Origin of the sequence: Microvirga zambiensis WSM3693 (assembly GCF_016735695.1) — a bacterium.
Classification (GTDB): domain Bacteria; phylum Pseudomonadota; class Alphaproteobacteria; order Rhizobiales; family Beijerinckiaceae; genus Microvirga; species Microvirga zambiensis.
Window position 1 is genome coordinate 1 of sequence record NZ_JAERQD010000026.1, and the last position, 55,547, is coordinate 55,547.

The 55,547-nt window shown below is 62.9% G+C and carries 55 protein-coding genes, 1 tRNA gene and 4 pseudogenes (1 of these 60 running past the window's edge); 37 read left to right on the forward strand and 23 right to left on the reverse strand.

From position 1 onward, the window contains the following. Both JKL46_RS19190 and JKL46_RS19195 read left to right on the forward strand, forming a co-directional pair. Positions 1–360 (forward strand): integrase core domain-containing protein (locus tag JKL46_RS19190; protein WP_210381406.1); only part of this gene is annotated, 360 nt, incomplete at its 5' end. A gap of 820 nt (positions 361–1,180) precedes the next feature. Beyond that, entirely contained in the window at positions 1,181–1,432 is a 252-nt protein-coding gene (locus JKL46_RS19195) for a hypothetical protein (RefSeq protein ID WP_201836006.1), read from the forward strand. 338 nt (positions 1,433–1,770) lie between these two features. On the opposite strand, the gene JKL46_RS19200 is transcribed toward JKL46_RS19195, so the two are convergent. The 4 genes and pseudogenes from JKL46_RS19200 to JKL46_RS19215 all read right to left on the reverse strand — a co-directional run. Next, positions 1,771–2,799: an IS110 family RNA-guided transposase gene (locus JKL46_RS19200; protein WP_201836008.1), complete on the reverse strand. Its 1,029-nt coding sequence runs from the start codon at positions 2,797–2,799 to the stop codon at positions 1,771–1,773. Between the two features lie 1,072 nt (positions 2,800–3,871). Further along, positions 3,872–4,081 (reverse strand): hypothetical protein, encoded by a 210-nt coding sequence (locus JKL46_RS19205; protein ID WP_201836010.1) that lies wholly within the window; start codon positions 4,079–4,081, stop codon positions 3,872–3,874. 321 nt (positions 4,082–4,402) lie between these two features. After that, positions 4,403–5,095 carry an ankyrin repeat domain-containing protein gene (locus tag JKL46_RS19210; RefSeq protein WP_201836012.1) on the reverse strand — a complete coding sequence of 231 codons (693 nt, stop codon included), beginning with the start codon at positions 5,093–5,095 and terminating at the stop codon, positions 4,403–4,405. A gap of 56 nt (positions 5,096–5,151) precedes the next feature. Next, positions 5,152–5,316, reverse strand: a pseudogene (locus tag JKL46_RS19215) (heme-binding protein); the annotation flags it as partial. A gap of 59 nt (positions 5,317–5,375) precedes the next feature. Between JKL46_RS19215 and JKL46_RS19220 the strand changes: the two are divergent. The 4 genes from JKL46_RS19220 to JKL46_RS19235 all read left to right on the forward strand — a co-directional run bounded on the left by JKL46_RS19220 (position 5,376) and on the right by JKL46_RS19235 (position 8,244). After that, positions 5,376–5,810, forward strand: coding sequence for a helix-turn-helix domain-containing protein (locus tag JKL46_RS19220; RefSeq protein WP_201836014.1), 435 nt, complete (start codon positions 5,376–5,378; stop codon positions 5,808–5,810). Positions 5,811–5,882: 72 nt separating this feature from the next. Further along, positions 5,883–5,954 (forward strand) — tRNA-Lys (locus JKL46_RS19225). Between the two features lie 319 nt (positions 5,955–6,273). Next, positions 6,274–7,713 (forward strand): IS1182 family transposase, encoded by a 1,440-nt coding sequence (locus tag JKL46_RS19230; RefSeq protein ID WP_201836016.1) that lies wholly within the window; start codon positions 6,274–6,276, stop codon positions 7,711–7,713. A gap of 276 nt (positions 7,714–7,989) precedes the next feature. After that, positions 7,990–8,244, forward strand: coding sequence for a DUF6894 family protein (locus tag JKL46_RS19235; RefSeq protein ID WP_425493284.1), 255 nt, complete (start codon positions 7,990–7,992; stop codon positions 8,242–8,244). Positions 8,245–8,529: 285 nt separating this feature from the next. Here the strand turns inward: JKL46_RS19235 and JKL46_RS19240 are convergent, their stop codons facing one another. The 3 genes from JKL46_RS19240 to JKL46_RS36605 form a co-directional block, all read right to left on the reverse strand. Beyond that, entirely contained in the window at positions 8,530–8,934 is a 405-nt protein-coding gene (locus JKL46_RS19240) for a DUF1236 domain-containing protein (protein WP_201836020.1), read from the reverse strand. Between the two features lie 250 nt (positions 8,935–9,184). Next, positions 9,185–9,997: an IS5 family transposase gene (locus JKL46_RS19245; RefSeq protein ID WP_201836022.1), complete on the reverse strand. Its 813-nt coding sequence runs from the start codon at positions 9,995–9,997 to the stop codon at positions 9,185–9,187. A gap of 185 nt (positions 9,998–10,182) precedes the next feature. Next, on the reverse strand, positions 10,183–11,364 hold the full coding sequence (locus JKL46_RS36605; protein ID WP_201836024.1) for a DUF1236 domain-containing protein: 1,182 nt from the start codon (positions 11,362–11,364) through the stop codon (positions 10,183–10,185). Between the two features lie 314 nt (positions 11,365–11,678). Between JKL46_RS36605 and JKL46_RS19255 the strand changes: the two genes are divergently transcribed. From JKL46_RS19255 to JKL46_RS19270, 5 genes are all read left to right on the forward strand, one after another. Beyond that, positions 11,679–11,855 (forward strand): hypothetical protein, encoded by a 177-nt coding sequence (locus tag JKL46_RS19255; RefSeq protein ID WP_201836027.1) that lies wholly within the window; start codon positions 11,679–11,681, stop codon positions 11,853–11,855. A 113-nt stretch (positions 11,856–11,968) separates the two neighbouring features. Then, positions 11,969–12,199 (forward strand): hypothetical protein, encoded by a 231-nt coding sequence (locus tag JKL46_RS19260; RefSeq protein ID WP_201836035.1) that lies wholly within the window; start codon positions 11,969–11,971, stop codon positions 12,197–12,199. Between the two features lie 44 nt (positions 12,200–12,243). After that, on the forward strand, positions 12,244–12,372 hold the full coding sequence (locus JKL46_RS36365; RefSeq protein WP_281399900.1) for a hypothetical protein: 129 nt from the start codon (positions 12,244–12,246) through the stop codon (positions 12,370–12,372). Between the two features lie 195 nt (positions 12,373–12,567). Further along, positions 12,568–12,768 carry a type II toxin-antitoxin system ParD family antitoxin gene (locus JKL46_RS19265; RefSeq protein WP_201836040.1) on the forward strand — a complete coding sequence of 67 codons (201 nt, stop codon included), beginning with the start codon at positions 12,568–12,570 and terminating at the stop codon, positions 12,766–12,768. Then, positions 12,758–14,917 carry a PAS domain-containing sensor histidine kinase gene (locus JKL46_RS19270; protein WP_201836048.1) on the forward strand — a complete coding sequence of 720 codons (2,160 nt, stop codon included), beginning with the start codon at positions 12,758–12,760 and terminating at the stop codon, positions 14,915–14,917. Before JKL46_RS19265 ends, JKL46_RS19270 begins: the two co-directional genes overlap by 11 nt. A 79-nt stretch (positions 14,918–14,996) precedes the next feature. Here JKL46_RS19270 and JKL46_RS19275 read toward each other — a convergent pair whose 3' ends face one another. Together JKL46_RS19275 and JKL46_RS19280 are read right to left on the reverse strand one after the other, a co-directional pair. Continuing rightward, the gene (locus tag JKL46_RS19275) at positions 14,997–15,248 is read right to left on the reverse strand and encodes a hypothetical protein (RefSeq protein WP_201836050.1); all 252 of its coding nucleotides are present in this window, start codon (positions 15,246–15,248) and stop codon (positions 14,997–14,999) included. A gap of 19 nt (positions 15,249–15,267) precedes the next feature. Then, positions 15,268–15,543 carry a hypothetical protein gene (locus JKL46_RS19280; protein WP_246529409.1) on the reverse strand — a complete coding sequence of 92 codons (276 nt, stop codon included), beginning with the start codon at positions 15,541–15,543 and terminating at the stop codon, positions 15,268–15,270. A gap of 203 nt (positions 15,544–15,746) precedes the next feature. On the opposite strand from JKL46_RS19280, the pseudogene istA reads away from it, so the two are divergent. The 4 genes and pseudogenes from istA to JKL46_RS19300 all read left to right on the forward strand — a co-directional run bounded on the left by istA (position 15,747) and on the right by JKL46_RS19300 (position 20,888). Further along, positions 15,747–17,009 (forward strand): annotated as a pseudogene (gene istA / locus JKL46_RS19285) (IS21 family transposase). Further along, positions 17,006–17,864, forward strand: a pseudogene (gene istB / locus JKL46_RS19290) (IS21-like element helper ATPase IstB). The pseudogenes istA and istB overlap by 4 nt, the downstream one beginning before the upstream one ends. A gap of 312 nt (positions 17,865–18,176) precedes the next feature. Continuing rightward, positions 18,177–18,401, forward strand: a complete 225-nt coding sequence (locus JKL46_RS19295) for a hypothetical protein (protein WP_201836052.1) — start codon at positions 18,177–18,179, stop codon at positions 18,399–18,401. A 402-nt stretch (positions 18,402–18,803) separates the two neighbouring features. Next, positions 18,804–20,888, forward strand: a complete 2,085-nt coding sequence (locus JKL46_RS19300; protein ID WP_343074081.1) for a response regulator — start codon at positions 18,804–18,806, stop codon at positions 20,886–20,888. A 246-nt stretch (positions 20,889–21,134) separates the two neighbouring features. Here JKL46_RS19300 and JKL46_RS19305 read toward each other — a convergent pair whose 3' ends face one another. Together JKL46_RS19305 and JKL46_RS36875 are read right to left on the reverse strand one after the other, a co-directional pair. Continuing rightward, a complete protein-coding gene (locus tag JKL46_RS19305) occupies positions 21,135–21,527 on the reverse strand; it encodes a hypothetical protein (RefSeq protein WP_201836061.1) in 393 nt (130 codons plus the stop codon). A gap of 147 nt (positions 21,528–21,674) precedes the next feature. Continuing rightward, on the reverse strand, positions 21,675–21,872 hold the full coding sequence (locus JKL46_RS36875; RefSeq protein ID WP_425493286.1) for a NepR family anti-sigma factor: 198 nt from the start codon (positions 21,870–21,872) through the stop codon (positions 21,675–21,677). A gap of 250 nt (positions 21,873–22,122) precedes the next feature. Here JKL46_RS36875 and JKL46_RS19315 point away from each other — a divergent pair, with 250 nt between their 5' ends. Further along, complete coding sequence (locus JKL46_RS19315; protein ID WP_201836065.1) at positions 22,123–22,470, forward strand: hypothetical protein; 348 nt, start codon at positions 22,123–22,125, stop codon at positions 22,468–22,470. A gap of 89 nt (positions 22,471–22,559) precedes the next feature. Here the strand turns inward: JKL46_RS19315 and JKL46_RS19320 are convergent, their stop codons facing one another. The 5 genes from JKL46_RS19320 to JKL46_RS35675 form a co-directional block, all read right to left on the reverse strand. Further along, positions 22,560–22,700, reverse strand: coding sequence for a hypothetical protein (locus JKL46_RS19320; protein ID WP_201836067.1), 141 nt, complete (start codon positions 22,698–22,700; stop codon positions 22,560–22,562). 64 nt (positions 22,701–22,764) lie between these two features. After that, positions 22,765–23,109 (reverse strand): DUF1236 domain-containing protein, encoded by a 345-nt coding sequence (locus tag JKL46_RS19325; RefSeq protein ID WP_201836069.1) that lies wholly within the window; start codon positions 23,107–23,109, stop codon positions 22,765–22,767. Then, positions 23,106–23,294: a CsbD family protein gene (locus tag JKL46_RS19330; RefSeq protein WP_201836071.1), complete on the reverse strand. Its 189-nt coding sequence runs from the start codon at positions 23,292–23,294 to the stop codon at positions 23,106–23,108. Before JKL46_RS19330 ends, JKL46_RS19325 begins: the two co-directional genes overlap by 4 nt. Positions 23,295–23,442: 148 nt before the next feature. Next, a complete protein-coding gene (locus JKL46_RS19335; protein WP_201836073.1) occupies positions 23,443–25,752 on the reverse strand; it encodes an MHYT domain-containing protein in 2,310 nt (769 codons plus the stop codon). Positions 25,753–25,869: 117 nt separating this feature from the next. Next, complete coding sequence (locus JKL46_RS35675) at positions 25,870–26,610, reverse strand: LuxR C-terminal-related transcriptional regulator (protein ID WP_246529410.1); 741 nt, start codon at positions 26,608–26,610, stop codon at positions 25,870–25,872. Between the two features lie 506 nt (positions 26,611–27,116). Between JKL46_RS35675 and JKL46_RS19345 the strand changes: the two genes are divergently transcribed. The 3 genes from JKL46_RS19345 to JKL46_RS19355 all read left to right on the forward strand — a co-directional run bounded on the left by JKL46_RS19345 (position 27,117) and on the right by JKL46_RS19355 (position 28,086). Beyond that, positions 27,117–27,293 (forward strand): hypothetical protein, encoded by a 177-nt coding sequence (locus tag JKL46_RS19345; protein ID WP_201836075.1) that lies wholly within the window; start codon positions 27,117–27,119, stop codon positions 27,291–27,293. 2 nt (positions 27,294–27,295) lie between these two features. Further along, a complete protein-coding gene (locus JKL46_RS19350) occupies positions 27,296–27,691 on the forward strand; it encodes a response regulator (RefSeq protein ID WP_201836079.1) in 396 nt (131 codons plus the stop codon). Positions 27,692–27,813: 122 nt separating this feature from the next. Next, positions 27,814–28,086: a hypothetical protein gene (locus JKL46_RS19355; RefSeq protein ID WP_201836081.1), complete on the forward strand. Its 273-nt coding sequence runs from the start codon at positions 27,814–27,816 to the stop codon at positions 28,084–28,086. 274 nt (positions 28,087–28,360) lie between these two features. Here JKL46_RS19355 and JKL46_RS19360 read toward each other — a convergent pair whose 3' ends face one another. Beyond that, positions 28,361–28,825 carry a heme-degrading domain-containing protein gene (locus JKL46_RS19360; RefSeq protein ID WP_201836083.1) on the reverse strand — a complete coding sequence of 155 codons (465 nt, stop codon included), beginning with the start codon at positions 28,823–28,825 and terminating at the stop codon, positions 28,361–28,363. Positions 28,826–29,361: 536 nt separating this feature from the next. Between JKL46_RS19360 and JKL46_RS19365 the strand changes: the two genes are divergently transcribed. The 4 genes from JKL46_RS19365 to JKL46_RS19380 all read left to right on the forward strand — a co-directional run bounded on the left by JKL46_RS19365 (position 29,362) and on the right by JKL46_RS19380 (position 33,093). Next, positions 29,362–30,534 carry a patatin-like phospholipase family protein gene (locus tag JKL46_RS19365; protein ID WP_201836085.1) on the forward strand — a complete coding sequence of 391 codons (1,173 nt, stop codon included), beginning with the start codon at positions 29,362–29,364 and terminating at the stop codon, positions 30,532–30,534. A gap of 69 nt (positions 30,535–30,603) precedes the next feature. Then, positions 30,604–31,389, forward strand: a complete 786-nt coding sequence (locus tag JKL46_RS19370; protein ID WP_201836087.1) for an acetoacetate decarboxylase — start codon at positions 30,604–30,606, stop codon at positions 31,387–31,389. Between the two features lie 146 nt (positions 31,390–31,535). Next, on the forward strand, positions 31,536–31,940 hold the full coding sequence (locus tag JKL46_RS19375; RefSeq protein WP_201836089.1) for a DNA-binding transcriptional response regulator: 405 nt from the start codon (positions 31,536–31,538) through the stop codon (positions 31,938–31,940). A 367-nt stretch (positions 31,941–32,307) separates the two neighbouring features. Continuing rightward, positions 32,308–33,093, forward strand: coding sequence for a 3-hydroxybutyrate dehydrogenase (locus JKL46_RS19380; protein ID WP_201836091.1), 786 nt, complete (start codon positions 32,308–32,310; stop codon positions 33,091–33,093). A 171-nt stretch (positions 33,094–33,264) separates the two neighbouring features. Here the strand turns inward: JKL46_RS19380 and JKL46_RS19385 are convergent, their stop codons facing one another. Then, entirely contained in the window at positions 33,265–34,191 is a 927-nt protein-coding gene (locus JKL46_RS19385) for a LysR substrate-binding domain-containing protein (protein ID WP_201836094.1), read from the reverse strand. Between the two features lie 95 nt (positions 34,192–34,286). On the opposite strand from JKL46_RS19385, the gene JKL46_RS19390 reads away from it, so the two are divergent. The 8 genes from JKL46_RS19390 to JKL46_RS19425 all read left to right on the forward strand — a co-directional run bounded on the left by JKL46_RS19390 (position 34,287) and on the right by JKL46_RS19425 (position 45,470). Then, a complete protein-coding gene (locus JKL46_RS19390) occupies positions 34,287–35,819 on the forward strand; it encodes a sensor histidine kinase (RefSeq protein ID WP_201836096.1) in 1,533 nt (510 codons plus the stop codon). A 258-nt stretch (positions 35,820–36,077) separates the two neighbouring features. Next, positions 36,078–37,130 carry an efflux RND transporter periplasmic adaptor subunit gene (locus JKL46_RS19395; protein WP_281399901.1) on the forward strand — a complete coding sequence of 351 codons (1,053 nt, stop codon included), beginning with the start codon at positions 36,078–36,080 and terminating at the stop codon, positions 37,128–37,130. After that, complete coding sequence (locus tag JKL46_RS19400) at positions 37,127–38,206, forward strand: efflux RND transporter periplasmic adaptor subunit (protein ID WP_201836100.1); 1,080 nt, start codon at positions 37,127–37,129, stop codon at positions 38,204–38,206. The genes JKL46_RS19395 and JKL46_RS19400 overlap by 4 nt, the downstream gene beginning before the upstream one ends. Then, on the forward strand, positions 38,203–41,310 hold the full coding sequence (locus tag JKL46_RS19405; RefSeq protein ID WP_246529412.1) for an efflux RND transporter permease subunit: 3,108 nt from the start codon (positions 38,203–38,205) through the stop codon (positions 41,308–41,310). Before JKL46_RS19400 ends, JKL46_RS19405 begins: the two co-directional genes overlap by 4 nt. Before the next feature lie 139 nt (positions 41,311–41,449). Beyond that, on the forward strand, positions 41,450–42,118 hold the full coding sequence (locus JKL46_RS19410) for a TetR/AcrR family transcriptional regulator C-terminal domain-containing protein (protein WP_201836102.1): 669 nt from the start codon (positions 41,450–41,452) through the stop codon (positions 42,116–42,118). 236 nt (positions 42,119–42,354) lie between these two features. After that, on the forward strand, positions 42,355–44,151 hold the full coding sequence (locus JKL46_RS19415; protein WP_201836104.1) for an adenylate/guanylate cyclase domain-containing protein: 1,797 nt from the start codon (positions 42,355–42,357) through the stop codon (positions 44,149–44,151). A 263-nt stretch (positions 44,152–44,414) separates the two neighbouring features. Further along, the gene (locus JKL46_RS19420; RefSeq protein WP_201836106.1) at positions 44,415–44,915 is read left to right on the forward strand and encodes a hypothetical protein; all 501 of its coding nucleotides are present in this window, start codon (positions 44,415–44,417) and stop codon (positions 44,913–44,915) included. A gap of 138 nt (positions 44,916–45,053) precedes the next feature. Continuing rightward, the gene (locus JKL46_RS19425; protein ID WP_201836108.1) at positions 45,054–45,470 is read left to right on the forward strand and encodes a hypothetical protein; all 417 of its coding nucleotides are present in this window, start codon (positions 45,054–45,056) and stop codon (positions 45,468–45,470) included. Positions 45,471–45,886: 416 nt separating this feature from the next. Here the strand turns inward: JKL46_RS19425 and JKL46_RS19430 are convergent. From JKL46_RS19430 to JKL46_RS19445, 5 genes and pseudogenes are all read right to left on the reverse strand, one after another. Next, a pseudogene (locus JKL46_RS19430) lies at positions 45,887–47,044 on the reverse strand (alpha/beta hydrolase); the annotation flags it as partial. Positions 47,045–47,092: 48 nt separating this feature from the next. After that, entirely contained in the window at positions 47,093–47,515 is a 423-nt protein-coding gene (locus JKL46_RS36880) for a DUF6894 family protein (protein WP_425493285.1), read from the reverse strand. A gap of 9 nt (positions 47,516–47,524) precedes the next feature. Further along, positions 47,525–48,205 carry an outer membrane protein gene (locus JKL46_RS19435; RefSeq protein ID WP_201836110.1) on the reverse strand — a complete coding sequence of 227 codons (681 nt, stop codon included), beginning with the start codon at positions 48,203–48,205 and terminating at the stop codon, positions 47,525–47,527. A gap of 567 nt (positions 48,206–48,772) precedes the next feature. Beyond that, complete coding sequence (gene gloA2, locus JKL46_RS19440; RefSeq protein WP_201836112.1) at positions 48,773–49,177, reverse strand: SMU1112c/YaeR family gloxylase I-like metalloprotein; 405 nt, start codon at positions 49,175–49,177, stop codon at positions 48,773–48,775. A gap of 67 nt (positions 49,178–49,244) precedes the next feature. Beyond that, positions 49,245–50,372 (reverse strand): LacI family DNA-binding transcriptional regulator, encoded by a 1,128-nt coding sequence (locus JKL46_RS19445; RefSeq protein ID WP_201836121.1) that lies wholly within the window; start codon positions 50,370–50,372, stop codon positions 49,245–49,247. Positions 50,373–50,727: 355 nt separating this feature from the next. Between JKL46_RS19445 and JKL46_RS19450 the strand changes: the two genes are divergently transcribed. The 6 genes from JKL46_RS19450 to JKL46_RS19475 form a co-directional block, all read left to right on the forward strand. Beyond that, a complete protein-coding gene (locus JKL46_RS19450) occupies positions 50,728–51,735 on the forward strand; it encodes a Gfo/Idh/MocA family oxidoreductase (protein WP_201836123.1) in 1,008 nt (335 codons plus the stop codon). An 85-nt stretch (positions 51,736–51,820) separates the two neighbouring features. After that, a complete protein-coding gene (locus JKL46_RS19455) occupies positions 51,821–52,945 on the forward strand; it encodes an FAD-dependent oxidoreductase (RefSeq protein ID WP_201836125.1) in 1,125 nt (374 codons plus the stop codon). An 87-nt stretch (positions 52,946–53,032) separates the two neighbouring features. Then, positions 53,033–53,803, forward strand: a complete 771-nt coding sequence (locus tag JKL46_RS19460; protein ID WP_201836127.1) for an amino acid ABC transporter ATP-binding protein — start codon at positions 53,033–53,035, stop codon at positions 53,801–53,803. Positions 53,804–53,905: 102 nt separating this feature from the next. After that, positions 53,906–54,760: a transporter substrate-binding domain-containing protein gene (locus tag JKL46_RS19465; protein WP_201836129.1), complete on the forward strand. Its 855-nt coding sequence runs from the start codon at positions 53,906–53,908 to the stop codon at positions 54,758–54,760. A gap of 91 nt (positions 54,761–54,851) precedes the next feature. Beyond that, positions 54,852–55,511, forward strand: coding sequence for an amino acid ABC transporter permease (locus JKL46_RS19470; protein ID WP_201836131.1), 660 nt, complete (start codon positions 54,852–54,854; stop codon positions 55,509–55,511). 3 nt (positions 55,512–55,514) lie between these two features. Beyond that, positions 55,515–55,547, forward strand: partial view of an amino acid ABC transporter permease gene (locus JKL46_RS19475; RefSeq protein ID WP_201836133.1) — the beginning only. It continues 708 nt past the right edge of the window; 33 of the gene's 741 nt are visible here — the first part of the coding sequence; its start codon is at positions 55,515–55,517; its stop codon lies off the right edge, out of view.

Genomic DNA, 55,547 nt, shown 5'->3' on the forward strand with positions numbered 1-55,547 from the left:
ACCCCACGCAGCGCGGCTGCGCAACCCGGGCCAGCTCCGCCGCGCTGCTTCCCCATGTACTACGGCAGCGAATTCGTCTCGCGCGCTCTTGACCTATGGGCGTATCGGAATGGAGTTGTTCTGGATTTCTCCCGTCCTGGCAAGCCCACCGACAACAGCTTCGTGGAGGCGTTCAACGGCAAGGTTCGGGCCGAATGCATTGATCAGAACTGGTTCTTGTCTCTGGCCGACGCCAGGCTAAAATGTGAGGCGTTCAGACACGAGTACAATTGTGAAAGACCGCACAGCTCGATCGGGCATAAGACCCCGGTCGAGTTCATGAAATCCATCGGAGCTCCCAGCCAGCCGATGGGGTCATGAGGCCGGAAGTTCCGCTCGGCCATGGTCCAGCGTTCGGGGCAGGTCCAGCAGGTCCAAAACCATCACTCCATTAACATTCCAACCGGACCAATCGGCGGGGGCGGGTCAGGCACGAGCGGCCGAAGCATGGATTTCCGATAAGCCTGTGAAGCTGCTCTGAAGCAGCAATCGCCCGCGTGTCACGGCACTGGAAACGACAACCGACAGACGAGAGAGCTGACCATCCCGGCGAGAGCGGCACGCCGACGCGGACTATTCTCTCATGCTGCAAGAGCGGCGAGTTGGCGGCTTTCAGCCCCTGCTTGAGGTCGCTCCAATCGCGGGTCCGAGTGTCATGCAGGCCCCAGTCTGAGGGCCTTAACATTCTCGCGCGTGCGCGAAAATGAGAACCGATGCCGCACAATTCCGAAGCGGCAAGCTAGGAGATAGCTGCGATCCAACGTCTCCTTGGCCCCCGTGACGTCTGGGGCGATCCGCAGCTGATGCTGCCCGTAAGGGTTGTTGCGCTCCTCCTGAAACCAACTAGGCTGAGCAGTAACCGCAAGGATCTGTCGTCATGGAACGGATTGTGGTGAACCACATACGAGACGATCTCTCCCTAGTCTCGCATCAGGACCAGACAGTATCATCCCATACCACCGAGCATGAGGCGCTCTCAGCGGCTTTCGCTTTCGCCTCGCGCTGCATCGAGAACGGCAACGAGACCGTGGTTGTTCTCACAAGAGAGCAAGGCCCCGGACGAGCCTCGCGCAGGCGAGCCGTCGGTGGATGCTCGCTCGGTGGTCGCTGGTGGCACCACAGCCCTCGTTAGGGGAACACGATGATGCAAAGCATGGGACAAAAGTCCAAGGCGAAGCATCGGTGGGATACCCCAAGCCTGATCCTCCTTGGAGGGCTTTTGGGCCTGTTCGCCGCCGTCATGCATAACTTCTACGACGCGTTCCGGGACGCAATTCCGGAGGACAATCTATTGGTTCATGTTGTGTCAGGAGTGGTGATTTTCGTACTCGCCGGCGCATTGGTGCTCGGTGTGATTTCCGCCATCCGCAACTGGCTCACACAGCACAGGTAAGTTCGCATAACGACCAGTATGGCACACGAAGGAGAGCCCCACCGCGAATTTCGCGGAAGGCCGTGTGTGGACGGCGCCTTGTGTGGACGGCGCCTGCGTGGCAAGAGGGTTTTGGTCTTTTGACGCTTTGGTCGGGTGCAGCCATGTGTTCGGCCTTGTCGTGCGGCCACATGACCGCTGGCCCTGATGAAGTTCGCGGATCAGGTCCCTATCGTTTATGCTGCGTCTGAGCGCAACGGCCTTCGCGGGCTGCTCTGATCCCCGGCTCGACCGGTTCGTCATCACACCATCACCACCTCACCAATCCTGCAAATGTCTCGTCCAGATCCCATGACCGCCTATGCGGCCGCAGCAGCCGGAGCGCGATATCCTTGCTCGTCCTGGAGGACCGCCCAGGCGATCCGTGCCAGCTTGTTAGCAATGGCGGTTCTGACCACGCTGGCTGGGCGGCGTGCCAGAAGCCCGTTGATCCACCCCGCCGTAACTGAGGTCCGGCCGCGCGCATGTCGCATCAGTGTGGAGGCTCCCAACACCAGAAGCCGTCGCAGATACCGATCACCCTGCTTGGAGATGTGTCCCAACCGCACCTTGCCGCCAGTGCCGCTCTGCCGTGGCACCAGCCCGATCCAGGCCGCCAAGTGCCGGCCTGAGCGGAAGGAGCTCGGATCCGGGATAGTAGCCGCCAAGGCACTGGCGGTGATCAGGCCGATGCCGGGGATGGTCTCCAGGCGCTGGCTCAGCTCATTCGTGCGATGCCACGCTAGGATCTCCTGCTCGACCTGGCCAATGCGGCCATGGACGTCCTCGATCTGAGCGAGGATCAAACGGATGCAGCGCCATGCCAGCTCCGGTAAGGCCATGCCGCGTGCCTTCTCGGCCAGCTCGATGAGCTTGGGAACGCTGGGAAGCCCCTGAGGGGCAATGACGCCGTACTCGGCCAAGTGACCTCGTAGAGCATTAACCAGCATGGTCCGCTGCCGCACAAGTAGGTCACGGGTGCCGTGGAGCATGAGCGCGGCCTGCTGCTCAGGGTTCTTGATCGCAACAAAGCGCATGGTCGGGCGGGTCACCGCCTCGCAAATGCCTTCAGCATCGAGTGCATCACTTTTGCTGCGTTTGACATATGGCTTCACATAGGCCGCAGGCATGAGCCGGACCTCGTGCCCGAGAGCCGCCAGCTCTCGCGCCCAGAAGTGGGCGGTGGAACACGCCTCCATGCCAATCAGGCAGGGCGGCAAGCGCCGGAAGAAGCCAATGAGCTCACTTCGGCGGAGCTGCCGGCGGATCAGAATCTGTCCATCCTGGTCAATGCCGTGGACCTGGAAGACGTGCTTGGCGAGATCGAGACCAACAGTCGTGACATGCATTGGAGCGGCTCCCTGTCTGGCGCTGAGGCAATCACCCTATCTCATAGGGCGCTGCCGGGAGCAGGCGCCGTCCACTCCATCATTTATGGAACTGGCCTCGTCAAGCCCAGCGAAAAGGGTATAGAATTGGCCTTTCAGAGGGGGCTTCCATGAGCCGCGTCCCCGCTTTTGCCAGGGCCATTTGTCTCCCGCTGACCTGCCTCGCTGCGGCCCAGCCGTCGACGAAGAGCGCCCGCATCAGGATGCTGTGCCCCGTCCGTTGCGCTGGACCGGGCTACACCGCCTTAGTAGACGAACTGCGCAAACTTGGCTGGATCGAGGGAAAACGGACTATTGCCGGTTGGCCTCCATCGGACACCCGACAGACAAGGCTCATGCCCCTACTTTCGCTTGATTGAGAAAACTCAACAGGGGGGCACGGATGACTGCGCGAACACTGACGCTTGTAAATCCTTGCGCGTCGGATGCCGACCTTTTTCAAGCGCCTCGGATGGACAGCGCCGGAACGCTCAGCATCGCTGGGGCATTACCGCACACCACAACCCGCTCGTTCAGGAATTACGGCACGTATGTTCGACAATCTGCCCTCCGCGCTGCTTGCACTCTTCCTCGCCTTCTGTGTCCTGTGGCTGATCTGGCAGGTGCTCCGACGGCTCCGGCCATCCCGCAGAGGGAGGCAAGAGTCCTACAGGGAAGCGCAGCCCGAGCCTCGCACGCGCCTCGATGAGTCAGCCCCGCTACAGGCAGCAGGCACAGTCTCCACCATTCCAGACGCGGCTGATGTTCTCGCTCTTAAAGCAGCCATCGACAATCTGGCACGGCAAATTGCTGCCTTGGAGAAACGTCTGGCATCCGGACCGATCGATCATCAACCAGCCTCGGCTTCAGCGAGCGTGACGAGCGTCGAGCCGAGGCCTGAGCTCCCTGCTGTGACCCCGGATCATCGGATCTAAGGCGGGTCTGGCCGCTCGGCTGCACTTCGGCCCGACATGGGTGGTTACTCCGCAGCATCACAGGTGCGCCTGTCTGATACAGATTGCTGTTTCCGAGCCGAGTTACAGGCAAAGCCTGTTCAACCTGCCACCCTTGAGCAGGCTGAGGCCGGCAGGAGATCGGCCTCACGCACAACGCGCTGGCCTGGTCCGCTTGCAGCTTTGATGCGGTAGAGCGGCTCGCCATCCGGTCCGCTCGGAAGCTGGCGCAGGATCTCGTAGATCCCGGTATTCTCGAGAAGCTTGTCCCGCGGCCGCACAAGTTGGCCGATCTGGAACCTGTGATCCATGGCACTTCCTCCTGCTCACTGGGTGTGGTTCTGCTAAGGCAGTCCGCCCATTGATCAAACAACCACATGGCTGTGCTCAACGTTCCTAATCCGGATGGGCAGTGCCTTGGACAAGCAGGCCGTGCGATCTATTGAGGGCAAACGTGGATGTGAGTTGGGCTGATGAAGGATCGGAACCTTCGGCGATCGCTGTTCCCGAAACACGTTGATCCGCGATTAGGTTACCTGCGAGGTGCAAGCCGTGGCTGAAGGCCGGCAAGTTCAACATGATTCATAGAGGATTTGCCCCAGGCGTGAAGTTACACGGAGCCCGCCATCGCCCTAGCGGTCGGAGGCCCCTCGCAGCAAGGACACCATGCCGCCGTACCCGCGGGCCTGTGCGAGCTGGAGTGGTGTCGCTCCGTTGCGGTCAGGGATCCTGGCGTCGGCGCCGGCTGCGAGGAGGGCCCGCACGGTTTCGGTGTGACGAGTCCCGCCGTCCCCGAGGATCACCGCCTCGATCAGGGCAGTCCAACCAAGGTTGTTGACATGGTTGAGCGGCGCGCCGGCTTGGATGAGTTCGCGGACAATGCCGTCGTGGCCGAGATGGGCCGCGGCGATGAGGGCCGTGCCGTCGTAGACGCTGGTGATCAGCTTCGCGCTGGCACCAGACGCGAGCAGAGCTTTCAGTGTCGGAATATCGTCCCTGACGGCCGCGATGGTCACGGCATCATAACGCTGGTTGTCGAGGAGACTGGGATCTGCCCCGGCGGCGACCAGGGCTCGCGCTGCTGCGCCGTGACCCTGGAAAGCCGCCACATGCAGCGGCGTGCGGCCATTCTGGTCACGGCTGTTCGGATCGACGCTCACCTTTCCGAGGCGCCGGACGTCATCAACAGAGCCTTGGGCCGCGGCCGCGTGCAAGCCGCGGTAGGCGGAGAGTTCAGCCTGTGTAGGCGGCGTTTGCGCCGAGGCAGCGCCCCCGGCGAGCCCCAGGATTACGAGCAATCCGACCGGTGCAAGTGGATTGGCCATGGTCTGCCTCCATGTGGCGCAGTGGCCAGTAGAATTGCCGGCCACCGCGTTGGTGATCACTTCAGTTTCGGTTGGATCTTGGCAAGACCCGCGTTCGCGCATTCCTCATCAAGGTGCCCGCCTGGGGCGCCGCCAACGCCCACAGCCCCGATCACCTCATCACCAGCCTTCACCGGCACGCCGCCGCCCAGCAGCAGAAAGCCTTCAATGGCCGCCAAGTGGCGGGAGGGTGAACCGCTCCGAGCTTGGGAGAAGGCGGCCCGATCCCTATATACAGCCCATGCCGCATAAGGGAACTTCGCCTCGTACCCTCGAGCTGTTCGAGTACACGCTGACCATCCCGACGCCCGCGTCCGAACCGGCTTCCGTCGCCCCCAAGCCGCCGGCGCTTGCGAGCCTGTCGGATGCGCAACTGGCTCAGCAGCTTGGCGGCCTCCTCGAAGAGGTGCAACGCCGCCTGAAGACGGGCAGGGGCAGCCGGTCGGAGTTGGAGACCGCAGCGAGGCAAGCCATCCTGTCCCTAAAGAGCCTCGCCCCGAGCCCGCAGAAGCAGTCCAGGTCGTCAGGATCGAGCAAGGCATCAGCGCAGTTGCAGGAGGGGCAGCGGAAAGCGGTGCGGGCTGCTCTTTTGGCCGGGGTGACCCCCAATCAGGTGGCGAAGCACTTTGGCCTCTCGCTGACCACAATCCGCAAGGTGCTGGACGAGAGCACATAGGTTGCAGCAATCAGGTTGAATGCTCGCGCCAAGGTGAGATTTCCGCAGTGGCTGTGCCGCGGAGTGTCCTGCGAGGTGGAGATAAGTCGGAGCACCTGACTTTTAATCAGAGGGTCCTGGGTTCGAGTCCCAGCGCGCTCACCATATTTCCCAAAGGTTTAGAGCCTATGTGGTCGTCCGGCAGGCCACATGCATCACTCTCAGTAATCACATAGTAAGCACGCGGAACCGTTTCGCCGTGGGTGTGCCTCGCGGCCTTCTGGCCATCAGCCACGATCATCTCACAGCTGATTCCTCGGTCATCTGCGAGCTGCGAGGCTAGATCAAGTCCTCATTCCTGAATGGCGGCTTAGGGCAGGAACAGCTGACGTTCCTGGAGGGTAGGGATGCTTCAGGGTTTGACCCTGGCTGTGTCAAAACGCGGTTGGTGGTAGGATTGCCTCAGCCATGTTTGGGGGATCCGATGAGACGCTTTGTTGAAGGCGTGGATCGCAGCCAGACCACCCTGTTTCCCGAAAGCTTGGACGACTGGATCAGTGAGAACAACCCGGTGCGCGTCATCGATGCTTTTGTCGATGCCCTGGATCTGCGGGCGCTAGGCTTTGATGGTGTCGTGCCCGAGGCAACCGGACGTCCGTCCTACCATCCCGCCATCCTGCTCAAGCTTTACATCTACGGCTATCTCAATCGGGCGCAGTCGAGCCGGCGCCTGGAGCGCGAGGCCGGCCGCAATGTCGAGCTGATGTGGCTGACCGGCCGCCTGATGCCGGACCACAAGACCATCGCCAATTTCCGCAGGGACAGCGGCCGGGCCATCCGTCAGGTCTGCACCCAGTTCGTCACCCTGTGCCGCAAGCTGGGGCTGTTGAACACCGCCAGCGTGGCCATCGACGGCTCCAAGTTCAAGGCGGTCAACAACCGCGACAAGAACTTCACCCGGGCCAAGGTCGAGCGCCGCCGGGCGCAGATGGAGGAGAGCGTGGCGCGCTATCTCCGGCAACTCGACACGGCCGATCGGCATGACCCGACAGAAGCGCTGGCGGCCAGGACCACCCGGCTGAAAGAGAAGATCGCCCGGCTCGAGCAGGAGATGCAGCGCCTGGCTGAGTTGGAGGCGCAGATGCTGGCCTCGCCCGACCAGCAGATCTCGCTGACGGACCCGGATGCCCGCTCGATGGCAACCAGCGGGCGCGGCTCCGGCGTGGTGGGCTACAATGTGCAGGTGGCGGTGGAGACACAGCACCATCTCATCGTGGCGCATGAGGTGACCAATGATGGCTGCGACCGTGCTCAACTGTTCGCCACGGGCAAGGAAGCCAAGGCTGTCCTGGAGGTGGAGAGGCTCGAGGCTGTTGCTGATCGCGGTGACTTCGATAGCGAGGAGATCCTGGCCTGCGACCAGGCGGGAGTGACCGTCACCTTGCCCAAGCCGATGACCTCCGGCTCGAAAGCGGATGGCTGGTTCGGCAAGCCCGACTTCGTCTACCTGCCCGAGGAGGACGCCTACCGCTGTCCGGCCGGCGAGAAGCTGCGGTACTACTACAGCAACGTCGAGCGCGGGCTGACGCTGCGGCGCTACTGGACCACCGCCTGTCACACCTGTCCGCTGAAGAGCCGCTGCACCACCGCCAAGGAGCGGCGGATCGTGCGCTGGGAGCATGAGGATGTGCTGGAGGCGGTGCAGCGCCGGCTCGATCTGAACCCAGGGGCGATGCGCCAGCGGCGGAAGGTGGTCGAGCATCCGTTTGGCACGATCAAGCTGCGCATGGGCGCCACCCACTTCCTGCTGAAGACCTTGCCGAAGGTGGCCAGCGAGATGGCGCTGCACGTGATGGCCTACAATCTCACCCGAGTGCTGAACATCCTGGGCATCCAGCCGCTGATGGCCGCCCTCAGGGCCTAAGGGCATGCTATCCTTCCTGCAGATTGGTAGAGGTGCGCAGCCTCATTGCACCATCAATGTCGAGGCGCGAGGGCTCGGCTGGTTGCGGCTTGATTCATCGGTGCATCGCGTGGGCGCGTCCAAGATTCTCCCAAGCATCATCCAGAATTTGTCACAAAGCATCACGATGAATTGCTGAAACAAATCCCGGGTTGTCTCTAAACTTAATCGTCCGAAGGGACGCCTGCCTCTCCACGACCTTGTTGAGCGCGAGCATGCGCTTCTATTTCCACCTCGTTGGGACCATCGGGTGCGATCCCCGATGACACCGGTTTTGAGGCCGTGAACCTTGAGGTGGCCGAAGCGGAATCGCGGCTAGCCCTTGAGGAGATCCGAAATGACAGCCTGTACGCCGATGATGATTGGCAAGGCTGGCAATTGGAGATCACCGATGCATCACATCGGGTTCTCCGCACGATCCCGCTTGATCAAAGCCGCCAAGACTACAGAACAGAAGAACTCTGGCTCATTGCCAAAAAGCGGGTGACATGAATCAACAGCGTGCTTCTGGCTGTTGGGTGTACCATCGACTGGCACGCCCCACTAACAATGCTCTAAGCTCACGCTGCATCAGGCGCTGATGATCTAAGCCAGTCGAGCATGTACGCCCCTCATGACATTTCTTGCGTCACGCATGAGTTCCAGTGCGCAAGTCAGCATTCCTCAGATGGCTTGCCTTTCCCAAGGACGTCGTTCGGGAGTTGCTCAGGTGCGGAGCCGAAGAAGAACGACGGGCGGCCGCTAGGGCCGCCCGTGCTTAGTCTGGAAGCTCGTTCCTTAGCGGATGACCTGCACGACCTTCCGGCTGCTCGGCTCGACCAGAACCGGGGTGTTGTTCACAACGGTGTACTTATAGCCCTTCACCTTATACTCGGCCGGCACCTCGTGATAAGTCACGCCGGACTCCGGCAGGACGGCGCCGACACGCACCTCTTCCTTGTAGGTGTAGGACGGCACCTTCTGGGTCGTCACGTAGGTACGAAACTCCGGCTGCTGCTGATCAGCGATACCACCCACGATGGCGCCCGTCACGCCGCCCACGGCCGCGCCCACCGGGCCGCCGACAACCGCGCCGCCGACTGCACCTGTCGCCGCACCGGCCGCAGCGCCGCCCTGAGCAAAAGCTGCCGCGGGAGCAAGGGATGCAAGCACGGCGCCAGCAAGAAGAAGCTTCTTCGACATGGACTTTCTCCTGAATTCATGGCGAGCTTCGCGCCCGCTGCTCAGATAACGTCCTTTCAGGAGAACGGTTTCCAATATTCTGATAAATATAAGTAGATTTACCTATTATTCAGTAAGATGAACGGTTCATTAACGGCGGAAACTGTATTGTATATCTGGTCGCAAAGTCGTGCGGCAGACGTGCAATGACGCATCACGATCTAAAATTTCTAGTGTGAGTTACCTGATGTCTTAGAGTCCGTCCCGTAAATCATGAGCACCGTCCCAAACGTCGGATGAGGAGCATGACGGATGCTGCGTAGAGGAACGCTCGAGCTGAAGTCAGCGTCGCCTCGGGGTCTTTCCAGAGCCGACGATTGCGGCTGATCCAGGCGAAGAACCGTTCGACGACCCAGCGGCGAGGATGCACCGCAAAGCCAACCTGATCAGGAGGTTTCTTGACGATCTTGATGGCAATCGAGGTGGCTTGGGCTGGGGTCTCGCCGGCATAGCCGCTGTCGGCAAACGCTTTGATGATGAACGGGAACGCGCGCCGCGACAGACGCAGAACCCCACAGGCAACATCGCGGTCCTGAACGTCCGCCGGCTGCGGCTCCAGGATCAGACCACGCCCATCGGTGTCGACCATCACCTGGCGCTTGCGGCCCTTGACCTTCTTGCCGGCGTCATAGCCTCGTGGGCCGCCGCTCTCGGTGGTCTTCACGCTTTGGCTGTCGAGCACAGCGGCGGTGGGCGAGGCCTCCCGTCCCACCCGCTCACGGTCGGCCATGACCAGGAGGTGGTTGATGGTCTCGAACACGCCGGTGTCGCGCCATAGGCTGAACCAGCGAAAGACCGTACTCTTGGGTGGCAGATCCGAGGGCAACAGCCGCCAGGCAATACCGCCGCGCAGCACGTAAAAGATCGCGTTCAGGATCTCCCGAGTGGGCCAGCGGCGTGGCCGTCCTCGGGCGCAGGCCTCGGGGAGGAGCGGCTCAATCAGCGCCCATTCGGCATCGGTCAAATCGGTTTCGTAACGCAGGCCGTCGCGGCTATACTGCCGCCGGGTGGTCGAGGTCCACATTGCGGTTCCAGGTCAGGCTTCAGCACCCTCCTGGAATCATAGGTATCTCGGCCACTCAACCCAGTTCGGGACGGGCTCTTAGCTGGGAAGGAGCACGGCATCGGTGACGCGACCATCGCAACTTGTCCCACCCACCACCTAAACGGGCTGGTCGGAGGGAGGCAAACTCCCTCCGACCAGATGGCTTACTCGATGACCTCGATCACGCGGCGGGTCTCGGGCTCGACCACGGCGATCTCATCGCCGACCACCACGTAGCGGTAGGTGCGCAACTCCGGGACCTCGGTGATGATGGTTTCCGGCACCTCCATGATCTCGACGTCCTGCGGCAGCGTCACGCCTTCGCGGATCTCAACCTTGGATGTGGTGGACGGGCGCGTCGAACCGGTGGTCTCGACCGTGGTCTTGAACTTCTTGCGCTGCTCGCTGCTCAGACCGACCGAAGCCGACTTGCGCGATCCGCCCGACTTGTGGATCACCTCCACGATCTTCTTTGTCCTGGGCTCGACGATCACGATCTCATCACGCACCACGACGTACTGGTAATTCCGGTACTGCGGCACGATGCGAATGACTTCCGCCGGCAGAGGTGCCAGGCGAACCTCGTCCGTGATGGTCGTGCCGACCGACACGTTGAAGGTCACGTTCGACACCGTGTTGACGCTGGTGCTGCTGAAGGCCTGCGTCACTTCTGAGCGCTGCTCGGTGCCCAGGTTGGCAACAGCATTCGTTGTCGTGTTGGCGGTGCTGTTCGACGATGTAGACGACGAGTTGTTCTGCTGTGCGGCGGAATCCGATTGCTGCGCGCCCGAAGTCGATCCCGACTGGATGCTCTGCTGCTGCGACGAGCCGGTGGTCGAGCGCTGCTGGCTGTCCGTGGCCGTGGAGGTCGAGCCGGAGCCGGTCTTCTGGTTGTCCTGCGAACCGGTGGCCGACTGCGACGGGCCCTGCTGCGGACGCTTCTGGCTGTCGGACGCCTGGGCCGGGTTCTGGGAGCCGCTGGCACCCGCTGCGGCCGGGCGCTGGCCCTGATCGGCCGAGTTCGTGGACGACGTGCTCGATGTTCCCTGCGCGGGCGGGCCCTGACGCGGAGCCTGGCTGGGCTGCTCCGCCGACGAGGTGGTCGAGCTCTGGCTGCGGCCAGGAGCCGTCTCGGATTTGCCAGGGGCCTCAGACGAAGCGCCGGGGCGGTTCCGGCTCTGCCCAGGCGCGCTCTCGGACTTGCCTGGCGTCTCCGACGAAGTGGCCGGAGGCTTGATCTGTCCAGGCGCGGTGTCCGACGAACCCGGGGATTGAGTTTGGGCGAGAGCCGGTACTGCGAAGGCCAGGGCCACCGCGGCGGCCGTCGAAAGCAGAGTCGTACGCACGAACTGTTCTCCTTGGATGTTTTCAAACTGCAGAGCTCCAACGAAGCGTGACGGCTTCCGTTCCCACGCCGTGGGAGGACATCAGGCCCAGGGCGCAGCCCACTCGCTGCCCTTCGCCTTCAGTCTGCGCCGGCGCCAAGGAGCATGCGTCGGCTTCGTCGCAGCGGCACAAGGAACGAAGCCGCCGTTCACGGGCATGATCCAGGAGGACACAGAAAGGTCGCACTCGACCTGTGAGTTCCTCCTCCATGGTGGAAATGGGTTCGAGTGGAGATTGGTCCCCGGTCAGCGCCGCACCGCGGGACGGCATACCAGTGATCCTTTGGCTATCCGAGGAGAACGAACCACCTGATTTTCCGCTGACGGTTGGGTTCTGGACGGCCAATCCCGCAACAGGCGCCGACCGCTGGCAGATCTTTGGCCGGGACGACAACCTGCGGTTCGTTTCCGATGGTGAGATCCACGGCTGGAAGGCACTCCTGCGCGGCTGAGTCGACCGTTCGTGTGTCCCAATAGGCACCCTTGGAGCTCAGACCTTCGGGTCAACGCTTGCCTCAGAACGGCCAAGCTCAATAATGGCTTCCTCCGCCAGGCAAAGGCTTCGATGAAAACCATCTCGGACTGCCGGAAACACGCCGAGGAATGCCGAGTGCTGGCCAAGCAAGTGCCGGCGGGCGTACCGCGCGACCAGCTTCTGGAAATGGCGAGTACCTGGAACCGGCTGGCCGAAACTCGCGAGGGGCTGGTGCGCAATCAACCCAGCGGCGATCCGGGGCAGACGGCGGGCCAGGACATACCATCCTCCGGGTCATCCAGAACCAGCGCCGGAACATAAGCTTGGCGGGAGCGTTGGAGGCTGTCCTTGCGCGAGCGGCGATCATGACGGCGTCCGACACTGCCATGGCTCTCACGGACAACACGCAAGCGGCACGGGTGCGGGCCCATGTGCAGGCCATGCTCGCCCGGCTCAAAGCCTGCCTTCAGAAGCAGGCGAAGCAGCCGGTGTAACGCCCTGTGATCTCCCAAGGCTTATCCTGTTCGGACGCCGGTCTTCTTGCATGCCCTTGTTCGGGCCCGCGCTCACGACGATCGGAACAAGCCTGGCTAGAGACAAAACACCGCCTGGACCAGCAACATAGGTTAATGGCGAAGAAGGGGGGCTGCTGCTACTGGGTAAGAACCTTTCTTACCCACCGTCCTGCCATGCCCTCAAAATCCACGATCACCGCGTCCCTGACCCCTGAACTGACTGCCTTCATCGCCGCCAAGGTGCAGACCGGCCACTACCGCAGCGCCAGCGAGGTGGTGCGTGCCGCCCTACGCCTGCTGGTGGAGCAGGACCGTCGTCAACCTGACAGCGTCGACCGGGAGAAGCCCACCGCCGGTGAGCCCGATGCACGGTAAGCCGGCTGCCGCCGTGCGCTCCTCCTCCGGCTCTCCGATAGATCGCCTCTGGCCTTTCTTCCAGCAGGCGCCGGGCATGATCGCCATCGTCAGCGGTCCTGGGCACGTCTTCGAGTTCGCCAACCCTGCCTATCTCGACCTCGTCGGTGGACGCGACGTGATCGGACAGCGGGTGCGTGACGCGCTCCCCGAGCTGGAGGAGCAAGGCGTCGTGGCGCAGCTCGACCAAGTCTACGCCACGGGTGAGCCGTTTACCGGGCGCCGGATGCCTGTCGCCTTCCAGCGCCAGGCCGATGCCCCGCCCGAAACCCGGTACGTCGATTTCGTGTATCAGCCAGTGACGGACGACCAGGGGCAGGTGAGCGGCATCTTTGCCCAAGGTTTCGATGTCACCGACCAGGTCGAGGCGGAAGCTGCCTTCCGGGAGAGTGAGGCCCGCTACCGGCTGTTCTCGGAGGAAACCCGGGAGGGCGTGGTCATCCACGATGGCGGTGTGATCCTCGACTGCAATCCCGCCTACGCCCGCATGTTCGGCTACGATGATGTGGCGGATGTAGTCGGGCGCCCCAGCATCGCATTCGTGATACCCGAGAGCGCGGCTCTGCTTCAGGAGAAGAATGCCCTTGGCCAAGAGGGGCCATACGAGATCCTCGCCTGCCGCAAGGATGGCTCGGTCTTCCCCGCGGAGTTCGTCGGCCGCGAAACCACCTGGAAGGGCCGGAAGGTCCGTATTGGCTTGGCCCGAGATCTCACGCAGCGCAAGCGGCGCGAGGCCGCCTTGCGCGAGAGCGAGGCTCATCTCGCCGCCATCTTCGACCAGACCGCAGCCGGGTTCTCCGAAGGCGATCTCTCAGGACGGTTCCTCCGGGTGAACGACCGCTTCTGCGAGATCACGGGTTACACCCGCGAGGAACTGCTGAACGGCCTGCGCATGCAGGACGTCACCCATCCTGACGATCTGCCGGAGAACCTTCGCCTGTTCCGGCGAGCGGTCGGGGCGGGCGAGCCGTTCCTGATCGAGAAGCGCTACATCCGGCCGAACGGGTCCGAGGTCTGGGTCAGCAACACGGTGACCGTGATCCACGACGAAGCCGGGCAGCCGCGGTCCGTCGTGTCGGTCAGCATCGACGTCACGGCACGCCGGGAGGCGGAAGTGGCCCTGCGCCGGAGCGAGGCCCGCCTCCGGGTGGCGCTGGATGCCGGCCGCATGGGCGTGTGGGCCACCGACACCCGGACTAACTCCGTCACCACTTCCCCCGAGTTCAACCGTCTCTTCAGCTTCCCCGAGAACGCAACCCCGACCCTCGGCGAGATCCAGTCACGCTATGCGCCGGGTGCCAAAGAGCGTCTCCATGCGGCGGCCTATGCCGCGCTCGGCCGGGGGGAGCGCCATGCCGAGGACGAGCTTGAGGTGATCTGGCCCGACGGCTCCCGCCACTGGCTGCTCCTGCGCTCCGACATGGAGGTCACGGCCGGATCGGATGGTGGGACTTACGTCACGGCGACGGGCGTGGCCCTGGACATCACCGAGCGCAAGCTCTGGGAGGAGCGCCAGCGCATGCTGATCAATGAGTTGAACCATCGCGTGAAGAATACCCTCGCGACGGTTCAGTCCATCGCGGTCCAGAGCTTCCGCGAGGTGGGCGCGGCCAGCGGCCCGAGCTTCACGGCCTTCCAGGACCGTCTCTTCGCCCTGGCACGGGCGCATGACCTGCTCACCCGCGACACCTGGGAGGGAGCCGAGTTGCGCGAGGTCATCGGTGAAGTCGTCGCGCCCTACTGCCGCGAAGCTCGTGGACGCTGCCAGGCCAATGGGCCCCGTGTCCGGCTAACACCCAACATGGCACTGGCCCTGTCCATGGCCGTTCATGAGCTGGCGACGAACGCCGCGAAATACGGGGCGCTGTCGGTGCCGTCAGGGCAGGTCTCGATCTCGTGGACGGTCACGCCCGGCGAGCCGCGATGCCTGCACCTGTGCTGGAGGGAGCAGGGCGGTCCTGCCGTCGCTCCGCCGACGCGCAAGGGGTTCGGCACCCGACTGATCGAGCGCAGCTTGGCACTGGAACTCGCGGGCGAGGTCGATCTCGCCTATGACCCTGCAGGCGTGTTCTGCACTATCAAGGCTCCGTTGCAGGAACTTGGGACTTAGCAAAGCCCGGGTCGGATCCGAACAAGCTCGTCGACGGCTCGCCCTGGCCCATTCAAATACGACTAGACATCGCGCCAGCTCAGCTTTCAGCGAAGCGGACAAAGGCACAGAGCCCTCTGATCAGATGTGTCCTCTGATCATTGGGCAGACCGGGGCAGGCCGCATCGATCAAGTCCGTCAGTTCCTCGTGACCGGGGCGGCGCTCTCGGATCTCGTTCGCCCACATGACGATCTCGGATGCCGTGCCTGCGCAGGACGGGCACTCGTCGATGATCTCGTTGGCGAGTTCAATGATCTGGTCGAGCGTGGCAGCGTCGGAAGCCAGCAGCATCGTCCGTCCGGAGGCTAGGTCACTTCGGTTCAACGGTCTGATCCCCACCAGGCGTACCCGGGGGCGGAATGACCCGCGTCGTGCCGGGGTTCGGCATCGGCGGACGAACCGACATGTCCGGGGCGATGTCGGCCGGCGGACGGATCACGCCGTCCGTGCTGTCGAGCTTGTCGCTTAGAGGCTGGTTCGAGCGGCCGACGGAGCCGGTGGACCGGGGATCCTGCGGGCCGGTGCTGTCGGTCTTAAGGCTCTCGGAGGATTGAGGCTGGCCCTGGGCCTGGGCTCTTTGCTCCATGCCGGCCACCAAGCTGGCCAGGGCAACGCCGACGATCAGGAGCTCTCTCTGTCATAGGGCGGTGAATACTACCTGATTGTGGGCTTCGAAAATTCCCTAGCTGATGCCCCTGCCTTCGCGTCCTGAGACCTGCTCCGGCCGTGCAGGCGCTCCCGCTGTCGCCGATGATCCTGTCCGAGATAGTGCGGACGGGAGCGGCGCCGGTGATCCAGCTTGGAGAAGTGCCTATGATCCTCGATCTCCATCGTCAGGGATTGTCCATCTCAGCCATCGCCCGCCGCACCGGCCGCGATCCCAAGACCGTCCGCAAGTACATCGCCCGCGGCCTCGAGCCTCCTGTCTACGGCCCACGCCGGGCCGGTCGCCCCGGCAAGCTGGCGCCGTATCTCGATTACCTGCGCGAGCGCATCACGGCCTTTCCCGACCTGAGCGCGGTGCGGCTCACGCGAGAGATCCGCGAGCGCGGGTATGAGGGCGCCTACACGGCCGTGAAGCGCTTCCTGTCCGCCATCCGCCCAGCTGATCGGCCCAAGCCCTTCGAGATCCGCTTCGAGACGCCTGCCGGCTAGCAGGCTCAGGTCGACTTCGCCCGCTTCGTCACCGTCTTCACCGACCAGCCGGAGATCACCCGCATCGTCTGGCTGTTCTCCCTGGTGCTCGGCCACTCGCGCTACATCTTCGCCCGCTTCGTCCTGCACCAGGACCTGCAGACCCTGCTGCGCTGTCACATGCTGGCCTTCGAGAGCCTCGGCGGCGTGCCGCTCGAGATCCTCTATGACCGCATGAAGACCGCGGTGACCGGCGAGGATGGCGAGGGCCAGATCATCTACAATCGGGCCCTGCTGACCATGGCACAGCACTACGGCTTCCTGCCCAAAGCCTGCCGGCCGTACCGGGCCAAGACGAAGGGAAAGGTCGAGCGGCCCTTCAGCTACATCCGGCAGGACTTCTTCCTGGCGCGCCGCTTTTGTAATCTCGACGACCTCAACGCCCAACTGCGCGACTGGCTCGACACGGTCGCCAATGCCCGTCTGCACGGCACGACCCAGCGCATCGTCGCAGAGGCCTTTGCCGCTGAACGGTCGGAGCTGCAGCCTCTGCCGGCCTTTCCGTTCGATGCCCTGCTCAAGCTCGAGCGCCGGGTCAGCCATGACGGGCTCGTGTCGATCGGCGGCAATTACTACAGCGTTCCGGATCGCACCCGGCGCATTGTCGAGGTGCATCAACTCCCCGACCGGATCCGCATTCTCGAGCAGGGCCGGGTGGTGGCCGAGCATCCGGTGCTCGAAGGCCGGCGTCAGTCGCGGGTCGACCCTGCCCATCGCCAGGGGCTCATCGCGAAGGCATCGCGCTCCGCGCCCGAAGCGATTGTGGTCGGACGCCTGGGTGATCACGTCGCGCGTCGCCCGCTGGCCTTCTATCAAGCGGTCGCGGATCATCTGGCCGCCACGGGAGGTCAGTCATGACAGGCCATGGCCACACCCCTCTCGAGAGCATCCGCACAAGCCTGGTTGGCCTGCGGATGCCGCGTGCCCTGGAGATGCTCGATGCGACGCTGCGGCGCATCGAGCAGGGCGAGATCGACGGGATCGAGGCGCTCGATCACTTGCTTCTGGAAGAGCTCACGTTGCGGGAGAGCCGCCGCATCAAGGCCGCCCTGCTGATGGCGCGGCTGACGACGGTCAAGACCCTGGCGAGCTTTGACTTCGCCTTCCAGCCTTCGCTCGACCGCAATCGCATTCTGGCGCTGGCCGAGCTCAAGTTCATCGATCGGGCTGAGGCGCTACATCTCCTGGGGCCACCCGGCACGGGCAAAAGCCATCTCGCGACAGCCCTGGCGGTGGAGGCGGTGAAAGCCGGCAAGAGCGTCTACTTTGCGACCCCTGGCGGAGATTGTTGCCTCGTTGGCGAAGGCGGAGCGGGAGGGGCAACTGCGCGAGCGCATCCGCTTTCTGTCGCGGGCCGCGCTGCTGGTGGTGGATGAGATCGGCTATCTGCCGGTCACGTCCGGCGGCGGCAATCTGTTCTTCCAGTTGGTCAACGCCCGCTATGAGAAAGGCGCCATGATCCTGACCTCCAATCGCGGCTTTGCGGAATGGGGCGAGGTGTTCGGCGATCCGGTTGTGGCCACGGCGCTGTTGGATCGCCTTCTTCACCATGCGGTTGTGATCCAGATCGAGGGCTCGAGCTACCGGTTGCGTCAGCATGCCGAACTTGTCCCCGAGCACGTGCGTTCGAAAGCCTTGATTACACCGCCGCCGGCACCAAAGCGCCGCGGCCGACCACTTGGAGGGACATCGACGGATCATCCGGCCGGCTGATCACCGGAGAACGTCCTCGCCTATCAGGTCGGGAAAATTGAAGGCCCACAAATGCGGAGGCTTCAACGCCCGTTGACACTCTCGGACTGAGGCGCATGAGCGGCCTCCCTTAACCTCGGTTACGCTCTGCAAGCCAACGCGGGCTTGTCCGCTGCCGTTCCGCTCATTCACGCGCCTGCGGCGGGCTCCTGACCCTGGAAGCAGGACCGCCTCTCGGGATGCTTTCCTCTTCGGCTAGTCCATGCGTTTGAACAGTCCAAGGCCGCCAGAGTTGTCGGGGTGACCCCGTGTCGGGTCGGTTGGAGAAAGTTCATGCAGAAACTTGTGTTCGTGACCGCACTGTGTCTCCTGGCGGGCGCCTGTGCCACGCGGCAACAGAGCACCAGCACGGCCGTTGGAGCCACCGCCGGCGCGGTAGTCGGAGGACCGGTGGGAGCTGTGGTTGGGGCCGGCGCCGGCGCGGTCGCCGGAGCTCCGGGTGGCGTTGTTGATGAGGTTCAGGGCGACAACCGGCGCCGCACCGTGCGGCGGCGGTAGCACCTCCCCAAGGTGCCGGTCCCAGCCCGCTCCACGGGCGGGGCCGTCAGCGTTCATCCCTGCCGGGGACGGAACGGGACCACGGTGCTCGCGCTAACCGGCTTCAGGCCCTCGCTCCTCGCACGGGCGAGGGTGGTCTGTTCAAACCGCTTGTTGAGCCTGATCAGGTCCGGATGCGCGCTTGACGGCATGTCGCCAAAGCTGGTGGCCAAGATGATCGGCGGGTCGGCTTCTGGGCTTTGATGCGCTGGACCAGAACGCCACGCCCATGGCCCGCCAGCAGGCCCAGGTGCGACCACCACGCAAGCTTGGGTCACTAGGCTCACATCGGGTGCTTTGATAACAAGCCCATCCCTCGCGAGTGGAAGTCAGGCTGAATTCATGCTGGAAGATGAGAGGCAGGTGGCGTCGAACCCAGGCGCACCCCGCCCAGGTTCGGTTCGCCCCTCGTCCGATGTGATCCTTGCCAAGATCCTGGTCGTCGATGACGATCACCGGAATCTCCTCGCGGTGGAAGAAGTGCTGCGCTCGCCGGGGATCGAGATCGTCACGGCTGATTCCGGCGAGGCGGCCTTGCGACAAGTGTTGCAAGACGATTTCGCCCTGATCCTCCTCGACGTGCAGATGCCGCGGCTCGACGGCTATGAGGTCGCCGGCCTGATCCGGGCCCGGCCGCGCTCGGCGCGGGTGCCGATCCTGTTCCTCACAGCCGTCAACAAGGACGACGTGCATGTCTTCAAGGGGTACTCGGCAGGCGCAGTGGACTACGTGTTCAAGCCGGTCGAGCCGCTGATCCTGAAATCCAAGGTCGAGATCTTCGTCGACCTCTACCGCAAGACAGAAGAGATCCGCCGGAAGGGCGAGGAGGAGCGGCGGCTTCTGATGGAAAACCTGCGGGTCCGCGGTGAGAAGCTGAAGGCGGAGCAGGCCCTGCGGCGGCGCGAGGAGCACCAGTCCCTCGTCCTCCAGTCGCTGCCAATCGCGCTCTATACCGCCTCCGTGACGGAGGATCACCGGCAACTCCATTTTACGAACGAGAGCATCGAGCGGATCACCGGCTTCGGGCCGGAGGCCTTTCTCGAACGGCCGGATTTCTGGTCGTCCCGGCTCCACCGGGAGGATCGCGACCGGATCCTGGCTCAGCTTCACGATCTGGCGGAGGACGGCACCGTTAGCCTGGAGTATCGCTGGCGCTGCGCCGATGGGACGGAACGCCATGTCCTCGACCAGACCATGCTCATGCGCGACGACGAGGGACGCCCGCGGGAGTTCTTCGGCATGTGGTTCGATATCACCGAGCGCAAGCAGATGGAGCAGAACCTGCTCCACGCCAGCAAGCTCGAAGCTGTCGGCCGCCTCACGGGCGGCATCGCCCACGATTTCAACAACATGCTCAGTGTCGTGGTCGGCAATCTCGACCTGCTGCGGAAATCCATCCAGGGCGACGAGAAAGCCGAGCGACGCGTTCGGATGGCGATGGAGAGCGCTCAGCATTGTGCCGATCTCACCTACAGGCTTCTCACCTTCTCGCGGCGTCAGCCGCTGCAGGTCTCAACCATCGACCTGAAGACCCTTATGCCTGGGCTGCTCGATCTGATGGGGCGGACCTTGGGCGAGCGTATTCATGCGAAGCTGCATCTGGACCAGGATGTCTGGTCCATCCAGGCCGACCGGGCCCAACTGGAGGCTGCGCTCCTGAACCTGGCGGTCAATGCCCGTGACGCTATGCCCGAGGGCGGTGACCTGACCATCACCGTCGAGAACCAGGTGATGGAAGACGGCAAGGCTGTCCCGGCCGGCGCATACGTCATGATCGCGGTCGGCGATACGGGAACCGGCATGCCTCCCGAAGTGCTGAAGCGCGTGTTCGAGCCGTTCTTCACGACCAAGGAAAGCGGCAAAGGGACGGGCCTCGGGCTCAGCATGGTCTACGGTTTCGTTCAGCAATCACAGGGCCATGTGGAGGTGGACAGCGTGCCGAACGTCGGCACGACGATCCGGATCTACCTGCCCCGCGCGGAAGGAGCCGGCGAGCGACCACAGGACATTCACCCGACCATCGCGGAGCCCTTTGGGGCCGGACGGACCGTGCTCGTCGTCGAGGACAATCCGGCAGTCCGGCAGGTGGCGGTCTCGACGATCCGCTCCCTGGGTTTCGAGGTGATCGAGGCTGCAACCGCCGACGAGGCGCTCCGACTGCTGAAGGCGAACGGACGCGTATGCCTCGTGTTCTCCGACGTGCGCATGCCAGGTGAGCGCACCGGCATCGATCTTGCCCACGTCATCAAGCACGAGATGCCGGACGTCCGGGTGCTTCTGACGACCGGCTATGTGGACGGCGACGGGACGGTCGAGGACGTCGACCTTCTCTACAAACCTTACCAGATCAGCGACCTCGCAGAAAAGATCCAATCAATCATGGCAACTCCCCATATCCCTGAAGTCGGATCGCCTCCGGCTCCTGCCCCAGCATCCGCCGCGGAGTGAGTGGATGCGCTCCCCGTCCGGAGAGCGGATGGGCCGCAGCGATGTCAGGTTGGAACAGTCGTCAAAAGAAAGGCCCCGCAAAACGAGGCCTTTCCCAACGTGGGCGACAGGGTGGGGGTAACCAGCGCCACACGCTCAAGCTTGAGCTAGCGCTTGTCTCATGCCGCACAAGTCATTTACCCCCTAGGCGCTGGACACTGCTTTCCTATGCCGGGACGTTGTACCCACGATGCTCGGGAGTACCTCCTACCAGCCACCGTAATAGCCGTAGGCCGGGCCGCCCCACGAATAGCCGTAGCGCGCGGGTGCATAGCCATAATCGTACGTGACCGGCGCCGAGTACCGGACCACCCGCCTGGTGCGGTAGACCGGGGGCGGCGCATAATCGTAATCGTCATAGGTGCGCACCACACGGGTCGTCGTGACGGGCGCATAGCCGTAGCTCGGATAGCCATAGGCGGGAGTCGCATAGGCATTCGAGGCTGCCGCCCCGATCAAGCCGCCGACGGCGAGGCCGGCCACGCCTGCCGCGACCACGGCTCCGGTGTTGCGGCGCGAGCGCGCTTCCGAATCCGTGCTAGCCGCCAGGGATCCAAACCCGACCAGGGCCACCGCTGAGAGAACTGCCAGCTTACGCATGACCTTACTCCTACCGAGTGGGACAAGACTCGAAGGAGCTAACGGTGCTTGGCGGGCATGGTTTCAGCGGGGCTGTTCCTGGCGGAGCGGCTGCGCATGCCTGGGATTGCGCGAGACCTGACGGGGGCATCCCCTCGCCAGGGCTCTCTATGCCAGCCGGCCTTGCTCCCGTTCCTTCCGCCGCAGGGCCAAGATCAGGTCGATGCAGTCGTCGGGGATCGGCTCGCCCACGAGGGGGCGGTAGACCTGTCGCAATCTCCGACCGATCCGGACCTGAGCGGACTTACCGAGTTGTCCTCTTCCAGGTTTCTGTCGATTAGGAACCATGACTTCTCCAGGCTTCATCGAGGACAAGGATGTAAATGCATGGTTAACAGTTGGTTAAAGCTTCGCGGCTCCGGAGAGGAATAGCCCACCCTATCTGAGATTTAGCTTGGCTATTGAAGCGCGTCTGGTCTGTTCTGGCCTAAGGCTCCAAGCTTCTGCCGAGGCTTTTCTTAGGTGACAAGCGGCTCTCAGAAGCAGGGCTGACGGAACGAACATGACGTTGCACCCGTTGCCGAGGTGATTTGCAGCGTGCCCGTGTAATGTCTGAATGAGTAATGGTCCCACCCCAGCGAGCCTGAGTGCCGTCCAGAGCCGGATCGATGACCTCGCCGACCAGGCTGGAGTTGAAGGGGCCGCGCGCATGAGCGTGGCCGAGACGTTGGCTGCTCTTCCATGGCCCTTCCGGCGCCGGCTGGTGCTGACCCTGCAGAGCCTGAAAGCTTTCTCGCCTGATCCAGGCATGCAGGACGCGGCTGACTTCTTCCAGCTGAAGGCTGCCGAGGTGTGGGCCGCGATGCCTTTCGAAGGCCACCGGGATGGGACGACCTCCGAGACCGCGGTCCTCATCGAGCGTGAAGCGGAGCGCCGGTTGGCAGCCCGCCCCAAGAAACCCTGACCACCGGGGCTCGTCAGCGGCCATCTGTGATCAGGGGCCACGCCTGTCGCCGGGGCTGTTTGGGCGGGAGACTCCGCTCCCGCTGATGCCTAATGCTTGGACGAGTCCGTCCGCGCCTCGACGATCTCGCTCACCGCCCACTTCGAGGACTGGGCTGTCGTAGACCCTTTGGGTTTGTCTTTCTTCGGCTTCTTCGCCTCGCGGTTTCCATGCTGTTCGCGGTGCGCCATGACCGTCTCCTTCCACATCGCGGATCTCACGGACCCAGCCGATCCCGCGGTCAAATTCTGCCCGTCAGTTCGGAATGATCTGGATCACCTTCCGGCTGTCCGGGTCGACAACCGCAATGGTCTTGCCGGTGAGCAGGAATTTGTAGCTCGTGGTCGCCGGCACTTCGGTGACGCTGTCCTGGGGCAGGCCCCAGAGCTCCACGCTCTCTGGAACCGTCATCCCCACGGTAACGGGGCCGCCCGTCCGCGCTTCAGGCGGGTGCTCCCGTTGCACGTGCTGCCTTACGGTGGCCTGTTTCTCCGGGGAGAGCTGCACGGGCGATGTTTCCACCGGCGTGCCGCCCGTCTGGGCTGATGCCGATGTCCCAAGCAGGGCCGTGAGCAGCAGGGCCCGCGCCAATCCCGTCATAGATTGCGCCGGCCGTCGTCGCGCAGGCTGTCCTTCAGCCCGCCGACGGTGTTCTGGATCCGGCCTTCCGCCTGATCTATCTTGTCCTCGGTGCGCAGCTTCGTGTCGCCAAACATGCGCCCGAAGAACTCCTTCACACGGCCACCCAGGGTCTTGGCGCTGCCTTCGATGCGATCTTGGTCCATGATAATGCTCCTGCAACAATGTTTGCAGGATCAACGTTTGGTGCCCCGGACCGTTCCGGATTCGGGCCTTAGGGAGACGCTGCTTCCTCTACGATCCGCACTGCTGCCGCCCGATGGCTCATCCGGAGGTGGCAGGCATTGACGGCTTTCATCCTTGCCGAGGACGGAACGGCAGGGCCGCCCTTCGATCCGCCGGCTTCAGGCCTTCGCCGATGGCGTGGGCGAGGGTGGTCTGATCAAACGGCTTGCTGAGCCTGCGAAGATCCGAGGGCGCACTCTGTGGCATGTCGGCGAACCCGGTGGCCAGGATGATCGGCAGGTCGGGCCGCTCGGTGTTGATGCGCTCGGCCAGCTGGACTCCGGTCATGGCCGGCATGGCCTGATCTGTGAGCACCAGATCGACATTCCTGCCGCTCGCGAGAATGGTCAACGCCTCCTGGCCGGAGCCGGTCTCGATGACGTGATGCCCGAGGTCCTCCAGCATCGCTGCTGTGTTGGCCAGCACCAGGGCATCGTCGTCGACCACGAGAATGGTGAGCGGCCGGAGGGCCATCGATGGGCCCCTCGGGGCAGGGACGGGCGATGAGATAGGCTCCGAGGAGGCCCGTTTCTGGACAGCGGGGAGCCAGATTTCGGCGGTGGTGCCTTCACCCGCCCGGCTTCGCAGGATGAGTTTCCCGCCGGACTGCGCTGCAAGGCCATGCACCATGGACAGCCCTAGGCCCGTGCCCTTGCCGACGCCCTTGGTCGTGTAGAATGGCTCCATCGCCCGCGCGAGGGTCGCCTCGTCCATGCCTTCGCCTGTGTCCGTGACGGACAGGCACACGTAACGGCCTGGCAGGAGATCGCTGCCATCGTCCGGGGTGTTAGTCTGTTCGCGGGCTGCAATGACAACGCTTCCGCCTTCCGGCATCGCGTCACGCGCGTTGACGACTAGGTTCAGCAGCGCGAGTTCGAGCTGGTGCGCGTCGACATGGGCGCAAGCCATGCCGAGCGGAAAGCGCGTCTCGATCTGCACCATCGGCCCGATGGAGCGCTGGAGCAGGTCGGTCATGTCCTTCACGAGATCGGGGATGTCGACGGGCTCTGCCGCGAGCTCCTGCCGGCGCGCGAAGGCCAGCAGGCGCTGGGTCAGGGCCGCGCCCCGCTGGGCCCCCTGGACCGCGCTGTCGAGCAGGCGCGTGGCCTTGGGATCATCCGGCAGACGCTTGCGCAGAAGTTCCAGGTTGCCCAGCACCACCGCCAGCAGGTTGTTGAAGTCATGCGCCACACCACCGGTGAGATGGCCGAGAGCCTCGATCTTTTGCGCTTGGCGCAGCGCCTCCTCGGTTTTCTTGCGGTCGGTCACATCGACGACGCCGCCAAGTATGTGGAGAATTCGTCCTTCTTCGTCGCCTACAACGTTGCCGGACACGAGCACGTCGAGAATACGGCCGCTCTTGGTGATGAACTGATAATCGATGTCCCTTGCCTTGCCTTGCGCGAGGAACTTCGGCCAGATCAGCTCCTTCTGACGCTGAGCTGACTCCTCCGTCATGAAGTCCGAGACCCGGCGGCCGATGACCTCGTCACGGGGGTAGCCCAGGAGATCAAGCCAGGCATCGCTGACGTGTTCAATCGTCCGGTCCTCGCCCAAAGAGTGCAGGGGCAGGGGCGTCTTCTTGTAGAGCCGGCGGAAGCGTTCCTCGCTGACGCGAAGGGCCATTGCCTCTCGGTCCGCCAGAACGGCAAAGTGGCGGTCGAACATGGACCCAATCAGGGCCAGGAACAGGATCAGGAAAGTAGTGCCGGCCACCGCCAGCGCGAGGCCGGTCTGCCCGATGGTGGCATGCGACGGGATCGCATCGAACATGGGATCTTTGGGATGGGCGGTGAAGGTCGCCGCTCGCATCGCGGCATAGTGCATGCCGGAGATAGCCACTCCCATCGCAATGGATGCGACAAGCCGTTGGATGAGATCTGTGTTCCGGAGTGCAAGCCAGAGTGCGACGATGGCGGCTCCGATGGCAATCAGGACCGAGATTGCGACCCAAAGGCTATCGTAGCTCAGGTCCGCATCCACGTGCATCGCCGCCATACCGGTGTAATGCATGGCGACGATCCCGAGGCCGACGAGCAGGCCGCTCGCCGCGAGCACTTTTGGGCCGACAGGTCTGCGGCTCACGATGAAGAAACCGGCGCCGGTCGCCAGGATCGGCAGTGCCAGCGACAGCAGCGTGAGATCCGCATGGTAGTGCACGGGCAAGTCCGGCAAGCTGTAGGCCAACATGGCCACAAAGTGCATGGACCAGATACCGCCCCCCATTGCGACGGCCGCCGCGGCCAGCCAGGCATGGCTCCTCCAGCCTCTGTCGGAACCAACCCGGCTGGCAAGATCCAGGGCGGTGTAGGATGCGAAGGCCGCCAAAACAAACGACAGGGTGACCAGGGCGTGATCGTGCGCTCCCACGAGCGTCATCGGTTACAGTCCGAGTGGGAGATGATCCATCGGCGAGGCAGCGACATTGTTATTCCTTTTGGTTCGCTTGTAGCTCCATAGCGTTCTGAAGCTTACAGGGAAACGGTTTTGGCCGGTTCACTCGGCTGCAATCATGATGTCATCATGAGAGCTGGCGCGCATGTGCTGCTGTGCCCACAAGGCGGCTTGGGTCCGGTTGGACACCTTGACCTTCCTCAGAATGGCTTTGACATGGACTTTGACTGTCGCCTCAGCCAATCCCAGATCCCGCGCGATCACCTTGTTCGATGCGCCTTGGGTAATGAGATGCAGGATCTGGGCTTCGCGACCGGACAAGCTCTTTCCGCCGAGACCATCGTTAGCCGGCACGGCGGCAACAGATCCTCCGAAGCCACCTTCGTAGCTCCGGTCCCCTGCATCCAACAGGGCCCGGCTAACGTCTGCGGGGATAAACCGCTCACCGAGCATGACCAACTCAAGCGCCAAGACGAGAACCTTACCGCTCATGGTTGTCGGACAAAGTCCGTCGAGGCCTGCTTGGAGAGCACGGGTGGCAGCGATGGGATCCAAGTGATCGCTCAAGTGGACCATCCGTGCGGAAGGCCATCGCGTCTTCAGGTGGGAAATGACCTCGCAGACGTCATCGCCAGCTTGGTCGGTGTAGATCAAGCAGAGGGCAGGCGCCTCCGATGCCTGTTCGTCGGCCTCTGCCGAGACGATGAACGGCGTGCCCGCAAGGATGTGGTCGATGCCGCTGCGGATAAGGCTGTTACGGCAAATCAGTTTGGTCGCAATGTAGGCGCATGCTTGTACTGCAAGAGGGAGGGTTTTCTCACTGCAGACAGTATCCTGGTCCATGATTTGCATTCCCTCCTATGTTCAAACATGTGCGTTGGAAGGCACGTACATTTGCGCTCAGATGCTGGCCAGCAGGAGACCTGCCCCAATAAAGGAGCTGACGGAGGCGACAAAGAGGAGCGCTGCGCATCTCAGCGAAGGGCCCGAACTCGGGAAGTCTGAAGGATTCGGCGCCAGTGCTTGAGGCGCTACTGTTACGTGGGGGCGATGCATGGCTGACCCTGCCTCGTCGGTTGACGTCACATGAATGTCAAACGGAGGCAGCCGCGGGCTTATTCCTTCACGAATCATATAGAAGCGTTTCAATCCCCTGCGCGGCTCCGGCCGGGACGATGGCGCCCATCAAGCACCTAGTCCTCTGTTTTCGAATGCTCCGTGAAAGCAGGGTTTCTGCTGCCACGCTGAAACCAGCCCGCGTGTCGCCGGTTGCCCTCGTTAAAGTATGTTAGCCCGGGTTGCCCAGCGGCATCGCCGCGGTCTGACGACCATGAGCAAGGAGAGAACCCATGTCCCGCGACCGTTCGGTCGAGGTGCGCCTGCCGCGCGTCGATGAAATCCACCCCGATGTCGCCACCTTCATGATCGCCCGGGCCTTTGCGGAGGTGTACCGGGACGTGCTGGAGGAGCCAGTCCCCGGACCGCTTGTCGCCATTCTGCGGCGGATGGACAGCCGCGGAGGCTGACCATGGACGACAGCCAATTCGAACCCCACGCTCTCGTCGTCGAGGACGATCCGGACGTCCGTGACCTTGCTGCAGCCTTGCTAGAGGAAACCGAACTCGACGTGGTGGACGTTGAGAGCGCAGAAGGGGCCTTGGCCTACCTGCAGGAACATGGCAGCAACGTGGCGCTGATCTTCGCCGACATCCGCTTGGCCGGCCCGATGGACGGGGTCCAGCTCGCCAAAGCCGTGTGCACGCTGTGGCCGACGATCCGGATCGTGCTCACCTCGGGCGCCGCAGGTGGCCGGCTGAACGAGATGCCGGACTGCGTCACCTTCATGCCGAAGCCCTGGCGCGGCCTCGATATCTTGGTCGAGGCGGAACGGGCCATCCGCCAGCCCAAGGCGCCAGTTGCCTGAAACGAGCCTTTCCGCTCTACCTTCCCCAAGCCCCAAGAGCCGTTGGATGGCTGATCCGACCAGAGCAGCTGACCCAATCGAACAGAAGCCGGGGCGAGCTTGGTCAACCGGGAGGGTTGTTGATGACCTTCGAGATCGATCCCGTGATCGCCTTGGGCGTGGTCCTGGCGACCGCCACGACTGATGCAGCCTATGTGTTCTTCAATGCGGCCGTGGTGGCCCGGCACCGGATACGGGCGGCGAACTGGAGCGCCATCTGGTACCTGCTCTCGGCCTTCGCGGTCATCAGCTACACGGAACACGCGGTGTATGTGGCCTTTGCCGCCCTTGGGTCCTGGATAGGGGCCTTCGCGTCGATCACCTGGTTGGTGCGGGTCCCACGCCGGACGGCATGATGCGGAATGTCAGCTCCAGCGGGGAGCACCAGACTTTCCGAGAAGTTGGCGAACTTCACTGCATGACCCTTTCCAGACCTTCCGTGATTTCAGTCCGGTCAGCCCGTGCTCATAGCTCCAGTAGTTTGATCGTTCGCTGGCCGATAGAGCGGGTGACGGCCTCTGCCAGCTTCTGCTTCAGGCTTTTAATTTCCTCGAGCCGGGACATGCCTCAGTCCAATGGGCTGGGCCTTATGGAACAAACCTCCATCTCCTTGAGATACTACATTGTCGATTAAGCGATGATCGCTCGTACTGACTCCGTCACCAGGCGGTGGTCCTCAAGTTGAGGTAGGCCACTCACAACCACCGCACCGACACAACCCGTATCCTTGACGAATATGGGAAACCGGCCTCCGGCTGCCGCATAGTCCTGTTCGGAAAGCCCGTAACGCTGCAAGAACGGGCGCCCCTTCACGTCTGCCTCGACGGACATGTATAGGAAGCTGTGATGGAAGCGTTGTACGACAGTCCGCTTCCGGCGAATCCACTCGGCGTTGTCTGGTGTTGGCCCAGGCAACGCTGCGAAGAACAATTGCTGACCGTTCCTGGAAATCTCGATCGCTATAGGCAGGGCGCCGGCCTTCGCACGCTGGTAGATGTGGCTGCCCAGTGTCCACGCGACATCGGCACCGAAGGACGAGAACTGCAAGTCCCGTTCCTCTGCCAAGAGCGCATCAAGATTGTTGCTGTCGTTCATCCTAGGTCTCCAAGCCGCTGAAGCCGATCGTCCCCGCCCTTGAGTTCAATTACCTGATCAGAATGGCGCGGAAGTCGTTGCCGTTGGTCAGCGTAGGTCCGGTCACGCCAAGCCAACCTAACTTGGGAAAGTACCCGTAGGCATCATTGTTCGCTAAGAACGCGGAGGCGTTCAGGGACGGGACGGTGGAAGAGGGGCTGTCATGGTCGAACTGACGAAGTGCCAGTACTGACGCGCGCTTATTGATATATTTACCCAATCATAAAGCCTAAAACAATATATTGGACCCGGATAAATCCGGCAATGTATGCACTGGCGGCAGTCTACACGCATACGGAGACCGGAATGCTGCTGCAACCGAGGGCCCTGACGCTGCCCGGCATCCTGCCGATGGGCCGTCGTCGCGAGGCCACATCAAACCAAGGGCTCGAGCCCTGGCCGGACCGCACGATCACCCAGACCGCCAGCCGCACGAGGACTGCGCCGGGGGCCCGCACGGCGGCGTCCACCGACCGTCGAGGCGAAGGATCACTGCTATGAACATCCAAGTCCAGCCGCGTCTGGCCGACGTCAGACGACACCTCCCGTTCGAATGCATCGCGCTCGTGCTGCAGGGTGGCGGTGCGCTCGGGGCCTACCAGGCCGGCGTCTACGAGGCTCTCGCGGAGGCCGGCATTCATCCTGACTGGGTCGCCGGCGTCTCGATCGGCGCCATCAACTCGGCCATCATCGCGGGGAACGAGCCGGCCGAACGGGTCGCCAAGCTGCGCACCTTCTGGCAGGAGATCTCCGCAAATCCGCTGCTCGACTGGTCCACTGCCCTCGATGCCGTCGCCCCCAAAGGGGATCTCGCGCGTGCCTTCTTCAACCAGGTGAGCGCGACCTGCGCCCTCGTCGGCGGGGCCGCGAGCTTCTTCACGCCCCGGCTGCCGTTTCCCTGGCTGCACCCGGATGGCGCCCAGGAGGCAACGAGCTTCTACGAGACCAAACACCTGAAAAGCACCTTGGAGCGGGTTGTCGATTTCGACCGGATCAATGCCGGCGTGATGCGCTTCAGTGTCGGCGCGGTCAACGTGCGCACCGGCAACTTCGTCTATTTCGATAACACCAGGCACACAATCCGACCTGAGCACGTGATGGCGAGCGGATCGCTGCCGCCCGGTTTCCCGGCGGTGGAGATCGAAGGCGAATTCTACTGGGACGGAGGCCTCATCTCGAACACGCCGCTGGATTGGGTGGTCGATGCCGGCCCGCGGCAGGACACGCTCGCGTTCCAGGTCGATCTGTGGAGTGCCCACGGCGAACTGCCCCGCAACCTGGCCGAGGTCGCGACGCGCCACAAGGAAATCCAGTATTCCAGCCGGACACGCTCCAGCACCGACCAGTTCAAGCGCGTGCAGCGCCTGCGCCACGCGCTCGCAAGCCTCCTGTCGAACCTGCCGGACGACCTGCGGACGACCGAAGAGGCGAAGCTCCTCAGCTCGGAGGCCGATCGCAAGGCGTACAACATCATCCAGATGATCTACCGCTCGAAACACTACGAAAGCCATTCGAAGGACTACGAGTTCTCCCGGCGGTCCATGGAGGAGCACTGGCGTGCCGGCTATCACGACGCAATGCGCACGTTGCGCCATCCCGAGGTGTTGCAGCGGCCCGACAACCAGGATGGGGTCCACACGTTCGACTTCCTCAAGGACGGGCGGGAATAGCGCGCGAAGGGGCTGGAGCAGTCGTTCAGCCCCGGCGACCACTCTATCAAGCACAGGAGAACTTCAGGTATGCACGAGGACACCGTCCGGACCAGAGCATTCGCGATGCCTCTGAACAGTCCGGCCTACCCGATCGGGCCTTACCGCTTCCGCAATCGGGAGTATCTGATCATCACCTATCGGACCGACTTGAGGAAGCTCCGGGAGCTCGTCCCGGAACCGCTTCAGGTCGACGAGCCGCTGGTGAAGTTCGAGTTCATCCGCATGCCGGACTCGAATGGGTTCGGCGACTACACCGAGAGCGGACAGGTCATCCCCGTCTCGTTCCGCGGCCGCAAGGGGAGCTACACCCACTGCATGTTCCTCGATGACCATTCGCCCATCGCCGGGGGGCGCGAGCTGTGGGGCTTTCCCAAGAAGCTCGCGAATCCCACTCTGCGCACGGAGGTCGACGCCCTTGTCGGCACACTCGACTACGGACCGGTTCGCGTCGCGACCGCCACGATGGGCTACAAGCACCAGGCTGCCGAACCCGGAAGGGCCATGGCCTCGCTCCGCGAGCCCAACTTCCTGCTCAAGATCATTCCTCATGTCGACGGCACCACGCGCATCTGCGAGCTCGTCGAGTACCACCTCGAGGACATCGACCTGAAAGAGGCCTGGACCGGTCCGGCATCCCTGGACCTGCGGTCGCATGCCCTGGCGCCGGTCGCGGAACTGCCGATCCTGGAGGTGGTCTCGGCAACGCACATCGTGGCCGACCTGACGCTCGGGCTCGGCAATGTCGTCCATGACTATCTGGCGGCATCCGAGCCGTCCCACCGGAAGCAGAGACGCTATGAGGCGGCGGAATGACGGCGGGCCGATTTCCGGTTCCGCCATCATCACCAGGGGGTCGCATGCGGAGCGGGGTGGCAAGCATGCATCCCGGAACCGCGACGGAAAGCGAAAGAGGGTGCGCTGATGGGCGAAAGAGCTCTCTGCGTGCTCCGGAGAGCACCATGATCACGATCAAACGACAACGGATCCTCATTGCCGACGACAACCCGATCATGCGGGAGACACTCGCGCGGTGGCTGCGCGCCCAGGCCCATGAAGTCATCACGGCGGATACCGGCGAGAAGGCCTTTCTGGCCTTGCGCGACTGGAGCCACCCCGTCAGCTGGCTGTACACGCGTGCCGTGCTGCCCGGGCTGATCGACGGCTGGATCCTCGCTGACCAGTATCACGAGGTGCACGAGAACAGGGCCGTGATCCTGGCTGGCGCGGAGCAGCGAACGTCGTCACGCGGCGATCGTGTCTTGAAGCAGCCGACCGCGGCTGCGGTATTCAACGCCATCCATCAGGCCCTGGCGGTCGCGGAGGCGGCGACTTTCAAATCGGCCGAGGCGGGCCGGGCGGCCTGAGAAGCCGTGTCGCCGGCGCAGGCCCAGGAACCGAGATCTCATCGACGTGACGGCTCGCAAGGGTGGCCGACGCGTTCAGGAGGCATGACAGGCAGCGCGGTGTCTTTTGTCCTGGGAGCCGTTGCCCCGCTCGCACTGGTCGGGTGGGCCTTGTTCTTCCACTGACGACGCCCTGGAAGAGCCCGGGACGATGCGGAAGATGAAACCTGGTTCCGTCGGGAGAACATGCGGGGGAGGGCAGACGAGCGATGGTCGGCCGTCGGTTCGTACCACGTGCCACGCTCGATGGGTCGAGGACCGCAGCGAGATTCCTGCTCGGGACGAGTGCTTCAGACTGAACGATCAAACACAGCACAAGGAGACTTCGATGACACTTCACTCCGGATCCGCCGTCGTGACCGGCTCGACCAGCGGCATCGGCCTCGCCATCGCCAGGGCCCTCGCCAAGGAAGGCGCCAATGTGGTGATCAACGGCTTCGGCGATGCGGGCGAGATCGAGACAGCCCGCGCCGGCATCGAGAGCGAGTTCGGCGTCAAGGCGATCCATTCGCCGGCCGACATGTCGAAGCCGCACGAGATCGAGGAGATGATCCGTCTTGCCGAGCGGACATTCGGCAGCGTCGACATCCTCGTCAACAATGCGGGCATCCAGTTCGTCTCGCTGGTGGAGAACTTCCCGGTCGAGAAATGGGACCAGATCATCGCCATCAATCTCTCCTCTGCGTTCCATGCCATCCGCGCCGCCGTGCCGGGCATGAAGGCGCGCAAGTGGGGCCGCATCATCAACACGGCCTCGGCCCATTCGCTCGTGGCCTCGCCGTTCAAATCCGCCTATGTGGCGGCCAAGCACGGGATCGCGGGCCTCACCAAGACGGTGGCGCTGGAAGTCGCCACGCATAGCATCACCGTGAACTGCATCAGCCCCGGCTATGTCTGGACGCCCCTCGTCGAGAAGCAGATCCCCGACACGATGAAGGCGCGCAACCTGACCAAGGAGCAGGTGATCAACGACGTGCTCCTGGAAGCGCAGCCGACGAAGCAGTTTGTGACCGTCGATCAGGTCGCGGCTCTTGCGGTGTACCTGTGCTCGGATGCGGCGAGCCAGATCACCGGCGCCAACCTGTCGATGGATGGCGGCTGGACGTCGGTGTGAGGGCCGGCCTGGAACCCGAATGGGGTGCCCCGCCGCTTCGCAGGGCTGGGGACGGATCGAAAGGGGGTTCCTGTCCGAAGCCACGACCCGCAACACCGGGAGTCATGATCCAGGCCCGGATGGGAGCGCTCCGCCGGCGAACCTTGAGGTCTCTTCGGTTTCCCGGATGAATCACGTGCCTCGGTGTCGCTTTCCCTTGGCATCATGCTGATCGGGCCGGACGATCTCCAGGAAGTTGACCACGGCCGGATCGTCCGCGTCCCGGCGGAACACGACGTCGGTTCCGACCTGCATCGTGCTGCCGGAGATGGGCCTGTAGACGACGTGCTCGCCGATGCTGACGGAGCTGACCGACGAAGGAACGACGGCCACACCCAGTCCGGCGCCGACAAGGCTCACGAGAGAAAATCCGCTGCGCACTTCGTATGCGACACGTGGCACGAACCCGACCACCGACTGGATCAACGAGCGGTCCTGCTCGATGTCCGATCCGACGTAGACGATGAACGGCTCGTCCGCGAGCGACTCCCGCGGAATCCGGCTCCGCTTGGCGAGGGGATGGTCCGCTGGAAGCGCCACCCTCAGCGGCCATTCCGCCAGGCGGATCGCATCCAGCTCCGGCGGCAGCTTCCCGGCAGGACCGGCGGCAAAGCTGGCGATGAATCCGACATGGATCCGGCCTTCCAGGAGCTGTGCGATCTGCGTGCTCGGATGCAGCTCGTGAAGCCCGAGTTCGACATCGGGAACCCGTCGCTTGTACTGCCGCAGGACCTCTGACAGGACCCCGGAGTAGGACGTGTCTACGGAGTAGCCGATCTCGATGCGGCCGATCTCGCCGCGTCCGGCCCGGCGGGCCACGACGGCGGCATGCTGCGCCTGATCAAGGGTGCGGTAGGCCTCCTTGAGGAACAGGCGGCCTGCCTCTGTCAGGGTCACCACCCGGTTGGTCCGGCTGAGGAGCTGGACACCCAGCGTGTCCTCCAGGGCCTTGATCTGGATGCTCAGGGCTGGCTGCGCGATGTGAACCCGCTCGGCTGCCCGGCCAAAATGCAGTTCCTCGGCGGTGGCGACGAAGTACCGGAGCTGGCGCAGATCCATTGATATGTTTCTCTAATCGTAGTGCCAAAAACAATATATTAGATCTGGACCATACGGGCAACTAATCCCTATCCCTGCCTTCACAGGATAGATTGATGTCCATGATCTCCCGCTCACTCACCGACGACAACAAGCCCGTTGCACTACCAGCTAAAGAAAGCTTGACCGGCCAGAGCGTCATCGACACCTCAAAGCTCGCTCATATTGATGGTGACAAGGGGATCCTGCTCTCTCGCAGCGACCCGATCGACCTGCTCTCGAAGCAGGGTGACTTCGTTGACAAAAGCGAGTCTCGTTTCCGTTCCCTTGCCAACATGATCCCGTCGATCGTCTGGACCGCGGCTCCGGACGGCACGACGACCTTCGTCAACGACCAGTGGTACCGCTTCTGCGGCATCACGCCCGGACAGAATGCCCGCCGCTGGCCGCTGTCGGTGCTCCATCCCGATGATCAGACCCGCTGCTGGGAGGCGTGGACGGCCGCGCGGCAGAGCGGACGGAACTTCGAGATCGAGACCCGCATCCGTCGCCACGACGGCGAGCACCGCTGGTTCCTGACCCGGGCCATCCCGGTACGGAATTCCGAAGGCGCCATCACGGCGTGGTCCGGGACGACCACCGACATCCATGACCGCAGGCTCGCCGAAGAGGCCCTGCGTGCCAGCGAGGCGCGTTTCCGCACCATTGTCGAGACCGCCAACGAGGGGATCTGGCTGATCGGCGCCGATGCCCGGACGCAGTTTGTGAATGCCCGCATGGCGGCCATGCTGGGCTGTACCCCGGACGAGATGACCGGGCGTCCGGCGCTGGAGTTCACCTTCCCCGAGGACGAGCCGAACCACCGCGAGCGGGTCGGCCGCAATCTTGCCGGCGAGACCGAGCAGTTCGAGATCCGCTTCCGGCGCAAGGACGGTACGGCCATCCCTGTCCTGGCCGCCACCAGCGCCCTGCGTGACGAGTCAGGGCAGGTCTCTGGTGCATTGGGCATGTTCTCCGACATGAGCGAGAAGAAGCATCTGGAGGAGCAGCAGGCCCTGCTCATGCGCGAGCTCCATCACCGGGTGAAGAACACCCTGAGCACGGTGCAGGCCCTGGTGAACTCCACGGCCCGCAACGCGCCCTCGGTCAAGAACTTCAGGGACTCCCTGACCCAGAGGATCATGTCCCTCGCAAAGACCCACACGCTCCTGTTCGACAACGAAATGGCAGGCGTGCAGCTACGGGATATCCTGCGCAGTGAGCTCGAGCCTTATGACGATCAGACCGGCACACGCGTCATCCTCACCGGACCGGACCTGGACGTGCCTGCCCATCTGACACTGGCTGTTGGGATGGCGGTGCATGAGCTGACGACAAACGCGGCCAAGTATGGAGCACTGTCCAGTCCGCAGGGACGCGTTCAGGTCACATGGAGCTTGCCTGCCGCGGACGTCGGGGAGAGCAAGATCCGGTTGGAGTGGGTGGAGCAAGGCGGGCCCCCTGTAGCGGTGCCAGACCGCAAGGGCTTCGGAACAACGCTGCTGGAGCGCGTGCTCAGCCGTCAACTCGGCGGTGAGGTTGAGGTGGCCTTCGCACCGGAAGGATTGCGCGTTCGGGTGGAGGCTGCCTTGGTGGGTGTGGCGCGGTGATGATCGCCTGCACAGGGTGAGCTACGGCTCCCCGGCGCTGTCGCCTTTGGACGACAGATCCAGCAGGCAAGCGAATACCGGCTTCAACCTCAGCTGATCGATATATTTTTCCAATCATAAACAAAAAAACAATATATTGGACCGGCACCTGTAACAAGCCTATCCCATCCTTATGGGCAATGGTTCCCGAGGACATCAGGGAAAGAGCACGCCATGGCAGGCAGTCGTCAATGGCATCAATCAGTCTGTTGCTTGGCAATGGTTGCCGTGACAGGCCTGGCCGGCTGCCAGCAGCAGACCAGCCGACCGGAGAATCCTCCGATTGTGGTTCAGGTCGAGACGGCCAAGTTGACCGATTATGCCCCGATGGTGCAGCTGACCGGCGAAATTCGCGCACAGGTCGAGAGCGACCTGTCGTTTCGGGTGGGTGGCCGCATCACCGAGCGCCTGGTCAACGTCGGCGACCACGTGACCGCCGACCAGGTGCTGGCCCGGCTCGATCCGCAGCAGCAACAGGCGACGCTGACCGCCGCCGAGGCCGCCGTCCAGTCCGCCGAGGCCGTTCTTCGCGAAGCGACCTCCACCTACCAGCGCCAGAAGGCGCTGCTCGTCCAAGGCTTCACAACCAAGCGGGAGCACGATCAGGCGCAGGAAGCGTCCCGTACGGCGCAGGCTGCACTCGATACCGCCCGGGCCCAGCTCGGCACCGCCCGCGACCACCTGTCCGATACGGTGCTGCGGGCCGGCGTTTCCGGGGTCATCACCGCCCGCAAGGCCGAGACCGGGCAGGTCGTGCAGGTGGCCCAGACCATCTTCTCCATCGCCCAGGACGGGCCGCGCGATGCGGTGTTCAATGTCTACGAATCGATCTTCACCCGCGAACTCGCTGATCCCGCCATTGCGCTGACGCTGGTGTCCGACCCGGCCGTGATGGCAACGGGCACCGTCCGAGAGATCTCCCCGACCGTGGACCGGGCCACCGGAACTGTCAGGGCCAAGGTCGCCATCAAGCATCCGCCGGCAGATATGACACTCGGCGCCGCCGTCATCGGCGAGGGCCGGTTCCAGACCCGCAGGCTCGTCGTGATCCCGTGGGGCGCGCTTTCCAGCGGGAACGGTCGACCGGCCGTGTGGACCGTCGATCCCCGGAGCAAGTCCGTGTCGCTGAGGCCAATCACCGTTGAAGCCTACGAGACCGGAAAGGTGGTCGTGCGTGGGGGACTCCAACCTGGAGAGATCATCGTGACCGGTGGAGCGCAGTTCCTGCGGCCCAACCAAGTTGTTGCATTCCCCGAAGGAGCGGCCTCATGAACCCTATTCTGATATCCGTGGCCGCCCTGAGTGTGGTCGGCCTGCTCGCCGCCTGCCAGGAAGAGCACCATCCCGAGGCGCCGGCACCCCGACCCGTGCTCACCGTCGTTGTTGCCCCGCAGACTGTGCGGACCGTGGGCTTCGCCGGAACGGTCGAGCCCCGGTACAAGTCCGACCTGGGCTTTCGGGTGCTCGGGCGCATCGTCAGCCGAGATGTCAATGTGGGCGACGTGGTCAAGAAGGGGCAGCGCCTGGCCACGCTCGACCCCCTTGCCTATCAGCTGGCGGTGAGATCGGCGCAGGCTGACCTCTCCAGCGCGACCGCCCGCCTCGAGAATGCTGCCGCGGCGGAGACCCGTCAGCGCATGCTGCTGCAGCAGAGCATTGCCAACCAGGCCCAGTATGATGCCGCCCGGCAGGCCCGCGAGTCTGCGGAGGCCGGCGTCACGAGCGCCCGAGCAAACCTCGACAAGGCCGAGGAGCAGCTCGGATACACCGAGCTTCGCGCCGACTTCGCCGGTGTGGTCACCGCCACCGCGGCGGAACTCGGGCAGGTGGTCCAGCCGGGACAAACGGTCGCCTCGGTGGCTCGCCCGGACATCCGGGAGGCGGTCGTCGATCTGCCCGAGAGCATCGGGCGGGATCTCAGGCCGGAGGCCCGCTTCGATGTCGCTCTTCAGCTCGATCCCTCGGTGCAGGCGGCCGGGTCGGTGCGGGAGATCGCGCCACAGGCGGATCCGGCCACCCGGACGCGGCGGGTGAGGGTCACCCTCGATAAACCACCCGAGAGCTTCCGTCTCGGAACAACGATCACCGCCTCGGTTACGACAGAGGCGGTCGCGGGGATCGAGCTGCCCGACTCGGCCCTGCTGGAGCGGGACGGCAAGACGATGGTCTGGGTCGTCGATCCGGTCACTGGGACGGTGTCGACCCGGGACGTGACGATCGTCGCCCGGGACGGATCCTCCATCAGGGTTCTGAACGGGCTCACCCGCGGTACGCGCGTGGTCAGCGCCGGCGTGAACAGCCTGACCCCCAACCAAACCGTCAAGATCGCAGACCAGGCCTCGCAATGAACAGCCGCTTCAACCTGTCCGACTGGGCGCTCGAGCACCGCTCCCTCGTCTGGTACTTCATGATCATCTCCGCCGTTGCTGGCTTCCTTGCCTACGTCAACCTGGGGCGCGAGGAGGATCCTTCCTTCACCATCAAGACCATGGTGATCGCTGCCCAATGGCCCGGCGCCACGGTCGGGGATACGGCCCGCCAGGTCACCGAACGGATCGAGAAGAAGCTCGAGGAACTCGACTCGCTCGACTACACCCGCAGCCAGACCACGCCGGGCCAGAGCGTGATCTATGTCAACCTGAAGGACACGGTCAGAAGCCGCGACGTACCGGGCGTGTGGGTGAGAGTGCGGAACATGGTCAACGACATCAAACGGGAGCTTCCCCAAGGTGTCGTGGGTCCTGTCTTCAACGACGACTTCGGCGACGTGTACGGCAACGTCTATGCCTTCACCGCGGACGGGCTGACGCAGCGCCAGCTGCGCGACTATGTCGAGGACGTGCGGACCAAGGTTCTCACGGTGCCGAACGTTGGCAAGGTCAACCTGATCGGCGCCCAGGACGAGGTGATCTTCCTGGAGTTCTCGACGCGCGAGATGGCCGCCCTCGGCATCAGCCAGCAGGACGTCATGCAGACGCTCCAGGCCCAGAACGCGATCACGCCTTCCGGCGTCATCCAGGCTGGTCCCGAACGCATCAGCGTCCGGGTGACGGGACAGTTCACCTCGGAGGAGAGCCTGCGCAACCTCAACCTGCGCATCAACGACCGCTTCTTCCGCCTCAGCGATGTTGCCGCCATCAGCCGCGGCTACCTCGACCCGCCGCAGGCGCTGTTCCGGTTCAACGGCCAGCCCGCCATTGGCTTGGCCATCGGCATGAAGACCGGTGCCAACCTGCTGCAGTTCGGCGAGGCGCTGCACGAGCAGATGGCCAAGATCACCGCCGAACTGCCCATCGGTGTCGGGGTCCACCTCGTGGCCGATCAGCCCGTCGTGGTCGAGGAGGCGGTTGGCGGCTTCACCAAGGCACTGTTCGAGGCCGTGGTGATCGTGCTGGTGGTCAGCTTCGTGAGCCTCGGTGTGCGGGCCGGCCTCGTGGTCGCGCTGTCGATCCCGCTCGTGCTGGCCATGACCTTCGTGGTCATGCAGTATACCGGCATCTCCTTGCAGCGCATCTCGCTTGGCGCCCTCATTATCGCGCTCGGCCTTCTCGTTGACGATGCGATGATCGCCGTCGAGATGATGGTGGCGCGGCTGGAGGCCGGCGACACGCTGCGCAAGGCGGCCACCGCCGTCTACACCTCTACGGCGTTCCCGATGCTCACCGGCACGCTCGTCACCGTCGCAAGCTTCATCCCGGTCGGCCTCAACACCAGCAACGCGGGCGAGTACACCTTCACCCTGTTCGTGGTGATCGCAACCTCGCTGTTGCTGTCGTGGATCGTCGCGGTGCTGTTCGCGCCCCTGCTCGGCGTGACGCTGCTGCCGAAGACGATGAAGAAGCATCACGACGAACCGGGCCGCCTCGGAAAGATGTTCTCGCGCATCCTCGACGGTGCCATGCGCTGGCGCTGGCTGACCATTGGTGTGACGGTGGTGATGTTCGGTGTCTCGCTTTACGGCATGAAGTTCGTCGAGCAGCAGTTCTTCCCGTCCTCGGACCGCAACGAGCTCCTGGTCGACTTCAACCTGCCGCAGAACGCGTCGATCACCGACACGAAGGCGCAGATGGACCGCTTCGAGGCCAAGCTCGCGGGCGATCCCGACATCGAACACTGGTCGTCCTATGTCGGCCAGAGCGCGGTGCGGTTCATTCTCTCCTTCGACCCGCAGCCGTCGAATGCATTTTATGGTCAGATGGTCATCGTGACCAAGAGCATCGAGGCCCGTGAGCGCCTCAGGGCCAAGATCAAGACCTGGGCCCGGGAGGAGTTTGCCGGCCTCGACGTGTACGTGGACCTGCTGGCGATGGGGCCGCCGGCCGGGCGCCCAGTGCAGTACCGGCTCAGCGGGCCGGACGTCCAGAAGGTGCGGGACCTGGCCCAGCAGCTCGCGGCTGTCGTAGGCGAGCACCCTCGGGTCACCAACATCGGCTTCAACTGGAACGAGCCCGCCCGGGTGGTGAAGGTCGACGTGCTCCAGGACAAAGCCCGCCAGCTCGGCGTGACCTCGCAGGACATCGCCGGCGCCCTGAATGGCGTTGTGGGCGGCACGAGCATCACCCAGGTGCGCGATTCGATCTATCTGGTCGACGTGGTGGCCCGGGCCCGTGCCGCCGAGCGGCGGTCCATCGAGACGCTCCAGAACCTGCAGCTGCCGGGCAAGAATGGCCAGTCGGTGCCGCTGGCGGCGGTCGCGACCTTCCATTACGAGCTCGAGCAGCCGGTGATCTGGCGCCGCAGCCGCCTGTCGACGATCACGATCCGGGGCAGCATCGTCGATGCCACCCAGCCGGCGACGGTCGTCCAGCAGCTCGAGCCCAAGGTGCAGGAGTTCATCCGCACGCTCCCGGCCGGTTACCAGGTGGCCGTGGGCGGCCCGGTGGAGGAGAGCGCCAAGTCTCAGGGGCCGATCATGGCGGTGGTCCCGCTCATGCTGTTCATCATGGCGACGATCCTGATGGTTCAGTTGCAGAGCTTCTCGCGGCTATTCCTGGTGGTGGCGGTGGCCCCGCTCGGGCTGATCGGCGTGGTGGCGGCGATGCTGCCGAGCGGGGCTCCCATGGGCTTCGTGGCCATCCTCGGCGTGCTGGCGCTGGTCGGCATCCTGATCCGCAACTCGGTGATCCTGATCGTGCAGATCGACGACCACCTGCGGGAGGGCTGGGATCCATGGGAGGCCGTGGTCGACGCCACCATGCACCGGACGCGGCCCATCCTGCTGACGGCGGCAGCGGCGAGCCTGGCGCTGATCCCGATCGCATCCGAAGTGTTCTGGGGACCGATGGCCTTCGCCATGATGGGGGGCATCATCGTGGGCACGCTGCTGACCCTTCTGTTCCTGCCGGCGCTGTACGTGGCCTGGTTCCGCATCAAGGCGCCCTCCGGACCCCATACGACGGTGCCAGCCCCTGAGGCGGCGCATGAATCAGAGAAGACGCATGCGCCGGCATAGACCGCGCTAACCCGATTGGCGGGCGTTCCGGACTGCGGCCCTGTCCCGCGCACCCGGCCCATGCGAACGCCTCCCCGCCCCGGCGGCTTGCGGCCGCCGGGGCCACCCTCCACTGCATGCCAAAGAGGAGCAAAGCCCCGTGCCCAACGACAATCCGCCTCACAGCGATAAACGCCCGCATGATCTCAGGAGCACGCTCACGAAGCGTCAGATCCTGGACGGCGCGCGTCAGGTCTTTCTCCTGAACGGCTATGCGGGCACCAGCATCGACCAGATCATCAATCAGTCCGGCGTCTCGAAAGGATCGATCTATCACCACTTCGACAGCAAGGACGCCCTGTTCAGAGCGCTGATCGCCGCGGAAGCGGAGAGGATCGCACGGGCATTGCCGTCCGTCGACCAGGACGACCCTGACCCGTGCTCCGCCCTGCGTCAGATCGGGCTGGCCGTTCTCGAAACCCTGAACAATCCGGCCACCATCGCCACCCTGCGCCTGATCATCGGAGCCCTCGGCCGGTTTCCCGGGCTCGGAGAAGAGTTCCTTCGGAACAGTCTGGGCCAGACTGCGAAGCAGATCGCAGCTTATCTCGATCTCCGAGCGACTGCCGGCAACCTTCGGATCCGCAGCAGCCGTGCCGCGGCAGAGGAGTTCGCGAGGCAGTGCATGGCGCACGTGATGGAGCGCGTTCTGGTGCCCCACAAACCTTGCCTGACAGAAGCGGAATGCACGGCCGTGGTCGAGGACATTCTCCGAAACTCGGACATCCGGCGGGATACCGGCCGCACGGCGGGGGAGCAGGCCTCATGAGCCGCTATGACTGAGACGCATGATGTCCAGGTGGTTTGCGCTCATCATCACCATGTCAATCTCTTGCGGCACGCTCTATGTCGCGTTCTTCCGCTAGCCAACGCCGAGGTCCAGGCTGAGGGGACAAGTGTTAGAAGCCTGTACACAACCTCCGTAGCGAGACCATGACGCTGGAAGCCCTTGCCCGGTCCGCTCCGTTGGAGCAACAATCCCCCTGTCAAAAACCCGAGATCCGCATGCGACAGCGTATCTCCCCACGCTATTTCTCTCTCAGCACGCTTCTGGCGATCAGTTTCGGGGGCTTGATGCTCCTCGCCGTCGGCTCCGTTCTCGTGGTAAGCCTCGGGGGCGCAGGGCGAAACACGGGCGAGCTTCTGGCCGATAAGGCCGACCTGATTCTGTCCTCCATCGAGCAGCGCGTCCGGCAACATCTTGGCCACGTCGTGGCCCAAGCCGAGTATCTGAAGACCTCGATTGATCGGGGGCAGCTCGACATCAAGGATGCCAGAGCGCTCGAAACCGCCCTCAGATCTGCCCTTGCCGCAACACCGCAGGTAACCGGCATCGGCTTCATTCGGGCCAACCTGGAGGTCGTGCGGGTGGAGCGACGAGATGGCAGTCTCATCATCGAGGATTGGTCCGGCCCGCCCGAGATCATCAAGCTCTTCGCGGATGTGCGCGCCGGCAAGGATGCCGGATGGAGGGACCCCGTCTGGAGCCATCCGTTTCAGCAGACAATCATCCCGTTTATCGTCCCCGTGCATCGTGACGGAGACCTCATCGGACTCCTGGTCCCGGCCATTGAGGTCACCGAGCTCTCCCGATACGTCGCCGAGATCTCCTCGCCCGTGCAGAGAGCATTCATCCTCCACGGCGAGGACGCGGTGCTGGCTCACCCTGCCCTGGCCAGCAGATCCCCACCAGGGGCACGCGAGCGCCCATTGCCGCTCCTCAGCGAGGTCGACGACGCCGTTCTGCAAGCGATATGGTCGGCTGAGCGACAACCGCTGAATCTGCCTCTGAGGTCGACGGACCAGGGGCATATCGTTCCATTCTCAGGCGATTACTTCATCTACATGTACCGCCGGATCGCAGGGTTCGGTGACAAGCCCTGGATCATTGGCGCCGCTTTGCCCGGTTCAGACGCCGGGCAGGAGGCGGAGCGACTGCAGACGATGGTGCTGACCGGCTTAGGGCTCCTGCTCGTCTCCGTGCTCAGCGCGATCGCGGTCGGTCGGCGCCTCGCCCATCCGATCCGTGATTTCGTTCGCGTGACAGAAGCCGTCCGGATGCTCGAGTTCGACCGAGCCCCCGTTCTCTCACGCAGCCGGATCCTGGAACTCGACACAGCGAGCCAGGCGCTAAACGCCATGGTTGCAGCTCTTCGCTGGTTTGAACTGTATCTGCCCAAACGCCTTGTTCATCGCCTTATCGCGCAGGGGCAGGACGATCTCGCCAACGCCTATGAGCGTGATGTTACCGTCATGTTCACGGATCTGAGCGGCTTCACACGAATGGCATCGCGGCTGTCCCCTTCCGAAACGGCAAAGTTCCTGAACTCGCACTTCGCTCTGGTCGGCGCCTGTGTCGAGGCCGAGGGAGGCACGATCGACAAGTACATCGGCGACAGCCTCATGGCGTTTTGGGGGGCACCGGAGGAGCAACCCGACCACGTTGAACGGGCCTGCCGGGCCGCACGGGCGATCGCCTCCAAGGTTCACGCCGACAACCGAGCCCGATTGGCAAGCGGCCTCGCTCCTCTCCGGGTGAGGATCGGCATCAGCACGGGCCCTGCTCTCGTGGGGAATATCGGGGCTCCCAGCCGGATGAACTACACGCTCGTCGGTGATGCCGTTAACATCGCGCAGCGCCTGGAGCAGGTTGGGAAAGACGTCCAAGATGACAGCGACGTGATCACATTGATCACTGAGAGTGTTCACTCTGGCATGGCTGAACCCGGGCAGGCCGTATTCTGGGCCCGACGCGAGGTGCGGGAGAGAGATGGCACAATGGGGATCTACCGGCTCACTTAAGCATCACTTTAGCCCTATTAGACCCGCAAACACCTAGGCCCTGAATCGGCTTGCCGTGCGCTCGCGCTTTACAGTCTGGATCGCGAAAGCTGGATCCATCTGTTGATATATTTTCACAATCATTAGGCCAAAAACAATATATTGGACCGGGAATTTGTCCCCGTCTATTCCTCTCCATGCCTTTGCACAGGATGGATTGATGTCCATAACCACGAGCACCGTCACCTTGGATCCGGTCGTGACCATTACCACGAGAGAGGCGGATGGCCATGGATCTTAACCCGCAATGGATCACCCTCATTTCGGCCTCGACGGCAATGATCGCGTCGATCGCTGGGCCATTCGTCAACACGCGGATCGCCAAGTTCGAGTTCAAGGCCAACGTGCTGTCGGTCAATCGCCAGAAATGGATCGACGCAATGCGGGACCTTGTGGCGAGCCTTAACTCGCAGCTTCTGATCGCGGCCGCGTTCCGCCAGACGCTGGAGGAGCCGACGGGTCTCATCATCGCACGGGATCCCGAGCTTTCCAGGCGCGTGGAGAACTTGTTGCGGACCGTTTCCAAGATCGAGCTCATGCTCAACCCGCTCGAGCAGGACCATCAGCAGCTCAATACCTTGATGAAGGAGGGGATCGACCAGCTTCGCTCTCCATTGCTGGACGATGGCGTCGAGGACCGCATCGAGGCCATCAGCCGCGATATCACACAAGTCCTGCAAGGTATCCTTAAGCACGAATGGATTCGTGTGAAGCGCGGCGAGTAGCCGTAAAGTCGCGGGTCGCCTTCACCGCGTATCTGGGCAGCGGCATAGGAGCCCGGATCACGCCGGCGATGCGGCAATGGGTTTTCATTTTTTGCTCAATCCCCAAAAGGCCGGGTGGGGCACGGACAGGTATTCGGAATGCAATTGTTCATGAGGCGACATCGCGAGGATGCTAATCCATCCATCCGCTCTCCCAAGACTGGCTGGCGCGTTGGATTTCTCGTCTGCTCCATGATCGCCTCACTGGTTGCAGGGCCTCCTGTCTTTGCCGACGAATTCGATCCCCTCGTCGTCTATGAGGAAGCAAGGACTCTGAACGACCAATGGCAGGCTTGCGCCGCCTCGTTCGTTAGAGACAGGATCCATTTGCGGCAGGATTCAGAGGTTCTTGCAATGGCTGCCTTTGAGCGCTGCCAGACACGGGAGGATAGGCTAAGCAGCTTTCTGGTTGGGAGAATTGGGAGAACAGGAGCAGGCAACGTGATGGCGCTGCTGCTCGAAAAGTACCGAGTGGGTCTGTCTGCCGCCGTCACGGAACTGCGCACTCGCCGCTAGAGCATCGGGCATACAGAGGAGTCCACTTTTTGCTGACGCGGATCGCCAGCTCCGCACGATGGCTAGACCCGCTCCGTCGCCCGCCTGAGAGCGTCCATTCCTTCCGGCGTGATGGCATAGAGAGCAGGTCCGTTCAGGTCGGATGAACTCGCGCCTTCACTTGGAGTTCGTGCGCACCAGCCTCTCTTGAGACACAGGCCCAAAGGTCCCCTGATGACAGTCCTGGGGCCGCGGGCAAGTTCTCTCAAAAACTCTATTTCGTTGTCGCGCGGATCACGACAGGGCTTTTTCCGCTGATACATCGAAGACCTTTTGGATTGCGGGAATGACAGCACTATGATGCTTAGTGGGCCAAGTCACTTCCTGAACCTATCAGCAAAATTTTGAGCGTGACAAAACGATCAGCGGAGACTGAACAAGTTAGCGGCACTTTTTACCGTCTGTGATGCTCCCGCCGTCATGATCCCGAACTGCTCACCGACGCCAATCTTCCCATCCGTAATTGTCTGCCCGGACACGAGTCGCTCGCCAAGCAGCCTGACCACCTCAGGACGTTCCGCGAACTTGCCATGGTTGAGGGGATCGCCGCTCTTGAGGGCTGTCAGATCAAGGACCGTTACACCGGCCTTCTCCAGTTCGGACCGATAGGGCTCGGCCGCCGGGTTGATCTGGCCGAGCCGATCGACATCGCCGCCAATATAGCGCGACAGCCCAAGGGCTTGGTCGTCCTGGGATACGAAGAGCGTGAGCTTCGGGCGGGACGGACCCAATTCCTGCGACTGACGGCGAAAGACATCGATGTCGAGATCCGGCGACGCCAGAATCACGTTCCTGATCTTTGGCGCGACGCGGCCGCCCCGGATCGCCATCTGACGCAGGGCCTCGGTCACCAGCCAGCTTCCCATCGAGTGGGCCATGATCGTGACATCACCGACGGACGGATCCTGAGCGGCACGCCGCAGAACCTCTTCGAGCTGCGTCCGGGAATAGTTTGTGCTTTCCCGGTCATAGGCATAATCGAGGGCATTGGCCCGCGAGGGCCAGGTGAACAGGATTGGCGCGACATCAGCGTGGGAGTCGTGCACGATCTGAGCGAAGCGGTACACCGCGTCTTCATAGCGGTTGTTGAATCCATGCACGAAGATCAGGACGCGACGGCTGCGCGGGAGATGCTGCTTCAACCATCCACGAACCTCGCCGAGGTCGGCCAGGTTCCTGACCTTTGTCGTCGCGAACTCTGTCGAAGGATCTGGAGGCAGGCGCTTCGGCCATTGCACCTGTCCGACCTGCCGGTTCCCCTCCGGAGGGATGGAGACCGTGATCTCGGTCGTGTACAATCCCTGACCACGCTCTCCAGAAAACAGAACCGCTGGATCCGACGCTGGCGCCCGCGTGGTCGCGACAAGAAGGTTCACTTGTGAGGCGCCTGGAATGGTTGCCGGAACCGGCGCCAGAACCCCTTTGGGCAAGCCCGCGCATCCCATCACACCCATGCAAAGGGCAATGATGGCGGCAAGGCGCAGGGTTTGCTGCAGGACGCCTGGCGTTGGGAACGCCCCTGAGGCTTTGACCATCGGTGTCATTATCTGCTGTTTCAAATGATCAGGTTACGCGGGCGTGTCTTAGTTCAGGCACGAGGTTAATCTACTCGCCAGGTCCGACTGCACTGATCCCCCGAGAGGAAGTGACAGGAGAGACTTTCCTGCACCGTCTGCAACAACCAAGCTCCAGCCGATCAAGTCATGCTCCAGCGATGGATCTTCCTGCCGCAGTTCCTGAATCGCCCGGAGAGCCTCAGCATGCGCCATCGCGAGGTCTGTGACCTCAATGCCGTATGAATCGGCTAAGAGTTCCTGGTCATTTACAAGATGGAAATAGCAGCGCACGGACTGATCCTGGCAATCGGCTAATTGGGCTGTGCTTGAAGAAGCAAAGTCGCTTGGTTCTGAGACTGAAGCCGAACACGGAAAAAACAAGCATTCGGCCTGGAATATGCAAGCCGGGTGCAACGGTCGGCTCAGCGACGGGCGCCGCTCCTGCTGCACGTGAGTCGTTCAGTAGGTGCTGAACCTGTAGTTCAGGCCGGCGCGGATCACGCCGATCTCGGTCTCGTCACTGCCCGCGATGACGGGAAGGTCGTCGTCATCCTGCTCGAGATTGACGTACAGACCTTCGACCTTGGCAGTCAGGTTGTCGGTGAAGGCGTACTCGACACCGGTACCGAGGGTCCAGCCGACACTCGTGTCATCCGACTTGCCGAGGTCATTGCTGATCTTGCCATAAGCCAGGCCACCGGTGGCGTAGACCAGAGCGCGATCGAACGCGTAACCTGCGCGGGCGCGCACGGTGCCGAACCAGTTCTCATCATCGTCGTCGCTGTCGAGGCCGGGGATGCTGGTGTCGCCCCCGATGTCGGCGTACTGGATGTCCGTCTCGAGACCGAGGACGAAGGAGCCGATCTGGTAGTTGTAGCCGATCTGACCACCGCCGACGAAGCCACCCTCGTCGTCGACTTCGTACGTCGCTCCGTTGATCACCACATCATCGTCATTGGCGTTCCAACCGTAGCCGGCATTCACACCAACGTAGAAGCCGGTCCAGGTGAAGACCGGAACAGCCGCCACGGCCGGAGCCGGAGGAGCCATGCGGCCCGGCAGGTCGGCCGCGTGAGCCGCGGTTCCGAGGGTGCCCGCAACAGCCAGGGCGGCGAGGTGAGCGTTGGGTCCCCGTCTCATTTCTTATCCTTTCAGTGAGATGGACTGACATCAGGAGGTGCGGGTGCGCTGGGCATCGACCTCATTCAGATGCCAGGCAAACTTCGCCGCAAACGCTATTCGGGTCCAATATATTGTTTTTCACCTTACGATTGGGAAATGACATCAATGATTCAGACCTTGCTGATCGCCAGCATGAGGGCCATGCCATAGAGAAAGGCGATCTGAGAGAACATTTCGTATATTTCGGTCGTCAGGATACGCTTGAACGACCGAACAGGCGGTTGGTCTCTGCTCTTAAATTGTCAATGGCCCGCGGTGAGAGATCACAACAGAGGCGTCGGTGGCGTAGCAACCATCCGGCGATGCCCGAATGACCGCTAATGGCACGGGGCTGACCTTAGCCTTACTTCCGCACTACTGGGATGAGCGGACCTTCGCACCGATATCCGCTACTACTCAGGTTGACCCGATGCAGAAGTTGGGGGGCCGTCACTTATTTCCGCCGACACGGCGGTGAAGGTGTCCAATCCCAACCTCAAGCGGTAGGGATGCTGCTGAACCTAGGATGTTGTCCATGGTACGGCGTCAGGATGTTCTTAAACCCTCATCGCTATCTTCATAAAGTTCCAGGGGCATCCCGTCAGGGTCGGCGAAGAAGGTGAAACGCTGCTGTGTGTGCTCGTCGATGCGGATCGGCTCGACGACGATCCCAAATTCTTCCAGACGTGCAATGATCGGCTCCAGGGATTGCACACGGAAGGCGAGGTGGCGCAGGCCGCGGGCCTCCGGTCGGGACGGGCGGGGCGGCGGGTCTGGAAACGAGAAAAGCTCAATTTGGGCCGAGCCGATCTGAAGATCGCACTTCCAGGATTGCCGCTCTGCGCGCCAGATCTCGCGAATGACCGGGAGTCTCAGGATCTGAGAATAGAACTGCTTCGAGCGCTCGTAATCCGAGCAGATGATCGCGACATGGTGAATGGCGTTCAGCATGAATACCTCGGATGCGTGGCTGTCGATCAGTGAAGTGGGGACATGGCCTCATGCTTGTCGCACGAGCCTATCCCGCGACCGCTTTCGCAACCGGCCGGGACTTTACCTTCTTCTCGTCATCCTGAGGAGCGGGCGGTGCGCCGACCGACTGCCGTTCGATCAGTTCCGTGGCAAGCACCAGTCGCTTCGGCGCCCCGACTGCTCCGGTGATGCGCTTGATCAGGATCTGCGCGCTCTCGACGCCGAGATTGTAGACCGGCTGTGAGATGACCGTGATTGGCGGACTTGTTACGCTGGTCCAGTCTGCATCGTGGAAGGCGATGAGAGAAAGATCGGCGGGGATTGACATGCCCAGGTTGCGGATGACTTTGAATACCTCAAGCCCGACCACGTTGTCCGATGCCAGGATGGCAGTCGGACGATGTGGCATCGAGAGAAGATCGGCGATGATTCGCCCCGAAGCTCCCTGACGCGATGCTCCCAGGCGGATATATTGCTCGGGATGTTTGATCCCCACCGCGGCGGACGCTGCCAGAAAACCGTTGATGCGATCCATCACGGTTGTCAAGCTGATCTGCTGAGGTCCCCTGTAGATCGGATCATCGGAAGCCGTCGCCGTGATGTAGGCGATCCGCCTGTGTCCTGCCTCGATCAGCATGCGCGTGGCCAGTGCGGCTGCGGCCTTGTCGTCCGTGATGACGCTGTCGACCTTCAGCTTTGGAATGGCGCGGTCCAGCAGAACGAGGGCCCTGCCTGATCTCTGCACAGCTTCCAGATGCTGGATATCGGACATAGATGCAGGTGTGATGATCAGGCCGTCAACCCGCTTGCCGAGAAGCACCTGGACTGCGGCCTGCTCCCTGCCGACCTCTTCCCCGGAATTGGCCAGGATGACGTCGAACCCTGCGGCGCTCGCCACTTCGCTGATGCCACGGACGGCCTGCCCGAAATAAGGGTTCTCGATGTCACCGACGATAACACCGATTGTTCGCGAGCGGCCCGTCGTCATGCTGCGGGCGAGTTCATTCGGCTGATAGCCCAGAACACGCGCCGCATTAAGAACCTTTTCCTTCATCTCTGGGCTAGCCGTTCCGTAGCTGCCCAGCACCCTGGCGGCCGTAGCCTTGGAGACGCCCGCCTCACGGGCGACGTCTTGGAGGGTGACCAACCGCTTCTGGACTATTTTGTTGCTCATGGACGCCGACCTAAGAGGCAATCTGTTGAATCGTCAAGCAGAGCGCCTGTTGACAAATGAGACCGGTCTCAAATAGCATTGAAACCGGTCTCATACTACCAGTTTGTCTAGTTCATCGGAAATGGAAACCCAGATGAGTGTGGATCAAGGTCGTAACGTGAGTACAGGACAGAGCGGCCGTGACGCTGGTGCCAGAGCGGTATGGCGGCTTCAGCATGGCCGTGCGTTTTCCCTCGCACCCGGGCGGCTTGCCGCGTCAATGGGGCTTCTGACCGCCTCCAGCCGCCAATTCGCTCAGCGCTACGCAGCAGCCGTGCTGTTTGGCTCGTTCTCCCTCTGCAAAGGTGCATGATCCGTGTCGAAGAAAGTCAGGTGGGGTGTGCTGAGCACCGCCCAAATCGCCAGGAAGCACGTCATTCCGGCCATGAAGGCAGGAGCCTTCACGGAGATTGTGGCGATTGCGTCCCGAGACGAAGAGCGGGCCCGCGAAGCCGCCGTGGATCTCGGGATTCCCAAGGCCTATGGGTCGTATGAGGCACTGCTCGCAGATCCGGACATCGACGCGATCTACAATCCGCTTCCGAACCATCTGCATGCGCCTCTGACCATCAAGGCGCTCGAGGCCGGCAAGCATGTCCTGTGCGAAAAACCGATTGCTCTCAATGCCGAGGAGGCGCGGCAGATTGAGGCTACTCAGAAGAAGAGCGGCTTGCTCGTGGGCGAAGCCTTCATGGTGCGCTTCCATCCGCAATGGCAGCGTGTGCGCGAGATCGTTCGCAGCGGACGCCTGGGAGAGGTACGTGCCATCCAGACAATCTTCTCCTATTTCCTGACGGATCCGAGCAACATCCGCAATCAGGCCGATATCGGCGGCGGAGGGCTCTACGATATCGGCTGCTATGCCATCAACACGGCCCGTTTCGTGTTTGACGCCGAGCCGGAGCGCGTGATCGGCCTGTTTGACAGGGATCCCCAGATGGGAACGGACCGCTTGAGCAGCGGCTTGGCGGAATTTTCTGGCGGCCGGCAGCTGACCTTCACCTCCGCGACCCAGCTTGTACCATGCCAGCGCGTGCAGATCCTCGGTACCCGTGGGCGCATTGAAATCCAGATTCCGTTCAATGCGCCTGCCGGCATGGAAGCCGTTATCGTGGTCGATGACGGGCGGGATCTCTCCGGCAGCGGCAGGGACGTCATCACGATACCCGCCAGTGATCAGTACACCTTGCAGGGCGATGCCTTCTCGCAGGCAGTGCTCGGCGAGAAGCCTCTCGAATGGGGAACTGCCGACGCCGTGTCGAACATGCGTGTGATTGACGCTCTCTTCCGCTCGGCGCGTACCGAGAAATGGGAGCGCCCCTGATCGCCTTCCAACAACTCGGCCTGGCGGTCTCCTGGGCTGACAGATTGAACCACTCAACGAGCACAACCACAGAAGGAACTATCTGGTGAACTCTCCATCCTCATCTTTGCGGGTTGCTGTCATCGGCGGTGGGATTCTCGGGGCGTCCTCAGCCGTACACCTTGCGCGCTTGGGCGCTCGCGTGACGTTGGTAACCGAAGGCGGATTGTCGAGCGAAGCCTCGGGCCGCTCGCTCGCCTGGCTGAACTCGGCTCGTTTCCGCTCCGCCGAATACCACAAGCTGCGCATGATCGGCATCGATCGCTATCGCACCCTGGCGGCCCGGTATCCCGCCGCGCCCTGGCTGCGCTTCGACGGAGGTCTGACGTGGGATGCCGATGACAGTTCGAACAGGATCACCGACGCGTTCGCGCACGAACAGAGCATCGGCTACCACGCGCAGCTTCTTGCTCCCGAACAGGTCGCGGCCATGACGCCGGGCGTCGATGTGCGTGCGATCACGCGCCAGGGCGCGATTTTCAATCCCGGAGAGGGCTGGGTGGACCTGCCGTCCCTGATCCGCGTGCTGCTCGACGAGTTTGCCACGCTGGGTGGCGAGATCGTCACGCATGCCGGTCGGGCCAGCGTCGATGTCAAAGGCGGGCGAGCAACAGGAGTGTCGACGTCGAGCGGCAGGCAGATTGTGGCCGATGCCGTTCTGGTGGCCGCTGGCGCTGCCGTCCCCAAGATGGTCGCAGATGTCGGCGTTGCCATTCCGGACGCAACCCCGATCTCGCTTCTGGTCCGCTCGAAGCCGCTCAAAACTGGTCTGCGGGCTGTTCTCAACACGCCGCGTGTGGCTGTGCGGCCCACGCCTGACGGCGCCATCGTGTTCGACTCTGCCTGGTCGGAGGATGAGGTGGTCCGCCATGCGGATGGGACCTACGAGGTGCGGGAGGCGACCGTCCAGAAGCTCGCGGAGGAGGCCTCTGCGGTGCTCGCCGACAATCCTAAGATCGAAATCGCCTCATATGGAGTTGGGCCGAAGCCCGTGCCGAAGGATGGCGAACCGGTTCTCGGCGCTCTCAAGGCGGTTCCGGGTTATTTCGTAGCCTTTACCCACAGCGGTGCCACGATGGGTCTGATCACGGGCGAATTGCTGGCCCGGGCAATTGTCACGGGGGAGGCGAGCCCTCTGCTCGCCACGTTCCGGCCCGACCGGTTTGCGTAACGGCGACAGCCTGCGGCTCTCCGCGTGAGGCGGAGAGCCAACCTTTGAGCAAAGCTGAACGTAGGACAACACGCCCGGGAGACTGACATGGGACAGGCCAGCAATCATGCGACCGGCGGCAGCCAAGATGTCTGCGTCGAGTTCAGCAACGTCGACAAATGGTTCGGCACGGTGCAGGTTCTGCACGGCATCAATCTGACAGTGGGGAAAGGCGAGAAGGTCGTCGTCTGCGGTCCATCCGGATCGGGAAAGTCCACGATGATCCGCTGCATCAATCATCTTGAGACGCACCAGAAGGGCCGGATCATCGTCAACGGGATTGAGCTCACGGAGAACAAGCGCAGCATCGATCGTATCCGGCAGGATATCGGCATGGTGTTTCAGAGCTTCAACCTTTATCCGCACCTGACCGTTCTGGAGAACTGCACCCTCGCGCCCCGGTGGGTTAAGGGGGTGTCGCGGAAGGATGCGGAGGCGTTGGCGCTGCGCTATCTCGAGCGCGTGCGCATTCCGGACAAGGCGAATTTTTATCCGAGCCAACTGTCCGGCGGACAACAGCAGAGAGCTGCCATTGCACGTTCGCTCTGCATGAGCCCGAAGATCATGCTGTTTGATGAGCCGACTTCAGCACTCGACCCTGAACTCGTGCGCGAAGTTCTGGACACGATGGCGCAGCTTGCCAGCGACGGGATGACCATGGTGTGCGTCACGCACGAAATGGGCTTCGCCCGGCAGGTCGCCGATCGCGTGATCTTCATGGATGCGGGCCGGGTCGTGGAGACGGCACCTCCTGACGAGTTCTTCCGCAACCCTCGGGAAAGCCGCACCCGGGCCTTCCTGAGCCAGATCCTGCACTAGGAGATCAACCGCCCTTCCGCGGACGGCCGAGTTCCGCAGCAATAAGTCGACGAACGGTCAACGTTCGCACCTCCAGACCCAGAAATCCAAAGGGAAATATCCATGAACCGACAGATCAGCATGCTTCGTTACGCTATCGCATCATTGGGCTTCATCGCCGCCATCGCATCTCAGCCGACGGCAGCCTCGGCGCAGGATCTTCCAGCCTTGCCGAAGTCGATCAAGGATGCGGGCGTCATCCGCATCGGTGTCAAGTGCGACTCCCCGCCCTTCGGCTCCTCCGGCCCTGACGGCAAGCCGGTCGGCGTGGAGGTCGAGATGGCGAAGAAGATCGGCACCTATGCCTTCGGCTCCCCGGACAAGGCGGAGCTGAGCTGCGTCGCCACCGACGCGCGCATTCCATCTCTGACCGGCGGCAAGATCGACCTGATCCTCGCGACCCTCGGCAAGACCCCGCCGCGCGAGCAGGTGATCGATTACTCCGACATCTATTACTGGGGCGGCAGCAACGTCATCGTGCCGAAGGACAGCCCGGTCCAGAAGCTCGCTGATCTCGAGGGAAAGTCGATCCTGATCGTGAAGGGCGGCAATCAGCTCAAATGGTTGCGTGACCGCATTCCCGGCATCCAATTCGTGCAGCTCAACACCAATGCAGATAACATCCAGGCCCTACAGCAGGGTCGGGCCGATGGGTATGTGGGCGATGCGGTCACGATTGCGACCCTGATCAGCAACTATCCCACTTTCCGTATTCTCAAGGAGGAGGTCGATCTCGGGTTCAACGGCGTCGGCATCCGCAAGAACGAGCCTGAGCTTAAGGCCTTTGTGAATGCCGCCCTGAAGAAAATGAAAGAGGAGAAGTTCTTCTCGCAGGTGGTGCCCAGCCACGTCTCCGACCCGATCGTCGCCAAGGAGATGATCAAGTCCTTCGAGACCGATCCGCCGGCCACGAACTGAGCGGCTGAGAGAGGCCGGGTGGAGGCCAAATCCTCCACCCCGTAAGCACCTCGCATGCTCGGTCGACCATCTTCAGCAAGGGCGGAATGTGATGGATTTCAATTATATTCTCGATGCGCTGCCGGACCTGATGAGGGGGCTCAAAATGACCCTCATGGTCAGCGGTCTCGCCATCCTGCTTTCATGCATCATCGGTGCCGTCGGCGCTGCGCTGCGCACGAGCGGCTTCAAGCCGGCTGAATATCTCGTCACCGGCTATGTCGAGTTCATCCGCGGCACGCCGTATCTCGTGCAGATCTTCTTCATTTTTTATGGCCTGCCGAGCCTTGGTCTGCGCCTGTCGGTCTTCTGGTCGGGCGTCGTGGCGCTGACCCTATGGGCAAGCGCCTTCCAGATCGAGAACTTCCGCGGAGGGCTTGCTGCCGTCAGCCATGGTGTTCGTGATGCATCCGCATCCCTTGGCCTGAAACGCTGGCATCATGCTCTTCTGGTTGTTTTCCCGCTGGCGGCCCGGGCGGCGCTGCCGTCCTCGATGAACACCATCGTGGCCACGGTCAAGAACTCCGCCTATCTCCAGGCCATCGGCCTCGTGGAACTGACCTTCGTGGCCGTCGATCGCATTGCCTATGATTTCCGCGCCATCGAGATGTTTTTCTCCATCTGCGTGATCTACCTGCTCTGCGTCTTTGCTCTGTCCGGTCTGGGGCACGCACTGGAGCATCGCCTCAATCGGCCTTTTGCAGGGAGATAGTCAATGCTTCTTCTTGAGTTTCGGTCTTTCCTGTTC

What these genes read in the sequence shown, in the direction of transcription:
- JKL46_RS19230 (WP_201836016.1), top strand. Translation starts at nt 6,274, where the DNA reads ATGAGACGCTTTGTTGAAGGCGTGGATCGCAGCCAGACCACCCTGTTT.
- JKL46_RS19435 (WP_201836110.1), bottom strand. Translation starts at nt 48,205, where the DNA reads ATGAGACGGGGACCCAACGCTCACCTCGCCGCCCTGGCTGTTGCGGGC.
- JKL46_RS19345 (WP_201836075.1), top strand. Translation starts at nt 27,117, where the DNA reads ATGTCCCGCGACCGTTCGGTCGAGGTGCGCCTGCCGCGCGTCGATGAA.
- JKL46_RS19460 (WP_201836127.1), top strand. Translation starts at nt 53,033, where the DNA reads ATGGGACAGGCCAGCAATCATGCGACCGGCGGCAGCCAAGATGTCTGC.
- gloA2 (WP_201836112.1), bottom strand. Translation starts at nt 49,177, where the DNA reads ATGCTGAACGCCATTCACCATGTCGCGATCATCTGCTCGGATTACGAG.
- JKL46_RS19280 (WP_246529409.1), bottom strand. Translation starts at nt 15,543, where the DNA reads ATGGAGCAAAGAGCCCAGGCCCAGGGCCAGCCTCAATCCTCCGAGAGC.
- JKL46_RS36365 (WP_281399900.1), top strand. Translation starts at nt 12,244, where the DNA reads ATGACGGCGTCCGACACTGCCATGGCTCTCACGGACAACACGCAAGCG.
- JKL46_RS19380 (WP_201836091.1), top strand. Translation starts at nt 32,308, where the DNA reads ATGACACTTCACTCCGGATCCGCCGTCGTGACCGGCTCGACCAGCGGC.
- JKL46_RS19350 (WP_201836079.1), top strand. Translation starts at nt 27,296, where the DNA reads ATGGACGACAGCCAATTCGAACCCCACGCTCTCGTCGTCGAGGACGAT.
- JKL46_RS19270 (WP_201836048.1), top strand. Translation starts at nt 12,758, where the DNA reads ATGCACGGTAAGCCGGCTGCCGCCGTGCGCTCCTCCTCCGGCTCTCCG.
- JKL46_RS19260 (WP_201836035.1), top strand. Translation starts at nt 11,969, where the DNA reads ATGAAAACCATCTCGGACTGCCGGAAACACGCCGAGGAATGCCGAGTG.
- JKL46_RS19330 (WP_201836071.1), bottom strand. Translation starts at nt 23,294, where the DNA reads ATGGACCAAGATCGCATCGAAGGCAGCGCCAAGACCCTGGGTGGCCGT.
- JKL46_RS19365 (WP_201836085.1), top strand. Translation starts at nt 29,362, where the DNA reads ATGAACATCCAAGTCCAGCCGCGTCTGGCCGACGTCAGACGACACCTC.
- JKL46_RS19360 (WP_201836083.1), bottom strand. Translation starts at nt 28,825, where the DNA reads ATGAACGACAGCAACAATCTTGATGCGCTCTTGGCAGAGGAACGGGAC.
- JKL46_RS19305 (WP_201836061.1), bottom strand. Translation starts at nt 21,527, where the DNA reads ATGCGTAAGCTGGCAGTTCTCTCAGCGGTGGCCCTGGTCGGGTTTGGA.
- JKL46_RS19385 (WP_201836094.1), bottom strand. Translation starts at nt 34,191, where the DNA reads ATGGATCTGCGCCAGCTCCGGTACTTCGTCGCCACCGCCGAGGAACTG.
- JKL46_RS19370 (WP_201836087.1), top strand. Translation starts at nt 30,604, where the DNA reads ATGCACGAGGACACCGTCCGGACCAGAGCATTCGCGATGCCTCTGAAC.
- JKL46_RS19335 (WP_201836073.1), bottom strand. Translation starts at nt 25,752, where the DNA reads ATGACGCTCGTGGGAGCGCACGATCACGCCCTGGTCACCCTGTCGTTT.
- JKL46_RS19265 (WP_201836040.1), top strand. Translation starts at nt 12,568, where the DNA reads ATGCCCTCAAAATCCACGATCACCGCGTCCCTGACCCCTGAACTGACT.
- JKL46_RS19320 (WP_201836067.1), bottom strand. Translation starts at nt 22,700, where the DNA reads ATGGCGCACCGCGAACAGCATGGAAACCGCGAGGCGAAGAAGCCGAAG.
- JKL46_RS19220 (WP_201836014.1), top strand. Translation starts at nt 5,376, where the DNA reads ATGCCGCATAAGGGAACTTCGCCTCGTACCCTCGAGCTGTTCGAGTAC.
- JKL46_RS19275 (WP_201836050.1), bottom strand. Translation starts at nt 15,248, where the DNA reads ATGCTGCTGGCTTCCGACGCTGCCACGCTCGACCAGATCATTGAACTC.
- JKL46_RS36875 (WP_425493286.1), bottom strand. Translation starts at nt 21,872, where the DNA reads ATGAAGCCTGGAGAAGTCATGGTTCCTAATCGACAGAAACCTGGAAGA.
- JKL46_RS19390 (WP_201836096.1), top strand. Translation starts at nt 34,287, where the DNA reads ATGTCCATGATCTCCCGCTCACTCACCGACGACAACAAGCCCGTTGCA.
- JKL46_RS19400 (WP_201836100.1), top strand. Translation starts at nt 37,127, where the DNA reads ATGAACCCTATTCTGATATCCGTGGCCGCCCTGAGTGTGGTCGGCCTG.
- JKL46_RS19325 (WP_201836069.1), bottom strand. Translation starts at nt 23,109, where the DNA reads ATGACGGGATTGGCGCGGGCCCTGCTGCTCACGGCCCTGCTTGGGACA.
- JKL46_RS19470 (WP_201836131.1), top strand. Translation starts at nt 54,852, where the DNA reads ATGGATTTCAATTATATTCTCGATGCGCTGCCGGACCTGATGAGGGGG.
- JKL46_RS19465 (WP_201836129.1), top strand. Translation starts at nt 53,906, where the DNA reads ATGAACCGACAGATCAGCATGCTTCGTTACGCTATCGCATCATTGGGC.
- JKL46_RS19405 (WP_246529412.1), top strand. Translation starts at nt 38,203, where the DNA reads ATGAACAGCCGCTTCAACCTGTCCGACTGGGCGCTCGAGCACCGCTCC.
- JKL46_RS19355 (WP_201836081.1), top strand. Translation starts at nt 27,814, where the DNA reads ATGACCTTCGAGATCGATCCCGTGATCGCCTTGGGCGTGGTCCTGGCG.
- JKL46_RS19425 (WP_201836108.1), top strand. Translation starts at nt 45,054, where the DNA reads ATGCAATTGTTCATGAGGCGACATCGCGAGGATGCTAATCCATCCATC.
- JKL46_RS19445 (WP_201836121.1), bottom strand. Translation starts at nt 50,372, where the DNA reads ATGAGCAACAAAATAGTCCAGAAGCGGTTGGTCACCCTCCAAGACGTC.
- JKL46_RS19420 (WP_201836106.1), top strand. Translation starts at nt 44,415, where the DNA reads ATGGCCATGGATCTTAACCCGCAATGGATCACCCTCATTTCGGCCTCG.
- JKL46_RS19415 (WP_201836104.1), top strand. Translation starts at nt 42,355, where the DNA reads ATGCGACAGCGTATCTCCCCACGCTATTTCTCTCTCAGCACGCTTCTG.
- JKL46_RS19205 (WP_201836010.1), bottom strand. Translation starts at nt 4,081, where the DNA reads ATGGATCACAGGTTCCAGATCGGCCAACTTGTGCGGCCGCGGGACAAG.
- JKL46_RS19245 (WP_201836022.1), bottom strand. Translation starts at nt 9,997, where the DNA reads ATGTGGACCTCGACCACCCGGCGGCAGTATAGCCGCGACGGCCTGCGT.
- JKL46_RS19315 (WP_201836065.1), top strand. Translation starts at nt 22,123, where the DNA reads ATGAGTAATGGTCCCACCCCAGCGAGCCTGAGTGCCGTCCAGAGCCGG.
- JKL46_RS19375 (WP_201836089.1), top strand. Translation starts at nt 31,536, where the DNA reads ATGATCACGATCAAACGACAACGGATCCTCATTGCCGACGACAACCCG.
- JKL46_RS19195 (WP_201836006.1), top strand. Translation starts at nt 1,181, where the DNA reads ATGATGCAAAGCATGGGACAAAAGTCCAAGGCGAAGCATCGGTGGGAT.
- JKL46_RS19240 (WP_201836020.1), bottom strand. Translation starts at nt 8,934, where the DNA reads ATGTCGAAGAAGCTTCTTCTTGCTGGCGCCGTGCTTGCATCCCTTGCT.
- JKL46_RS19210 (WP_201836012.1), bottom strand. Translation starts at nt 5,095, where the DNA reads ATGGCCAATCCACTTGCACCGGTCGGATTGCTCGTAATCCTGGGGCTC.
- JKL46_RS19295 (WP_201836052.1), top strand. Translation starts at nt 18,177, where the DNA reads ATGCAGAAACTTGTGTTCGTGACCGCACTGTGTCTCCTGGCGGGCGCC.
- JKL46_RS19395 (WP_281399901.1), top strand. Translation starts at nt 36,078, where the DNA reads ATGGTTGCCGTGACAGGCCTGGCCGGCTGCCAGCAGCAGACCAGCCGA.
- JKL46_RS35675 (WP_246529410.1), bottom strand. Translation starts at nt 26,610, where the DNA reads ATGGACCAGGATACTGTCTGCAGTGAGAAAACCCTCCCTCTTGCAGTA.
- JKL46_RS19200 (WP_201836008.1), bottom strand. Translation starts at nt 2,799, where the DNA reads ATGCATGTCACGACTGTTGGTCTCGATCTCGCCAAGCACGTCTTCCAG.